General features: G+C 65.6%; 43 protein-coding genes and 1 riboswitch. Of the genes, 22 read left to right on the forward strand and 21 right to left on the reverse strand.

Annotated features, from left to right (window positions below):
- Window positions 1–208 precede the first annotated feature (208 nt).
- Entirely contained in the window at window positions 209–520 is a 312-nt protein-coding gene (locus J2X62_RS18380; protein WP_310182399.1) for a DUF222 domain-containing protein, read from the reverse strand.
- A gap of 126 nt (window positions 521–646) precedes the next feature.
- On the opposite strand from J2X62_RS18380, the gene J2X62_RS18385 reads away from it, so the two are divergent.
- The 3 genes from J2X62_RS18385 (at window position 647) to fgd (ending at window position 2,391) form a co-directional block, all read left to right on the forward strand.
- A complete protein-coding gene (locus J2X62_RS18385) occupies window positions 647–985 on the forward strand; it encodes a hypothetical protein (protein WP_032365117.1) in 339 nt (112 codons plus the stop codon).
- Complete coding sequence (locus J2X62_RS18390) at window positions 982–1,314, forward strand: YidH family protein (protein WP_027498497.1); 333 nt, start codon at window positions 982–984, stop codon at window positions 1,312–1,314. Before J2X62_RS18385 ends, J2X62_RS18390 begins: the two co-directional genes overlap by 4 nt.
- 63 nt (window positions 1,315–1,377) lie before the next feature.
- A complete protein-coding gene (gene fgd, locus J2X62_RS18395) occupies window positions 1,378–2,391 on the forward strand; it encodes a glucose-6-phosphate dehydrogenase (coenzyme-F420) (protein WP_310182403.1) in 1,014 nt (337 codons plus the stop codon).
- On the opposite strand, the gene J2X62_RS18400 is transcribed toward fgd, so the two are convergent.
- Window positions 2,392–2,916, reverse strand: a complete 525-nt coding sequence (locus J2X62_RS18400) for a nitroreductase/quinone reductase family protein (RefSeq protein ID WP_310182405.1) — start codon at window positions 2,914–2,916, stop codon at window positions 2,392–2,394. It lies immediately after the preceding gene.
- 60 nt (window positions 2,917–2,976) lie between these two features.
- Between J2X62_RS18400 and pta the strand changes: the two genes are divergently transcribed.
- Both pta and J2X62_RS18410 read left to right on the forward strand, forming a co-directional pair.
- The gene (pta, locus tag J2X62_RS18405; protein WP_310182406.1) at window positions 2,977–5,094 is read left to right on the forward strand and encodes a phosphate acetyltransferase; all 2,118 of its coding nucleotides are present in this window, start codon (window positions 2,977–2,979) and stop codon (window positions 5,092–5,094) included.
- On the forward strand, window positions 5,091–6,275 hold the full coding sequence (locus J2X62_RS18410) for an acetate kinase (protein ID WP_310182408.1): 1,185 nt from the start codon (window positions 5,091–5,093) through the stop codon (window positions 6,273–6,275). Before pta ends, J2X62_RS18410 begins: the two co-directional genes overlap by 4 nt.
- A 7-nt stretch (window positions 6,276–6,282) precedes the next feature.
- Here J2X62_RS18410 and J2X62_RS18415 read toward each other — a convergent pair whose 3' ends face one another.
- From J2X62_RS18415 to J2X62_RS18425, 3 genes are read right to left on the reverse strand one after another with little or no spacing between them, the layout of a single operon-like run.
- Window positions 6,283–8,766, reverse strand: a complete 2,484-nt coding sequence (locus J2X62_RS18415) for a tetratricopeptide repeat protein (RefSeq protein ID WP_310182410.1) — start codon at window positions 8,764–8,766, stop codon at window positions 6,283–6,285.
- Between the two features lie 11 nt (window positions 8,767–8,777).
- Window positions 8,778–9,749: a glutamate ABC transporter substrate-binding protein gene (locus J2X62_RS18420; protein WP_032365120.1), complete on the reverse strand. Its 972-nt coding sequence runs from the start codon at window positions 9,747–9,749 to the stop codon at window positions 8,778–8,780.
- Entirely contained in the window at window positions 9,746–11,050 is a 1,305-nt protein-coding gene (locus J2X62_RS18425; RefSeq protein WP_032365121.1) for a hypothetical protein, read from the reverse strand. Before J2X62_RS18425 ends, J2X62_RS18420 begins: the two co-directional genes overlap by 4 nt.
- 85 nt (window positions 11,051–11,135) lie before the next feature.
- On the opposite strand from J2X62_RS18425, the gene J2X62_RS18430 reads away from it, so the two are divergent.
- On the forward strand, window positions 11,136–11,972 hold the full coding sequence (locus tag J2X62_RS18430) for an NUDIX hydrolase (protein WP_222090658.1): 837 nt from the start codon (window positions 11,136–11,138) through the stop codon (window positions 11,970–11,972).
- 30 nt (window positions 11,973–12,002) lie between these two features.
- Here the strand turns inward: J2X62_RS18430 and thiE are convergent, their stop codons facing one another.
- Window positions 12,003–12,695 (reverse strand): thiamine phosphate synthase, encoded by a 693-nt coding sequence (thiE, locus tag J2X62_RS18435; RefSeq protein WP_027498488.1) that lies wholly within the window; start codon window positions 12,693–12,695, stop codon window positions 12,003–12,005.
- 46 nt (window positions 12,696–12,741) lie between these two features.
- A riboswitch (TPP riboswitch) is annotated at window positions 12,742–12,853 on the forward strand.
- Between thiE and thiO the strand changes: the two genes are divergently transcribed.
- The 7 genes from thiO to J2X62_RS18470 all read left to right on the forward strand — a co-directional run bounded on the left by thiO (window position 12,854) and on the right by J2X62_RS18470 (window position 19,230).
- On the forward strand, window positions 12,854–13,906 hold the full coding sequence (gene thiO, locus J2X62_RS18440) for a glycine oxidase ThiO (protein WP_310182484.1): 1,053 nt from the start codon (window positions 12,854–12,856) through the stop codon (window positions 13,904–13,906).
- Window positions 13,903–14,118: a sulfur carrier protein ThiS gene (gene thiS / locus J2X62_RS18445; RefSeq protein WP_027498486.1), complete on the forward strand. Its 216-nt coding sequence runs from the start codon at window positions 13,903–13,905 to the stop codon at window positions 14,116–14,118. Before thiO ends, thiS begins: the two co-directional genes overlap by 4 nt.
- Window positions 14,111–14,863: a thiazole synthase gene (locus J2X62_RS18450; protein WP_032374723.1), complete on the forward strand. Its 753-nt coding sequence runs from the start codon at window positions 14,111–14,113 to the stop codon at window positions 14,861–14,863. The genes thiS and J2X62_RS18450 overlap by 8 nt, the downstream gene beginning before the upstream one ends.
- A gap of 284 nt (window positions 14,864–15,147) precedes the next feature.
- A complete protein-coding gene (locus J2X62_RS18455; protein ID WP_027498484.1) occupies window positions 15,148–16,110 on the forward strand; it encodes an ABC transporter ATP-binding protein in 963 nt (320 codons plus the stop codon).
- A complete protein-coding gene (locus J2X62_RS18460; RefSeq protein WP_027498483.1) occupies window positions 16,110–16,880 on the forward strand; it encodes an ABC transporter permease in 771 nt (256 codons plus the stop codon). Before J2X62_RS18455 ends, J2X62_RS18460 begins: the two co-directional genes overlap by 1 nt.
- A 25-nt stretch (window positions 16,881–16,905) precedes the next feature.
- Window positions 16,906–18,372 (forward strand): M28 family peptidase, encoded by a 1,467-nt coding sequence (locus J2X62_RS18465; RefSeq protein ID WP_310182417.1) that lies wholly within the window; start codon window positions 16,906–16,908, stop codon window positions 18,370–18,372.
- A gap of 36 nt (window positions 18,373–18,408) precedes the next feature.
- The gene (locus J2X62_RS18470) at window positions 18,409–19,230 is read left to right on the forward strand and encodes an adenylate/guanylate cyclase domain-containing protein (RefSeq protein ID WP_027498481.1); all 822 of its coding nucleotides are present in this window, start codon (window positions 18,409–18,411) and stop codon (window positions 19,228–19,230) included.
- On the opposite strand, the gene thiD is transcribed toward J2X62_RS18470, so the two are convergent.
- A complete protein-coding gene (thiD, locus tag J2X62_RS18475) occupies window positions 19,192–20,046 on the reverse strand; it encodes a bifunctional hydroxymethylpyrimidine kinase/phosphomethylpyrimidine kinase (protein ID WP_310182419.1) in 855 nt (284 codons plus the stop codon). The genes J2X62_RS18470 and thiD overlap by 39 nt on opposite strands.
- 301 nt (window positions 20,047–20,347) lie before the next feature.
- Here thiD and J2X62_RS18480 point away from each other — a divergent pair, with 301 nt between their 5' ends.
- Both J2X62_RS18480 and J2X62_RS18485 read left to right on the forward strand, forming a co-directional pair.
- Window positions 20,348–20,674: a GNAT family N-acetyltransferase gene (locus tag J2X62_RS18480; RefSeq protein ID WP_027498479.1), complete on the forward strand. Its 327-nt coding sequence runs from the start codon at window positions 20,348–20,350 to the stop codon at window positions 20,672–20,674.
- A 114-nt stretch (window positions 20,675–20,788) separates the two neighbouring features.
- The gene (locus J2X62_RS18485; protein WP_048316391.1) at window positions 20,789–21,145 is read left to right on the forward strand and encodes a GNAT family N-acetyltransferase; all 357 of its coding nucleotides are present in this window, start codon (window positions 20,789–20,791) and stop codon (window positions 21,143–21,145) included.
- 16 nt (window positions 21,146–21,161) lie between these two features.
- Here the strand turns inward: J2X62_RS18485 and J2X62_RS18490 are convergent, their stop codons facing one another.
- The 3 genes from J2X62_RS18490 to J2X62_RS18500 are packed head-to-tail and all read right to left on the reverse strand — an operon-like array spanning window position 21,162 to window position 23,556.
- Window positions 21,162–21,962, reverse strand: coding sequence for an exodeoxyribonuclease III (locus tag J2X62_RS18490; RefSeq protein WP_048316388.1), 801 nt, complete (start codon window positions 21,960–21,962; stop codon window positions 21,162–21,164).
- 11 nt (window positions 21,963–21,973) lie between these two features.
- Window positions 21,974–22,918 (reverse strand): GNAT family N-acetyltransferase, encoded by a 945-nt coding sequence (locus J2X62_RS18495; protein WP_310182486.1) that lies wholly within the window; start codon window positions 22,916–22,918, stop codon window positions 21,974–21,976.
- Window positions 22,919–22,953: 35 nt separating this feature from the next.
- Window positions 22,954–23,556, reverse strand: a complete 603-nt coding sequence (locus tag J2X62_RS18500; protein ID WP_048316385.1) for a peptide deformylase — start codon at window positions 23,554–23,556, stop codon at window positions 22,954–22,956.
- Between the two features lie 295 nt (window positions 23,557–23,851).
- On the opposite strand from J2X62_RS18500, the gene J2X62_RS18505 reads away from it, so the two are divergent.
- The 5 genes from J2X62_RS18505 to J2X62_RS18525 all read left to right on the forward strand — a co-directional run bounded on the left by J2X62_RS18505 (window position 23,852) and on the right by J2X62_RS18525 (window position 28,106).
- Window positions 23,852–24,187 carry a DUF3263 domain-containing protein gene (locus J2X62_RS18505; RefSeq protein ID WP_032365130.1) on the forward strand — a complete coding sequence of 112 codons (336 nt, stop codon included), beginning with the start codon at window positions 23,852–23,854 and terminating at the stop codon, window positions 24,185–24,187.
- Window positions 24,188–24,290: 103 nt separating this feature from the next.
- Window positions 24,291–24,827, forward strand: a complete 537-nt coding sequence (locus J2X62_RS18510; RefSeq protein ID WP_310182425.1) for a LytR C-terminal domain-containing protein — start codon at window positions 24,291–24,293, stop codon at window positions 24,825–24,827.
- A 96-nt stretch (window positions 24,828–24,923) separates the two neighbouring features.
- A complete protein-coding gene (gene sodC / locus J2X62_RS18515) occupies window positions 24,924–25,646 on the forward strand; it encodes a superoxide dismutase[Cu-Zn] (RefSeq protein WP_032365131.1) in 723 nt (240 codons plus the stop codon).
- Between the two features lies 1 nt (window position 25,647).
- Window positions 25,648–26,778 (forward strand): glutamate--cysteine ligase, encoded by a 1,131-nt coding sequence (locus J2X62_RS18520; RefSeq protein ID WP_027498472.1) that lies wholly within the window; start codon window positions 25,648–25,650, stop codon window positions 26,776–26,778.
- Window positions 26,779–26,816: 38 nt separating this feature from the next.
- Window positions 26,817–28,106, forward strand: a complete 1,290-nt coding sequence (locus tag J2X62_RS18525) for a phosphatase PAP2 family protein (protein WP_032365133.1) — start codon at window positions 26,817–26,819, stop codon at window positions 28,104–28,106.
- On the opposite strand, the gene mnhG is transcribed toward J2X62_RS18525, so the two are convergent.
- From mnhG to J2X62_RS18555, 6 genes are read right to left on the reverse strand one after another with little or no spacing between them, the layout of a single operon-like run.
- On the reverse strand, window positions 28,072–28,410 hold the full coding sequence (gene mnhG / locus J2X62_RS18530; protein WP_027498469.1) for a monovalent cation/H(+) antiporter subunit G: 339 nt from the start codon (window positions 28,408–28,410) through the stop codon (window positions 28,072–28,074). The two genes, J2X62_RS18525 and mnhG, sit on opposite strands and share 35 nt — an antisense overlap.
- A 22-nt stretch (window positions 28,411–28,432) precedes the next feature.
- Window positions 28,433–28,690 carry a monovalent cation/H+ antiporter complex subunit F gene (locus J2X62_RS18535; RefSeq protein ID WP_310182430.1) on the reverse strand — a complete coding sequence of 86 codons (258 nt, stop codon included), beginning with the start codon at window positions 28,688–28,690 and terminating at the stop codon, window positions 28,433–28,435.
- Window positions 28,687–29,328, reverse strand: a complete 642-nt coding sequence (locus J2X62_RS18540; RefSeq protein ID WP_228139369.1) for a Na+/H+ antiporter subunit E — start codon at window positions 29,326–29,328, stop codon at window positions 28,687–28,689. The genes J2X62_RS18535 and J2X62_RS18540 overlap by 4 nt, the downstream gene beginning before the upstream one ends.
- A 2-nt stretch (window positions 29,329–29,330) precedes the next feature.
- Entirely contained in the window at window positions 29,331–30,974 is a 1,644-nt protein-coding gene (locus J2X62_RS18545) for a Na+/H+ antiporter subunit D (protein WP_027498466.1), read from the reverse strand.
- Complete coding sequence (locus J2X62_RS18550) at window positions 30,971–31,657, reverse strand: Na(+)/H(+) antiporter subunit C (RefSeq protein WP_080729161.1); 687 nt, start codon at window positions 31,655–31,657, stop codon at window positions 30,971–30,973. The genes J2X62_RS18545 and J2X62_RS18550 overlap by 4 nt, the downstream gene beginning before the upstream one ends.
- Window positions 31,654–34,503, reverse strand: coding sequence for a Na+/H+ antiporter subunit A (locus J2X62_RS18555; RefSeq protein WP_310182433.1), 2,850 nt, complete (start codon window positions 34,501–34,503; stop codon window positions 31,654–31,656). The genes J2X62_RS18550 and J2X62_RS18555 overlap by 4 nt, the downstream gene beginning before the upstream one ends.
- Window positions 34,504–34,751: 248 nt before the next feature.
- Between J2X62_RS18555 and J2X62_RS18560 the strand changes: the two genes are divergently transcribed.
- Together J2X62_RS18560 and J2X62_RS18565 are read left to right on the forward strand one after the other, a co-directional pair.
- Entirely contained in the window at window positions 34,752–35,162 is a 411-nt protein-coding gene (locus tag J2X62_RS18560; protein WP_027498464.1) for an NUDIX domain-containing protein, read from the forward strand.
- Between the two features lie 60 nt (window positions 35,163–35,222).
- Window positions 35,223–35,975 carry an isocitrate lyase/phosphoenolpyruvate mutase family protein gene (locus J2X62_RS18565; protein ID WP_032365137.1) on the forward strand — a complete coding sequence of 251 codons (753 nt, stop codon included), beginning with the start codon at window positions 35,223–35,225 and terminating at the stop codon, window positions 35,973–35,975.
- 53 nt (window positions 35,976–36,028) lie between these two features.
- On the opposite strand, the gene J2X62_RS18570 is transcribed toward J2X62_RS18565, so the two are convergent.
- The 5 genes from J2X62_RS18570 to J2X62_RS18590 form a co-directional block, all read right to left on the reverse strand.
- Window positions 36,029–38,212 (reverse strand): AAA family ATPase, encoded by a 2,184-nt coding sequence (locus J2X62_RS18570; protein WP_032390654.1) that lies wholly within the window; start codon window positions 38,210–38,212, stop codon window positions 36,029–36,031.
- Window positions 38,213–38,233: 21 nt separating this feature from the next.
- Window positions 38,234–39,088 (reverse strand): phosphatidylcholine/phosphatidylserine synthase, encoded by an 855-nt coding sequence (locus J2X62_RS18575; RefSeq protein WP_027498461.1) that lies wholly within the window; start codon window positions 39,086–39,088, stop codon window positions 38,234–38,236.
- A gap of 7 nt (window positions 39,089–39,095) precedes the next feature.
- Complete coding sequence (locus J2X62_RS18580) at window positions 39,096–39,812, reverse strand: phosphatidylserine decarboxylase (protein WP_032365139.1); 717 nt, start codon at window positions 39,810–39,812, stop codon at window positions 39,096–39,098.
- Between the two features lie 139 nt (window positions 39,813–39,951).
- Window positions 39,952–40,221, reverse strand: coding sequence for a GlsB/YeaQ/YmgE family stress response membrane protein (locus J2X62_RS18585; protein ID WP_027498459.1), 270 nt, complete (start codon window positions 40,219–40,221; stop codon window positions 39,952–39,954).
- 88 nt (window positions 40,222–40,309) lie between these two features.
- On the reverse strand, window positions 40,310–40,774 hold the full coding sequence (locus J2X62_RS18590) for an SRPBCC family protein (RefSeq protein WP_027498458.1): 465 nt from the start codon (window positions 40,772–40,774) through the stop codon (window positions 40,310–40,312).
- Between the last annotated feature and the right edge of the window lie 213 nt (window positions 40,775–40,987).

Below are 40,987 nucleotides of genomic sequence, written 5' to 3' on the forward strand. Positions count from 1 at the left end.
GTGTGTGGCCGGAGGTCGTTGCCGATGATGGGTACTGTGGTTCCGTTGGCGGGCAGGGTGATTCGGGTGGTTTTCGAGGTGGAGGTCCATAGAACCGCGCCACCGGGGAGCATGACGGCTTTCCAGTAGCCGGCGGTTTTGACGCTGTGGTGGTATTCGCAGAGGCATTGGAGGTTGTTGACGGTGGTGAGGGCTTCGGGCCGGTAGATCAGGGCTCGGTCGGTGAGTGGGTTACGCGGGGGAGGTCGATGTCGCCGGCCTCGAATGCGGTTTTCAGCAAAGGAAGCCGGGTGTGCAGTGCCACGCCGACGGACACGTACGCCTCCGCGACGGTGGCGGAGCAGCTCAACGCGACTGCCATCTCGGTGCGTCCGTACCGGCTGTACTGCCGATGATTCGCATCCTGCGCGATGCAGGTGAGGTGGAAGTCGGAGCAGGCAGCGATCTTTCGGGCCGCATGCCGATTCTCTTCCCGCGCGGCAGCGATCAACGCATCCAACGACACCACTGGTGCAGCCATTTTTTTCACCCCCCGGTGACCCCCAGTTCAGAACATGCGTTCGAACTGAAGAAAGAGTATCTCGACCCACCGACAGGTTTCGAGATCACGGTTGCGAGAGCGTGCAGAGCAGGCCTACCGTTAACTATGCGAACAACATCCACGGTCCACTACGACGACGGTCTCGTGCGCGTGGACGACAGCGGGGTCACGTTGCGGCACTACTACTTTCCGTTCGCGATCGAGAAGTTCGTCCCCTACTGCGACATTCGCGCCGTCGACACCGCCGTTCTCGGTAACTGGAACGGTCGGTGGCGATTGTGGGGAGCGCCGTGGATCGACCAGTGGCTTCCGCTGGACGTCATGCGTCCGAAGAAGGACACTGCAGTGGTGCTCACCATCCGCCGCATCTCGCCGGTCTTCACCCCCGACGATCCTGAACTCGTTGCCCGACTCATCCGCGAACGCATCACCGCTCCAGCGTGACGCGCCCCGACGAACGGTTCACCCTCGCCAGTGAACGCACCTTTCTTGCCTGGCTGAGAACCTCGCTCGGGTTGCTCGCCGGCGGGATCGCAATCGTCCACCTGGTTCCAGGATTCAGCACCGGCTGGGTTCGCACTGCACTGGGTCTGATTCTCATCGGCCTCGCGGCCGCCGCACCCGTCATCGGACTGCGGCGATGGATGCGAGTGCGCGCCGCCCTCGAGAGCGGAGCGCCCATGCCCGAGTCCCGGGACCTGTGGATCTTCGCGGTCGGCATTGGCGCAGTAGCAGTATTGGCTGCGGTGGTCACTGTTCTGGGGATCCAGTAGCACACCGCCAATCGCCACAGGTGCACAATCGGAGTACTAGACGACCAACGACAGGAGTTCGGCGTGGCGCAGGGTCTCAAGCTCGGGTACAAGGCATCGGCGGAGCAGTTCGGGCCGCGGGAGCTCGTCGAACTCGGTGTTCTCGCCGAGCAACACGGTATGGACTCCGCGACTGTCAGTGACCACTTTCAACCGTGGCGTCACGAGGGCGGTCACGCCCCGTTCTCGCTGGCCTGGATGACGGCCGTCGGCGAGCGCACGAAGACGATCCAGCTCGGTACCTCGGTGCTCACGCCGACGTTCCGTTACAACCCGTCGGTCATCGCGCAGGCGTTCGCCACGATGGGCTGCCTCTACCCCGGACGCATCATGCTCGGAGTGGGAACCGGTGAGGCGCTCAACGAGATCGCCACCGGGTTCACCGGCGAATGGCCGGAGTTCAAGGAGCGTTTCGCACGACTGCGGGAGTCGGTTCGCTTGATGCGCGAGCTGTGGCTGGGAGATCGCGTCGACTTCGAGGGTGAGTACTACACGACCAAGGGCGCGTCGATCTACGACGTCCCCGAGGGCGGCATCCCCGTCTACATCGCGGCCGGCGGACCCGTCGTCGCGCGGTATGCGGGACGCGCGGGTGACGGCTTCATCTGCACGTCGGGCAAGGGCATGGAGCTCTACACCGACAAGCTCCTCCCGGCTGTCGAAGAGGGTGCAGGCAAGGCAGAGCGTGACGGCGGCGAGATCGACAAGATGATCGAGATCAAGATCAGCTACGACACCGATCCCGAACTGGCACTGGAGAATTGCCGTTTCTGGGCTCCGCTGTCGCTGACGCCGGAGCAGAAGCACTCCATCGACGACCCGATGGAGATGGAGAAAGCCGCCGACGAGCTGCCGATCGAGCAGGTCGCCAAGCGTTGGATCGTGGCTTCGGACCCGGACGAGGCCGTCGAGAAGGTCAAGCAGTACACCGACGCCGGCCTGAACCACCTGGTGTTCCACGCGCCCGGACACGACCAGAAGCGTTTCCTCGAGCTGTTCGAGAAGGATCTGGCACCGCGCCTGCGCAAGTTCGGCTAGTTACGTCGAAGTGCGGGGATCGGCCGAGAGTGCGAACAATCGCATGTCTCGGTCGGTCCTTGTTTCGTACTCGCCGTAGACCTCGACCATCGCGTCGAACTGTCGGTAGATACGCGCCTTCTCGTCGCCGGTGATTCGGGTGGCGGTGACCGGTATCTTCCTGCCGCCGATAGTGACGACGGCCTTCGGATCGGCCAGAAGATTCGACGTCCATGCCGGATGGTGTTGTTGGCCGAAATTGGATCCCACGACGAAGATCCGATCACCCTCCCGGTAGTACAACAGCGGACTCGTCCTCGGCTTACCGGATTTGCGTCCGGTGGTGGTCAACAACACCACCGGAGCGGCGATCGGTCCGAGGACGGTGAATCGGCCGTTCGACTTGGTCAACAACCAGCGGTCGACGCCTGCGAGGTTCCTGATCACCCACGAACCGGGCTTGGTCGACGCGAACTTGACGGCGGGCTTGCGGATGAACAATGTCTCGCTGCCCCAGCGAACATCCGGAAACGGTGATTCGGCCATGGCTCATGGGACAACCCGACTGTGCTCGGTGTCAACACCCCAACCATTAAGCTGGCGGGCATGGCTGAGTCCACCGGTGCCGAGACGGCTGACATGTATCCCTCGAGTATTTATGTCGCGTCACCGGAAGGCGACTCCGGCAAGTCCACGATTGCATTGGGTGTGCTGCAGATGCTCGCCGCGACGACGGCCCGGGTCGGTGTGTTTCGGCCTATCGCTCGCTCGACGGAGGAGCCGGATTACATTCTCGAATTGCTCGTCGAGCACACGACCGCCGATCTGAGTTACGAGCAGTCTCTCGGGGTCACTTACGAGCAGGTGCATTCCGATCAGGATGCGGCGCTGAGCGAGATCGTCAGTCGGTATCACGAGGTAGCTGCGCAGTGCGACGCCGTGGTGATCGTGGGTAGCGATTACACCGACGTCGGCAGCCCGAGTGAACTCGGCTTCAATGCGCGCATCGCGGTCAATCTCGGTGCCCCCGTGCTCCTCGCGCTGCGTGGCTCCGACCGAACCCCCGACGAGATCGCTCAGTTGGCGGCGCTGTGCCAGGCCGAACTGCGGCAGCATCACGCCCATCTCGCCGCGATCGTGGCCAACCGGTGCGATCCAAATCAGTTGGACGCCGTCACCGACGCATTGGCGTCGGTCGACGTTCCGGCGTGGAGCCTTCCCGAGATCCCGTTGCTCGTCGCGCCGACCATGGCGGAGTTGCTCGACGCGGTGGACGGCACGCTCTACAGCGGCGACTCGTCGTTGCTGCAGCGAGAAGCGATGCGGGTGATGGTCGGCGGTATGACGGCCGAGCACATTCTGGAGCGGCTCACCGAAGGTGTCGTCGTCATCGCGCCGGCAGACCGGTCCGACGTACTGCTCGCACTCGTCAATGCCCATGAGGCGGACGGTTTTCCGTCTCTCGCCGGCATCATCATGAACGGCGGAATCGAGCCGCACCCGGCGATCGCACGTCTTGTCGCAGGTCTCGGACCGAGACTGCCGATTCTGACGACCGAGCTCGGAACCTTCGACACCGCATCGGCTGCGGCGCAGACGCGCGGCCGCGTTGCCGTCGGTTCTCAGCGCAAGGTCGACACCGCGCTGGGCCTGATGGAGCAGCGGGTGGACGCCAAAACCCTTCTGGGGCGGCTCGATATCGCCATCCCGACCATCACGACGCCGCAGATGTTCGAATACCAGCTCATTCATCGAGCGCGTGCCGATCGCAAGCACATCGTGCTCCCCGAGGGCGGCGACGACCGGATTCTGCGGGCCGCAGGGAGGCTGCTGCAACGTCAGGTCGCGGACCTGACGATCCTCGGCGAAGAAGGCCCCATTCGACGTCGTGCATCGGAACTGGGAGTGGATCTGGACTCGGCGACCATCCTCGACCCCAAGAACTGCGACTACACCGAGGAGTTCGCGCAGGAGTACACCGAACTGCGCAAGCACAAGGGGATGACGATAGAGCGTGCCCGCGAGACCATGGCCGACATCTCTTACTTCGGAACCATGATGGTGCACAAGGGCATTGCCGACGGCATGGTGTCGGGCGCAGCGCACACGACCGCGCACACCATCAAGCCGTCGTTCGAGATCATCAAGACCACCGAGGGCGTGTCGACGGTATCGTCGATCTTCCTGATGTGTCTGTCCGATCGCGTACTGGCCTACGGCGACTGCGCCGTCGTGCCGGACCCGACGGCCGAGCAATTGGCCGACATCGCCATCTCCTCGGCGCAGACCTCGGCCCAGTTCGGTATCGAACCGCGAGTGGCGATGCTGTCGTACTCCACCGGCGAATCCGGCTCGGGAGCCGACGTCGACAAGGTGCGGCAAGCGACGGCCATCGTGCGCGAACGCAACCCGGAACTGTTGGTGGAGGGCCCCATTCAATACGACGCGGCCATCGAGCCGTCGGTCGCGAAATCGAAGCTGCCGGATTCCGACGTGGCAGGCCGCGCAACGGTGTTCATCTTCCCCGACCTCAACACCGGCAACAACACCTACAAGGCCGTTCAGCGCAGCGCCGGTGCCGTCGCTGTCGGGCCGGTACTGCAGGGCCTGCGCAAGCCCGTCAACGACCTCTCGCGCGGGGCACTGGTCGAGGACATCGTCAACACCGTCGCCATCACCGCCATTCAGGCGCAGGGTATCTCCCAGCAGGAGGCACAGGCGTGAGCATCCTCGTCGTCAACTCGGGTTCGTCCTCGATCAAATTCCAACTGGTCGATCCCGATTCGGGCGAATCGCTCGCCAGTGGTCTCGTCGAGCGCATCGGTGAATCCGACGGGCGCGTCGAACTGGACTACCGCGGCGAGAGCACCGAGCGAATCCAGCACATCGAGGACCACGGGGACGGGTTGGCTCTCGCGTTCGAGATGCTTGCCGACGCCGGCATCGAACTGGGGTCCGACGTCACCGCCGTCGGGCATCGCGTCGTGCACGGCGGCACGGTGTTCTATCGCCCCACGATCATCGACGACGCTGTCGTTCAGCAGATCTCGGATCTGAGCAGTCTTGCGCCGCTGCACAATCCGCCCAACGTCCTCGGTATCGAGGTGGCGCGGAAGCAACTGCCGAACGTGCCGCACGTTGCCGTGTTCGATACGGCGTTCTTCCATTCTCTGCCCGACGCTGCTGCAACGTACGCGATCGACGCCGCCGTCGCAGCCGAACACGACATCAGGCGCTACGGCTTTCACGGCACCTCGCACCGCTACGTGTCCGAGCAGGTTGCGCAGTTCCTGGAACGCGATCTCGGGGATCTCAAGCAGATCGTGCTGCATCTGGGCAACGGTGCGTCGGCATCGGCGGTCGACGGGGGCCGGGCGGTCGATACGTCGATGGGTCTGACCCCACTCGAAGGACTGGTGATGGGCACCCGCAGTGGGGATATCGACCCCGGCGTGATCATGCATCTGCGTCGTAGCGCTGGGATGAGTGTCGACGACATCGACACTCTCCTCAACCGCCGGTCGGGTCTGATCGGACTGTCCGGGGTCAACGACTTCCGGGAACTGCAGCAACGCATCGACGACGGCGACGCGTCGGCCCGGTTGGCCTACGACGTGTACATCCACCGGCTGCGTAAGTACATCGGCGCGTACATGATCGGGCTCGGGCGGCTCGACGTCATCACGTTCACCGCGGGAGTCGGCGAGAACGCTGCTGCCGTGCGCGCCGACGCGCTGGCGAACCTGGAACACTTCGGAATTCGGATCGACTCCGAACGTAATGCCGTGCGCAGCAAGTCGGCTCGCGTGATCTCCGCCGAATCCTCGGCCGTCACGGTGCTGGTGGTGCCGACGAACGAGGAGCTGGCGATCGCCCGAGCGACGGACGATCTGGTTAGCTCCTGACGTATCGCTAGAACAGCGAACGCGGACGGATCGCATTCGCCAGGTCCACCAACGAGAACCGGTGCGCGCGATCGGTTGCGCTGCGGGCCAGGGCCCGCAGACCCTTCTCGGTGCCGCGCCGCAAACCGTCCTCGGTGAACGGCACGCTGAGTATCGGTTCGCGTTCTGCGGTGGACGCGTGACCGGAGACGATCCAGTCCAGGGCCATCGCCAGGACCAACGTGCGCATCTGCAGTGCTCGGCTCTCCGCCTTGGGGAGCAGCGCCACTCGCCGTGCGGCAGAGCGGAAATCGGCCTCGGACAGCTCGGCGCGCGAGCGATCCATCAGCAAGGTCAGCACACTGGTCATCCGTGCCATCGAGTAGTGCCGCGAGCTGATCGGAACCTGGTCCAGTGCCGCGATGGCACCGGTCTGATCACCGCGGCGCTGCAGCTGCCGGGCCAGGCCGAACGCCGAACTGACGATGCCCCTGTTGGTGCGCCACACAGCGCGGTACAGTCCCTCGGCTCTGGCTCGCCACTTCTCGGCGTCCTCGTCGTTGCCGAGCGCGACATGCCCCAACAATTCCGACGTGGCACCGAGCGCCAGTTTGGGCGCGAGCTCGCCGGGCATCGCTCCGAGCACGTTGTCGAAACTCGTGAACGCAGAATCGTATTCGTGGTGCAGCAACGCGATCAATCCGGCGTACCACTGCACCCGCCACGGGTCGGCCGCGTGATCCTCGGATTGCACCTTCGACAGGATGTCGGTGGCCTCCACGACGTGGCCCAGATCGAGGTGCGCCTTGACCTCGGCGAGGGTGATCTCCAGGCTCGCTCCCGCGGGCGCGGAACCGGTGGCACCTGACGTACCGGCCGACACCCGCTCGATGCCGTTCCGCTTGGCATGCTGGAGCGAGTCCAGAGTCTGCTGAGCTTCGACGTGCACGGCGGCAGCCAGCAGGGGAGCGCTCGGATCGTTGGGATCTACCAGGGGAACCGGCAGTGCGGCAACCACTTCGGCTGCCGTCATGCGCTCGTGGCGTACTTTGCCGTCGACGTAGGTATCGGTACGACCCACCGACTGCTCCGTACCGAACGTCGTACGCGGCGGGCTGAACACCGCGGACAGGCCGGGCCGCTCGACGCCCGTCCGGATCGCCAGGATCTCGCGCAGTACGCCGGTCGCCTGCCCCGCGAACTCGTCCGCGGACCGGAACCGCCGCGTCGGGTCTGCGTTGGTGGCTCGAAGCAGCAGGCGATGCAGCGACGGGAACTGCTGCAGCACTTCCGATTCTGCGACGGAGGGCAGGCCGTCGAGGTACTTGCCGTTCTTCGACGGCATGTCCAGCGTCAGCACCGCGAGGGTGCGGCCGACGGTGTAGATGTCCGACGCCACCGTCGGCCCGGTCTTCACGATCTCCGGTGCCTGGTACCCCACCGTGCCGTACAGGTAGCCGTAATCCTCGATGCCCGCGACCGCGCCGAGGTCGATCAGCTTGATCTGGTCCTCGGAGACCATGATGTTCTCGGGCTTGAGATCGTTGTAGACCAGCCCGATCGAATGCAGATAACCCAGTGCCGGAAGCACTTCGAGAACGTAGGCGAGCGCCTGCTCGACCGGCATGCGAGCGTCGTCGCCGCACGCGGTCAGGATGTCGCGCAGCGAACGACCACCCACGTACTCCATGACGATGAAGCCGACGGAAGTGCCGTCGCCGCGGGGTTGTTCGACGAAGTTGTAGATCTTGACGACGCCGGGATGCGCTACCTCGGCGAGGAATTGACGCTCCGCGACCGCGACCGCATGGGCTTCCTCGTCGCCGAAATGCAGTAGGCCTTTGAGCACCACCCAGCGGTCGCTGACGTTACGGTCGATGGCCAGGTAGATCCACCCCAGACCGCCGTGCGCGATGCAGCCCTGAACGTCGTACTGGCCCACCACCCGATCACCCGGCTCGAGCAGCGGCGTGAAATCGAAGGTGGTGCCGCAGTGCGGGCACACGCCCACCGAGATGTCGGGCTCGCCCGGTTCGCTGCGCCCGACCTTGGCGTTGCACTTCCAGCAGAACCGTTTGTGCTGCGGCACCGTAGGGTCCGACATCACCGCGGTCGCCGGATCGATCGGCTCCACCCGCGGAACCTCCACCAGGCCGCCGCCCAGACGACGCCGAATACCGGTGCTGCGGGAACGACCGGACCGAGATCGACCGGTTCTGGCCCGAGTGGACGCGCTCTGCGACATGCCGGATTTGGCGGCTGTGAATTTGGCGGCTGCCGATTTCGAGTTGTCCTCACCTACCGGCGAATTCGGCCCCGGAGTCGGTGCGGTCCGGTCGTCGATCGGCGACCGGGACACCGCCTGCGTGCGTTCGACGCCGTCCGTCGGCGTGGCTTCCGGCCGCGAGACCGCCTGCGTGCGTTCGACGCCGTCCGTCGATGTGAGCTGATCCCGTGACACCGCCTGCGTGCGTTGCGCGGGAGCGGTGGGTTGCTGTTCGTCCTCGTCCATGACGTGCGCCTCTAATCGCTGTACGACGCGGTGGGTGGACCGGGGGAGGGACCGAGCACCGTCAGCCACTTGTTGTAGATGCGGTTCCAGGTGCCGTCGGACCTGATGCGTGCCAACGTTCCGTTGACGAAGCGCACGAGATCCTCGTTCTTCTTGTTGATGCCCACGCCGTACGGTTCCGGGCTCAGACTGTCGCCGACGATCTCGAGGTACGGGTCCTGTGCGGCAAGTCCGGCCAGGATGGCGTCGTCGGTGCTGATGGCGTCGACCTGTCGTTGTTGCAGTACCACCAGGCAATCCGACCACATCGGCACCGTCACCACGGTCGCGGCCGGCTGCACCCGCTGCAGGCGACGCAACGACGTGGTGCCCTCCACCGCGCACACCCGCTTGCCCGCCAGATCCCCGACCCCACGGATACCCGAGCCCTGCACCACCAGAACTCGGTGCTGCGCTTGGAAGTACACGGTGGAGAACTGGACGTCCTTACGCCGGGCGCACGTGATCGTCATGGTTTTCACCACGATGTCCACCGTCGAGTCCTGCAGAGCTTCGAGGCGCTGTGCGGACGTCAGAATTCGGAAGTCCAACCGGTTCGGGTCTCCGAACAGGTCGCGTGAGATCTCCCGAGCGATGTCGACGTCGAACCCGACCAGCTGCCCGGTCATGGGGTCGCGAAAGCTGAAAAGGTTACTGCCCGTGTCGAGGCCGACGACGAGGCGACCCTTGGCTCGGAGTGCATCGATGGTCGGCTGCGGAGGCAGTGGCGCGTCGGTGCCGGTCGGTAGCGGCCGCAGACTGGCCGTGGGGCGGGCGCACTCGTCGTCCGCCGGTGTTTCGGTGGGCCGAGCCGCGACGGTTGCTCCGTCGGGCAGAGGCGGTTCGGTGAACATCGTATCGCTCTGTGCCGCAATTCTTTCCGGCGGCGAGCATCCGACGAGCAGGGCGGTCGCGACGAGGCCGGCGGCGAGTAGGCGTCTCACAGGTATTCACGCAGCCTCGGGAACAGGCCGACTCCGAACGCCACCGAGGCCACCACCGTGAGCACGTACGCGCCGTTGGACAAGCCCGACAGGACCCAGACCGATCGATCGATATTGGAGCGTAGTTCGCTTCGGGCACTGTCGATCCCGTCGACCAGCACACTGTCGAGAGCGTTGAACGCAGCCGCCGAATCCGAATCACCCGATCCGGTCGCTATCGACACCGCACCGTTGAAGTCGCCCACCTCGAGCGCCGAATCGATGCGCGCATGCGAGGCCGACCAGTTGTTCAGGGCCTCGGTCACCTCGGGGTCGCCCTCGAACATGTCCGCGAGCCGAGAGACGTTGCCGGCGAACGACTGTCCGTAATCCTGACTGCCACCGCGGCGGGCCAGGTCGAGTGTCTCGTCCGCCCTGGCCTGCTGGGCCAGAATGAACCCCGTCGTGTAGGACTTCAGCGGCGCCACCCCGCGGTCGATCGCGCGGTCGGTGGCGATCGACGAGATCAACCCCACCACCAACATCCACCCGAGCAAGCCCGCCAGCGCGGCCGTGGCACCGAGAAAACCGACATTCAGTGTGCGACGCGTCGTCCGGGACAGGTACCACTGGGCGAGACCGGTCATCAGCAACAGGAACACCACCGACCCGATCGCGAAGTACGGGGGACTGGTGAACCTCTCCTGATCGGCCGAGACGCGGGAGGCCTGCTCGGTGTACAACTTCTCGGCCAGCGGCAACAGACTGGACTGCATCATTGTCGACGCCTCGCCGAGATATGCCGCACCCACCGGGTTCCCGCTGCGATTGTTCGCTCGCGCCGTCTCGACCAGCCCGCTGTACACCGGCAACCCGGTAGCGATCTGCGTCAGCACCGCGCTGGTGGCCTCGTCCTTGTCGGTGACCCCGGCGGACGCGGCGATCAATTCCGACGACGCCTCACCCAACGCCTGCGAGTACCGGTCACGTACTTCGGGTTGCTCGAGCCCACCGGCGATGAAGGCCGACGCGGCCGCCGCGTCGGCCACCGACAGGGCACCGTAGAGATTCTGAGCCGAGTTGGCGAACGGCTCGGTGCGCACCAGCAGTGTCCCGAGAGTGTCGACTCGATCGGTCACCGCCGTGGACGCGAGATTTCCGACCGTCAGCGCCAAGACGACCAGCGCGGTACCCATCGCGACCAACCGCGCAGGCGTCGAGCGCATCGTGTATCGAACCGGTGGCTTGCCTGCAGCGGCACCGACGTGGGGTGCCGTTGTCGGGGGGACGGCAGCAGAGGGAGTAATGCCGGCCGCGATCACGCATCGAGCATATAAGCAGGCGGACCGCACTGCAGCCACTACAGCACAGTCACTACGGCGAGGCGGTTCACCTAGGGTGGGGAGCATGCGCGGTGACGGGGACGGTTGGGTGATCGGTGAGAACGGTTCTCGGCACTGGGGCAAGCACGGTGCCGCCGGTCTGCTGCTCCGTGCGCCCTCCGATGCGGGCGAACCGATGGTGTTGCTGCAGCACCGCGCGTTGTGGAGTCATCAGGGCGGAACGTGGGCCCTGCCGGGCGGGGCTCGCGACTCGCACGAGAGCACCGAGCATGCGGCGGTCCGCGAGGCGCACGAGGAAGCCGGTATTTCGGCCGAACAGTTGAGCGTGCGCAGCGAGCGTGTCACCGCCGCAGTCCCGAGCGGTTGGTCGTACACCACGGTCATCGCCGACACCGATCACCCGCTGGCCACCGTCCCGAACGGCGAGAGCACGGAACTGCGGTGGGTGCCGGAGTCCATCGTCGGCGAGCTGCCACTGCATCCGGGTTTCGCGTCGAGTTGGCCGTCGTTGCGTACCGAGCCGCTGCGCGTGCTGCTCGACACCGCCAACGTCCTCGGCTCCCGGCCCGACGGCTGGTGGAAGGACCGCGCCGGCTCGACCGGCGCACTGTTGACGTCGCTGGCCGCGACACTGCCGCGCACGGTGGAACTACCCAGCGGCCAGTACGGCTGGCTCACCCGCATCGAGGCCGTGCTCGAAGGGCAAGCGCGCGACGCCGTTGTCGACGATCCGCGCATTCCGGTGATCCTCGCTGACGGCACCGGCGACGACACCCTCACCGATCAGGCCCACCGATCGACAGACCTGACCGCGCTGGTCACCGCCGACCGCGGACTGCAGAATCGACTGCCCGGCGCGGTGCAGGTGCTCTCGCCGTCCGCCGTGCTCGCCTGGCTGTGACGTCAGTTCTGTGACATCAGCCCGGTGACATCAGTTCTGTAGCGCCTGTACCAGCGCGCGTGCAGCAGCCTGCGGATCGCGTGCTTCGGTGATCGCCCGAACGACCACGATGCGCTCGGCTCCCGCCGCTCGAACCTGATCCACATTGGTCGCGTCGACGCCGCCGATGGCGAACCACGGCCGCTCCGGCAACGCATCCGCGGTAGCCCGCAGAGTTTCCAGGCCGGCGGCCGAGCGGTTGGGCTTGGTGGGCGTCGGCCACACCGGCCCGACGGCGAAGTAGTCGACGCCGTCCTCGATCGCGGCGAGCGAGGACTGCGCGCGGTTCTGCGTCGAGCGTCCGATCACCACATCCGGGCCGAGGATCTGGCGCGCGTAGTGCACGGGCAGGTCGCCCTGGCCCAGATGCAGGACATCGGCACCGGACGCCAGCGCCAGATCCGCGCGGTCGTTGACGGCCAGCAAGGCGCCGTGGCGCTTGGTGGCCGCGAGCAGAATCGCCAGCGCAGCGAGCTCGTCCTTGGCCTCGAGCGGCCCGAACTGGCGCTCACCGGCGGAGTTCTTGTCGCGCAGCTGGATGATGTCGACGCCACCGGACAACGCGGCCTCGGCGAACTGCGCGAGATCGCCCTTGTCGCGTCTGGCATCGGTACACAGGTAGAGGCGAGCGGACGCAAGACGCTCGCGAGGAGTCTGGTTGCGGACGGTCTGAGTTGGGTGCACGAAACGAACTGTATTCTCATGGCAGCCGCGACCGACGACGGAGTGGCCGACATATCGCGGGAGTCCCGAGGATCGTGGGGCTGAGAGTGGGTTCGCCGCCCTTACCGTCAATACCTGAACCCGATCATGCGGGCGCAGGGAGTGAGGACGTGAATCGCGTGCATATCGTCGTTATCGGCGGAGGCGTCATCGGGCTGTCGACGGCACTACGACTGGCGGAGGACGGCCACCGGGTAGTGGTGCACGATCCTGCGCTGGGTCGAGGCGCGTCGTGGGTCGCGGGCGGCATGCTGGCCCCACTGTCCGAGGGGTGGCCCGGTGAACACGAACTTCTACGGCTCGGTGCCGCGTCGCTGGCGCGGTGGCCGGACTTCGCCGGACGCCTCCCCGGCCCGTCGGTGTTCTCGGCCACCGGATCCATGACCGTCGCCCTCGACTCCGCCGACGCCACCGACCTGCGCACGATCGCCGAATGGGTGGGCGAGCAGGGACACGAGCTCGAGATTCTCGGCCGCGCGCAGGTGCGTGAACTCGAACCTGCATTGGCGCAGAACATTCGGCTCGGGTTGTTGGCACCGACCGAGCTGTCCGTCGACAATCGGGCCCTGGTTACCGCGCTCGAGCAGGGATGTCTCGACGCCGGAGTGGAGTTCGTGGCAACCTCGGTCGACGCAATTCCCGACGCCGATCAGGTGGTCCTGGCCGCCGGTTCACGCTGCGCCGCACTGTGGCCGACACTGCCGGTCAGGCCGGTGAAAGGCGAAATCCTGCGGCTGCGTCGCCGGCCCAGCGCCGCACCGCCACCGCACCGCACGATCCGCGGAACCGTACACGGCCGACCCGTGTACCTGGTGCCACGCGGCGACGGATTGGTCGTCGGCGCAACACAATACGAATCCGGTGAGGACACCCAGGTCACCGTGGCGGGGGTGCGAGACCTGATCGCCGACGCCGAACGGCTCATGCCGAGCATCGGCGAGTACGAACTGTACGAAACCGCTGCAGGATTACGACCGATGAGCCCCGACGGACTGCCGTTGATCGGCAGACTCGCCGACGACGTGATCGTCGCTACCGGCCACGGCCGCAACGGCATTCTGCTCGCGCCGATCACCGCCGACGCCGTCGCCGCGCTGATATCGGGCGAGACGCTGCCCGAGGCGAAAGCCGCCACACCCGAACGCTTCTCACAGATCGAAAGGACACCATGACCCAGGTTGCCATCGGGATCACCGTCAACGGCGAGGATCACCTGCTCACCGAGGACATGACCATGCGTCGGCTGCTCGAATTCCTCGGCCTGCCCGAAAAAGGGATTGCCGTCGCCGTCGACGGTGCCGTGCTGCCCAAGAGTCGATGGGACACCACCGACGTCCAAAAGGGTTGGACCATCGACGTTCTCACGGCGGTGCAGGGTGGCTAGCGCACTCACCATCGCCGATCGCACCTTCACGTCCCGGCTCATCACCGGCACCGGGGGAGCGGCCAACCTCGCCGTCCTCGAGGAAGCCCTCGTCGCATCGGGAACCGAACTGACCACCGTCGCGATGCGCCGCGTCGACGCCGCGGGTGGAACGGGAGTGCTCGATCTGCTGCGGCGGTTGAACATCGCTCCGCTGCCGAACACCGCGGGGTGTCGAGGATCGGCCGAGGCCGTGCTCACCGCGCAGCTGGGCCGCGAGGCGCTCGAGACCGACTGGGTGAAACTCGAAGTGATCGCCGACGAGCGAACCCTGCTGCCCGACGCCATCGAATTGGTCAAGGCCGCAGAGCAACTCGTCGACGACGGTTTCCAGGTGCTGCCGTACACCACCGACGACCCGGTACTGGCCAAGCGTCTCGAAGACATCGGCTGCGTTGCCGTCATGCCGCTCGGCTCACCCATCGGCACCGGCCTCGGCATCGCCAACCCGCACAACATCGAGATGATCGTCGAGGCCGCAGGGGTGCCGGTGATCCTCGACGCGGGCATCGGCACCGCCAGTGACGCCACCCTCGCGATGGAACTCGGCTGCGACGCAGTGCTGCTCGCCACCGCGGTGACCCGCGCGAAGGACCCGGCGCTGATGGCGTCGGCGATGCGTCATGCGGTGGCCGCGGGTTACCAGGCCCGACATGCAGGCCGCATCCCGAAACGATTCTGGGCGCAGGCAAGCTCACCGATGTAGCGGCTGCATTCACATGAGCGGCTGCGTCGGCGGCGCAGCCCTTTGTGTGGTGCTGCGTATTTCGCAAACGCGAGCGCGTTTGCGAAACGCGCGCAGAATAGTGGCGAAAATGAGGGCGAATCCCCGCGCATCTGGCAGACGCGCGCGCATTTGCGGCCGCGCTCAGGCGACCGCGTGCCCCAGCCAGGCCTCAGCTGTCTCAGGGTCTGTGTCATCCAAAAGGATGATGCAAGTCGCGACTGTGGGGCGATGTGGAGATGCCGTCGATCGGGGACAGTTGTCCCATGATCGAAGTGACAGGACTGACCAAGCAGTACGGAGCGGTGACGGCGGTCGACAACCTCACCTTCACCATCAAACCCGGCATCGTGACCGGCTTTCTCGGACCGAACGGTGCGGGCAAGTCCACCACGATGCGGATGATTCTCGGGCTCGACCGCCCCACCTCGGGCACGGCGACCATCGAGGGCAAGAGCTACAGCCACCTGAAGCAGCCACTGCGTACCGTCGGCGCTCTGCTCGACGCCAAGTGGGTGCACCCCAACCGGTCTGCGCGTGCGCACCTGGAATGGATGGCCGCCTCCAACGGCATCCCCAAGTCCCGCGTCGACGAGGTGCTGCGGCTGGTGGGCCTGTCCGAGGTAGCGAAGAAGAATGCGGGCGGATTCTCGCTCGGCATGTCGCAGCGGCTCGGTCTCGCCGGCGCTCTTCTCGGTGACCCCAAGGTGTTGCTGTTCGACGAGCCGGTCAACGGACTCGATCCCGAGGGCATCGTCTGGATCCGAAAGTTCATGCAGCGCTTGGCAGCCGAGGGCCGCACGGTCCTGGTGTCGAGCCACCTGCTCTCGGAGATGGCGCAGACGGCCGAACACCTCATCGTCATCGGACGCGGCAAGCTGATCTCGGATTCCTCGGTGCAGGAATTCATCGACCATGCCTCCGAGGCCTCGGTACGCGTGCGCAGCCCACAGCTCGACGGCCTGCGCCAGGTGCTGACCACCGCCGGCCTCACGGTGCGTGAGCCGGACAAGTCCGACGAACTGCAGCCCTCGCTCGTGGTGCTGAACTCCACCACCGACGCGATCGGCGACCTCGCCGGCCGGGCTGGAATCACATTGCACGAGTTGGCCTCTCAGCGTGGCTCGCTCGAGGAAGCATTCATGAAACTCACCGGAGACACAGTGCAATATCACGGCTCGGGAGCCGAAGACCAGAACACTCAGCAAGCAATGGGCGGTGCACTCTGATGGGCGTCTTGGCAGCAGAAAGAATCAAGTTCACCTCGACCAAGTCGCCGTGGTGGTGCAGCGCGATCGTGGTGGTCTTCGGCCTCGGGTTCGGAGCCATCCTGGGTTGGGCCGCAAAGACCGCCGTCGGCCCGGATGCGCCGGAAGGTCTGCCACCGACCACCGCATACGACGTCGTCGGCAGCGGCGTCGGCGGACTCGGCATCATGGTGCTGATGATCCTCGGTGCACTCACCGTCACCAGCGAATACCGCTTCGGCCTGATCCGAACCACGTTCCAGGCGATCACCAACCGGGCCTCGGTGCTCGGTGCGAAGGCACTGATCGTCGGCGTGTACGGGGCAGTGCTGTCGTTGGTTCTCGCCTTCGGCGCGTTGTTCCTGGCCAAATCCATCGCCGGTGAGGAAGCCGGCGCATTGCTGAGCTTCGACGTCGACGGCACCTGGCGCGTCGTCTACGGCACCGCAATTCTGGCGTTCGTGCAGATCGTTCTGGCCGTTGCCGTGGGTGCGCTGATTCGCCAGTCCGCCGGTGCCATCGCCGTGTTGTTGTTGTGGCCGTTGCTCATCGAGAACCTCGTCGGGATCATCCCGAAGGTCGGCGAGAAGATTCAGCCGTTCCTGCCGTTCAAGAACGCCGACCATTTCCTCGGCGGATCCGCGGGAACGGACTTCCACTGGGGACCCGTCGGCAGCCTGATCTACTTCGTCGTCTTCACCGCGGTGATCTTCGGAGTGGCAGTGTTCGTCGTCAATCGCCGGGACGCCTGACACCTGCCTGGGTAGGGTGTCCGCTATGCGGATTTCCTTGCTTGCAGGTAGCGCCGTCACTGTCCTGATTCTGGCCGGTTGCTCGTCCTCCTCCGGTACGGGGGACGAGGAGCCGGCCAGAATTTTCGCGACACCCGACGGGGCCGGACTGTCGGAAGCGGTCACCGAGGATGCCCTCGTCGGGCACCTGCAGGAATTAGAGGACATCGCCGCCGCGCACGACGGTAACCGCGCGGCCGGGACTGCCGGATACGACGCGAGTGTCGATTACGTTGTCTCCCAACTGGAATCGGCCGGATTCGACGTCACCACTCCCAAATTCGATTTCGACACCTTCGAGGCGCAGACGCAAACCCTGTCGCTCGCGGGCACCGAGATTCCGGTGTTCGCGCTCAGCTACTCGCCCACCACGTCCGCCGAGGGGATCACCGCACGCGTCGTCGGCGCTCCCGCCGGGGCAGACGGGTGCGAGGCAACCGATTACGCCGGTCTCGACCTGACGGGAGCGGTGGCAGTCGTGCCGCGAGGGGTGTGCCCGTTCGGTGCGAAGCAGACCGTCGCCGCCGAATTGGGTGCGGCAGCAGCGATCATCGTCAACAACGAACCCGGACCACTGGATTCGGGAACGCTCGGTGATTCCGAGACCGCGAAGATTCCGACCGGCGGTGTCAGCCAGGAGGACGGGGGAGCGGTCCTCGCGGCCCCCGAGGTCACGTTGACTCTCGTCACGACGACCGAGTCGACCACGAGCCGCAACATCATCGCGCAGACCACCACTGGCTCGACCGAGAACGTGGTGGTCGCGGGCGCCCACCTCGACAGCGTCCCCGAGGGTCCGGGCATCAACGACAACGGCACCGGCACCTCCGCCGTGCTCGAGACTGCTCTGCAGATGGGTAGTGCGCCCGAGGTGACCAACGCGGTCCGGTTCGCATTCTGGGGTGCCGAGGAGAACGGGCTCGTCGGTTCGACCAAGTACGTCGAGGGTCTGTCCGACGAGGACAGGCGAAACATCGCGCTGTACTTGAACTTCGACATGATCGGCTCGCACAACCCCGGCTACCTCGCCTACGACGGCGACGACTCCGACCAGGTCGGTGAGCCCGCGGGACCGGCCGGATCCGACGCCATCGAGCGCACGTTCGTCGAGCATTTGGCGGCCGACGGTATCGCCGTCGACGGTACGGATTTCGACGGTCGATCCGACTACGGGCCGTTCATCGAGGTCGGCATCCCCGCAGGCGGCGTCTTCAGCGGCGCGGACGAGAACAAGACCGCCGAGCAGGCCGCGAAGTGGGGTGGCACGGCCGATCAGACATTCGACGAGAATTACCACACCGATCAGGACACCCTGGCGAACGTCGACCGCGCGGCGCTGGCGAAGAACGGTGCCGCCGTGGCGTACGGCATCGGTGTCTACGCGCAGTCGGTGGAAGGCCCCAACGGAGTACCGGTCGGGGCTGCGCGCGAGGCCGCACGCGCCGAAGGGTAAGGGAAGTATGTGTAACCGTGAGTTACGCTCGATGCTGTGAACGCAGTCGTCTCCTCGGTGGTGGAGTGGGTCCGCACCACCAACCGAGCGCCCACCGTCGTCGGGGCGGTTCGGCGTGTGCGTCGCGCATTACCCGGTGACCCCACGTTCGGTGATCCGCTGTCGATCGACGGCCCGGGACGCGCACTGGCCGTCGCGCGGGTGGCGGATCGGTTCCTGGCAGCGAACGGACTCGACGACGAACCGGGTGCCTCCCGCGAACTCGGCCTCGGTGCCCTCCAGGTGTGGCAGGCCATCCTCGAGCGAGCCGGTCGGGGCCGCGGCGACGAGGACGTCACGATCGTCTTCACCGATCTCGTCGGATTCTCGTCGTGGTCACTGCGCGCCGGCGATACCGCCACATTGACGTTGCTCCGTAAAGTCTCCAAAGCCGTCGAACCCGAGGTCGTGTTCCGCGGCGGGCACGTCGTGAAACGGCTGGGCGACGGCATCATGGCCGTGTTCGCCGATGCGGGCAAAGCCGTGGACGCCGTGTTCGCGGCGCGCGAGGCCCTCACCAGCGTGAACGTCGACGGCTACACCCCGACGATGCGCGTCGGAATCCACACCGGAAGCCCGCGTCAGGTCGGTTCCGACTGGCTCGGTGTCGACGTCACCGTCGCAGCGCGGGTCATGCAGACCGGCGGAAACGGCAACATCATGATCTCGGCCGCCGCACTCGACGCCGTGTCACCGGAGGTGCTCGACGCGTTGCACGTAGTCGCCAAGCCCTATCGGCGCAGTTTCTTCGCGCCGAAGATCAAGGGCGCACCCGACGACCTACGCATTCTCCGACTCGTGCAGTCGCCACAGCGGTGACACCGGGCCGTGGCCCGCACCGAGGTCATAGGACGCGGCCAGGCAACGGGTGACCCATTCCTTACCGAACGCCACCGCGTCGGGCATCGAGTATCCGTGTGCGAGCGCCGACGCGATCGATGCCGCGAGGGTGTCGCCGCCGCCGTGATCGTTGCCGGTGTCGATGCGTTCGCTGGTGAATTCGAGGAAGGTGTCGCCGTCGAACAGTAGGTCGGTGCTGTGGGTCGAGGTGCGGAGGTGACCGCCCTTGACCAGCGCCCATTGCGCGCCCAATCCGTGCAGCGCCTCGGCAGCGCGGTGCGCGCTGGCGTCGTCGACGACATCGATGCCGGTGATCAACCGAACCTCGTCGAGGTTGGGAGTCACCAGTGAGGCGATGGGAAAGAGGGTGTGCCGGATGGCGTCGAGCGCCTCGGCGTGCAGTAGCGGGTCGCCGTGCATGGACGCGCACACCGGGTCGACGACGAGCGGAACCGGTTGGTCGCGGCCGATCCCCACCTCGGTGCACACTGCCGTGACCGCCTCGATGATCGCGGTGGACGCCAGCATCCCGGTCTTCGCTGCGCCGACGCCGATGTCCGATACCACCGAGCGAACCTGGGCGGCGACGATCTCCGGCGGGATCTCGTGGAAGCCCGTCACGCCGACGGTGTTCTGGACCGTCACCGCTGCGACGGCAACGCACGCGTGCACGCCCAACAGGGCCATCGTGCGACTGTCCGCCTGGATTCCGGCACCGCCGCCGGAGTCGGTTCCGGCGATCGTCAGCGCGCGGACGGGAGTCTCGCCGTTGGGCGTGAGCGGTAGGAACTTCACGAGAGACGACAGTACCGGCGGGCCGTGATCGGCAGGGTCTCGGCAGGCGAGACGCCGAAGGTGAATGTTGGTGAAAACATGGTGACACTTTGAATGTTGTTGTATCACAACGCCGCACGGGGACACTCATGAGCTGTACCAGCATCCGGTTCGGGATCGATGGACAAACCTACGCATCCGAAGGTTTGTTGGTAGAAAAGGTGACAGACCCACCTCGCGCATGTTTAATAGTGGTGCACGTCACATACCATCTCGGTTCCGAAGTTCCTCCACCACTCCACACCCAGCAAAGGAGGCGTCCATGCTTGCGAGTTCTCCCAGTGCTGATGTCTCGATCAACAAAGACCAGAATCGCTTCGAGCTTCGACTGAACGGCGACCTCGTCGGCATCGTCGGATTCTTCGAAGTCGAAGGAAACGGAGCCCGTGCGACACGCACGCATGTCGTCTCCTTCATGCACACCGTCGTCACCGAGGACTTCGGTCATCAAGGCTTGGCCGGCATTCTGGTTCGCCGCGCCCTCGACAGCGCGCGGTCCTACGGCTGGAAGGTCAAGCCGGTCTGCACCTACGTCCAGCGCTTCGCGGCAGCCAACCCCGAGTACAACGACATGCTCGTCGCTCTCTGAGTACTCGCACTGCCCGGCCGGTCACACCAGGGCTGGTTACGTAGAGGACTCGACTCGGCGTCGATCGGTGCACTTTCCCCGCGACACTCGAGCAACTCTGGTCTCATAAGTGACATGAGTCACATCATTCACCGCCGCTCCGACGCGGCGATTCCGGTCGAGCGCCCCTCGGTCCGCATCGAAGACAACGCCGATCACAACAGATTCGATCTGTTCGTCGACGACGATCTCGTCGGCATCCTCGGCTATCGGTTCGGCGATGGCGACGATGCAGCCGGCGACGAATCGGTCGTCGCGCTGATGCACACGGTCGTCAAAGAGGAATACGGCGACCGCGGCTGGGCAGGAGTGCTCGTTCGCGCATCGCTGAACACCGTGCGCGACCGTGACTGGCGCATCGTGCCGATCTGCACCTACGTCCGTCGCTACCTGGCGCAGCACCCGGAGTTCTTGGACCTGGTCGTCGAATAGCAGAGACGACCGCGGCTCAGTCGATCTCCACGATCACCGGAGCATGATCGCTGGCACCCTTGCCCTTGCGCTCCTCGCGATCGATCGATGCGCCGGTCACGCGAGCCGTCAGAGCAGGTGAGGTCAACGCCATGTCGATACGCAGACCTTGTTTCTTCGGAAATCTGAGCTGGGTGTAGTCCCAGTACGTGAACGTCCTGGGCTCGGGAGTGAACTGCCGCGTCACTTCGGTGAAACCGGCCTCGGAGAATGCCGCGAAGGCATCACGCTCCGGCTGCGAGGTGTGAGTCTTGCCCTCGAACAGGGCGGGATCCCACACGTCGTCGTCGGTGGGCGCGATGTTCCAATCGCCGACGAGCGCGATCTGCGCCTGTGGGTCCGCCGCCACCCACGCCTGCGCGTCGGCCTTCAGTGCCGCGAGCCACTCGAGCTTGTAGGTGTAGTGCGGATCGGCGAGCTCGCGGCCGTTCGGCACGTACAGGCTCCAGATGCGCACCCCGTCGCAGGTCGCTCCGATGGCGCGAGCCTCGTCTGCGGCCTCGACCTCGGGATCCTTGCTGAACCCGGGCTGATCCTCGAAGCCGACCTGCACGTCGTCCAAGCCGACGCGCGACGCGATCGCCACGCCGTTCCACTGACTGAGCCCGACGTGGGCAACCTCGTAGCCGATCTCGGTGAATCGCTCGTACGGAAACTGTGCGTCCTTGCACTTGGTTTCCTGCATCGCCAGCACGTCGACGTCGGATCGCTGCAACCAATCGACGATTCGATCCTGCCGAGAGCGGACGGAGTTCACATTCCAGGTAGCAAAGCGCACGGGAAGGAACCCTATAGAACGCGTCCGACAGGCTCGCGGCCGATCGCGTCGTCCTGCCGCGCGTAGCGATAGCGGTGATGCTCGCCGAATCCCAGATCGCGGTAGAGCGACTGGGCATCGGTGTTGTCGACGGCCATCTGAAGGTATGCGTGCGTGGCACCGTTCTCGCGTCCCCACCGCACCAGCTCGCCGCACATCAGCGTGCCGAGACCGTTGCGGCGATGCTCGGTGGACACCCAGAGCGAGGTCAAGCCCACCCACGACCGACCGTCCGGGGCCGCGGTGACGGCCGCTCGGCCCACTGCGATCGATCCGACTCCTGCGTTCCCGATCGCGCCGAAACCGAGAGTTCCGTTGCGCACCGCCGAGACCACCTCGGCAGCACCCGTCGTCGCCTCTCGGCCTTGGTAGCGCAGAGAACTCAACCAGTCGGCGGTCGGTTCGGGAGTGACTGTGACAGGCGAGTCGCCCTCGCGCAGAACGAGATTCGAGATATCCGCCGCCATGACGACGGTCTCGTTGAACGTCGACCAACCGGCCGGTGCGGTCGCGAGACGGTCGGGGAGGGCGAGGATCGGCGTCAGTCTTCGTGCGTCGTATCGGGCGGCGATCGCGGCCACCGTCTCGGAATCTGCTGCTGCGCCGGGCTCGAGAGGCACCGCCGAATTGGCGCGTCCGGTGAAGCCGTGCCCGAAGCGCAACTGCCAGCCGGTGATCCACTCCTGTTCGACACCCGGCCACCCGTCGGCCGCAGCCGCCTCGAGAGCCCGAATCTCCGAGGTGCGAACAGGTTTGGGGCCCAACGGCTTCAGGGCCACTATGCGATCGGCGGCCACCTGGACCAGAGCGCCGTCCTTGGCGCGGACCGACACCACGACCGCGTCGGCCGACACCAATTCCCCGATGACGTCCGTCATCGGGTGGGTGTGGCCGGGTGGCAGTCGGTACCGCAGCATCACCCGCGTCCCCGGCGGAACGGTCACGGCAGCGATCAGTCCTCGTCCTCGTCGTCGTGGCCGAAGGGGTCGTCGACGGTGCCCGGCACCCAGCTGAGGCCGGGGACGCCCCACCCGGAGCGCTTGATCGCCTTCTTCGCCGCTCGCGCGTGGCGACCGATGAGCACATCGGTGTAAAGGAAGCCGTCGAGGTGACCCACCTCGTGCTGCAACATCCGGGCGAAGAACCCGCGGCCCTCGATGTCCACCGCATCGCCGTTGGCGTCGGTACCGGTCACTCGCGCCCAGTCGGCCCGACCGGTGGGGTATTGCTCACCGGGGACCGAGAGGCACCCCTCGTCGTCATCGTCGGGGTCGGGCATCGTCTCGGGAATCTCGGACGTCTCGAGCACCGGGTTGACGACCTCTCCGCGGCGGCGGAACACCTTGCCGTCCGCGCCCTGGTCGGGGCAGTCGTAGATGAACAGACGCTTACCGACGCCCACCTGGTTCGCCGCCAGTCCGACGCCGTTGGCAGCCGCCAACGTCTCGTACATGTCGGCGATCAGCTCGGCGAGCTCGGCCGGCGACTCGGTGACGGGATCGGTCGCAGTGTGGAGCACCGGATCGCCGACGATCCGGATGGGAAGAATTGCCATGGTCGACAAGGATAGTGGGTGACGCCCGGCCCACCCACCGGCCCGTCGGGAGCGGAGCCGGTGGACGAGTGTCGCACCGACGGTTCGGTCGTCGACGAACACGCCACGCGCGAGTACCTCGCGGGAGCCGGGTCCGGGCGGTCGAACGTGGTTGAATGATCCCCGAAGTACAACTGTGTAATTCGCTCGAAGTTCGGTCGGTACTCGTACGGGTGCCGGCAGCACTGGGGGAAGCAGATTTCCTCGGGGTCGGTTGTCGCACGGGCCCAGGGGAGTCGAGAAGTCGAGGAGTGGGATGGACGGCGCAGCAGCGCGTGACTCGAACCAGTCTCAGCAACCGGGATCGGACGGCTCTCACGATCCGAACGAAGTCGGTGCGGACGGCTTGAGCCGACGAGAGCACGACATCCTGTCCTTCGAGCGCCAGTGGTGGAAGTACGCCGGGGCCAAGGAAGAGGCGATCAAGGAACTCTTCTCCATGTCGGCAACCCGCTACTACCAGATCCTCAACGCGTTGGTGGATCGTCCCGAAGCCCTTGCCGCAGACCCGATGCTGGTCAAGCGACTGCGCCGTTTGCGTGCGAGCAGGCAGAAGGCCCGCGCCGCACGTCGGCTCGGTTTCGACGTCTGATCCCCCGCGCCGGGTTTCGACTCTGCCGAGAGATGTTGCTCCGTGGGGAAGGTGCAAGCTCCGTTGAAAAGGTCTCGATCGACGGTCGGCTAGGGTCGAGTACGTGAGCAGCCCCAACCCGGAACAGACCGGGCCACCCCTCCGTGCCCTGGCCATGGTGCTGATCTCGCTCGCGATCCTGTTCGCAGCGATCGGTGCCCTGTCTCTGACCGGCTCCGATTCCGAGGATGCCGCCGCAGAGGCGCCCGCTGCCGCGACGACGACGGCTGCCGCTCCGGTGGCGCAAGCTCCCGGTACCCAAGCTCCCGCCGCGCAGGCTCCAGCCGCGTCGTCGACCACGTCCTCCGCAGCAGCCACCTCCCGCGCCGCCGCCGATGTCGAGGTGCGCGTGCTCAACAACTCCAACGTCTCCGGGCTCGCCGCCGGCACTGCGAGCACACTCACCGCCGAGGGTTGGACGGTCGCCGAGACCGGCAACTTCAGCGAAGCCCAGTTCGCCCAGACCGCGGTGTACTACGGCACCGACACCGGTGAGCAGCAGGCAGCGCAGACGATCGCCACCCAACTCGGCATTCCGGCCGAGCCCAAACCCAGTTCACTCGAATCCACCGCGGGTGTCGTCGTCATCGTGACGCAGTAACTCGCCGGCATGACAACCTGTCCGGTTCGGCCGAATCGGTCGGCACGTTATGATTTTGCAAGCCCTTCACCCTGCCCGAAAGAGGAGCACTCTTCGATGGACCTGTTCAAGCGACGCACTGCTGCGACCCGCTCTTTGCGTTACGTGGCCCCGGTCCTCGCGATCGCCGCTCTCGGGCTCTCTGCCTGCAGCAACGGCGAGGTCGCGTCCGACACACCCGGCACGGTGCCGCCGGTGTGGACCGGTGAAGCAGACCCGTCCGCGGCCGCAGTCGCCGGTGACGGTCGGGCAGAGAGTGGCTCGGAAGGCAGCTCCGAGAACATGATCGAGGGCGTGCTCCGCAACGCGTCCGGTGCCGAGGTGGGCACCGTGTCGTTCGCATCGGAGGGCGAGAAGCTCACCGTCACGGCCGAGGTCGAGAACATGACGCCGGGCTTCCACGGCTTCCACGTCCACACCGTCGGAGCCTGCGAGCCCAACTCGGTGGCACCTACCGGCGGTGAGCCGGGCAACTTCCTCTCTGCGGGTGGTCACCTGCAGGTCGACGGACGCACCGAACACCCCTCCAGCGGCGACCTGTCGTCGATCCAGGTGGGCGAGGACGGCACGGGCCGCCTGGTCACCACCACCGATGCGATCACGCTGGACGACCTGCGCGCCGGTGGTGCCGGAACGTCGGTCATCGTGCACGAGGGCGCCGACAACTTCGCCAACATTCCGCCGCGGTACACGTTGCCCGACGGTGCTGCGGTACCCGACATGGCGACCCTGATGACCGGTGATGCCGGTGCTCGGGCGGCGTGCGCGGTACTGAAGTAGTTTGAACGCTCCCCGGATCGACTTCGCGAGTTCTCCGCGACCCACGCTCGGCGTGGAGTGGGAAATCGCGCTGGTCGACAAGAGCACGCGGGATCTGGTCAACTCCGCCGAGGCAGTCATGGACGGCGTTCGTGACCTCGCCGGAGACACGCCTCGGGTGACGAAGGAACTGCTGCGCAACACCGTCGAACTCGTCACCGGAGTGTGCGAGAACGTCGGGGAGGCCATGGAGGACCTCGGCGGCTCGTTGGACCTGGTGCGCCGAGCCGCGGATCCTCTGGGGATCGATCTGTTCTCGGCCGGGACGCACCCGTTCGCGGAATGGTCGACGCAGCAGCTGACCAGCTCCCCGAGCTACGACGAGCTCATCGCGCGTACCCAGTGGTGGGGTCGACAGATGCTCATCTGGGGCGTGCACGTCCACGTCGGGGTGTCCTCTCCCGACAAGGTCTTTCCCATCCTCAACTCGTTGCTGCTGCAATACCCGCATCTGTTGGCACTGTCGGCGTCGTCGCCGATCTGGGCGGGCAACGACACCGGATACGCCAGCAACCGAGCACTGATGTTTCAACAGTTGCCGACGGCCGGTCTGCCGTTTCAGTTCGACGACTGGTCGCAGTTCGAGGGATTCGTTCGTGATCAGCTCAAGACCGGCGTCATCGAGCAGCTCGGGGGCATGCACTGGGACATCCGCCCGGCTCCGAAGTGGGGAACCATCGAGGTTCGGGTGTGCGACGGCGCATCGACCAAGCGTGAACTCGCGGCCCTCGTCGCGTTGACGCACTGCCTGATCGTGCATCTCGACGAACGACTCGAGGCGGGCGAGACCCTGCCGACGATCCCGCCGTGGCACGTCCAGGAGAACAAGTGGCGAGCTGCCCGGTACGGCCTCGACGCCGAGATCATTCTCGACGCCGACAGCAACGAGCGGCTGGTCACCGATGATCTGCACGACTTACTGGAGAAGTTGACTCCGACGGCGGTCCGGTTGAATTGCGTCGACGAGCTTGCCGCGGTGGCCGACATTCCCCGCCTCGGTGCCTCGTATCAACGCCAGCGTGCAGTGGCCGCGAAATCCGGCGGCGATCTACGTGCCGTCGTGGAGTCGTTGGTCACCGATCTCCAATCGTGACCCTCTGTATTTAATTTTGTGTTCACTCAGCGTTTACGATCAACGGCGTGCTGCAGGGGGACGTCGAGAGCGTCGAGGTCGATGCGACACGTGAGGACTCTGTTCGTCCTCTGATCGTCGGTGCGGTCCTTGTCGCAGCGTTTCTGCTGACGCTGCAGGTCGTCGCGTGGAAATGGAACTTCCCCGGCCCGTTGCCGAGCATGTGGAACGACATGTTCGGAACACCGAAGTCGATGTCGCTGCCGTGGGCGGCGCTCGTCCTGGCCACGGTAGGTCTGAACAGCTCGTCCCGCCTGCGCGTACTGGCCGTCGCTGCCGCGCTCGATGCCGTCGTACTGGGCGGCCGGTATCTGTTCGATGTGCCACCGACCGTCGGGAACGGGCCGTCGCTGGTGCTGGTCGCGCTCGCGTTCCATGTCGTCCGGCGCCATGACGCTCGGGCGATGCGCGGCGTCGCCCTCGGCGCACTGTTGCTGCTCGCGACCAAGGCCGGCGATGCCTGGTTGCACATCACGACCTTGGTCCGGCCCTACGTTCTCGACGAATACGCATACGCCGCCGATCATGCGCTGGGAAATCCGTCCTGGGTGCTCGGCAGCATTCTGGACCGACTCGGCCCGGTCGCCGAGGGAACGCTGCACTGGATCTACATTCAGCTCCCCGTCGCGGCGATCATTGTTGCGCTGTACCAACTGCGTGGGGTCGCCGCGGGCTCAGCGTGGCCGAGACACTTCCTGTTCCGCACGTTCCTGCTCATCGGACTCGTCGGACCGGTGTTCTACCTGCTGTTCCCGGTGGTGGGCCCGATGTTCGCGTTCGAGTCGTGGCCGACGCAGTCGGTTTCGCTCTCGGGCAGCCTCGGCGAGATCCCGTTCGACTCGCAGACGCCGCGCAACTGCATGCCGAGCCTGCACACCGCGTGGGCTCTGAGCATCTTCATCCATTCCCGACGCGGCCCCTGGTGGCTGCGCACCGGCGGCACACTGTGGCTGTTGGGAACACTGGCTGCGACGCTCGGATTCGGTTACCACTACGGCGTCGACCTGGTGGCGGGCGCGGTCCTGTGCCTCACCATCGAATCGTTGCTGCGCGACCCGGAACGGGGATGGGACCGCGACCGGATCACGCTGGTGACCTACGGTTGCGTCGCGATGGCCGCCCTACTGCTGAGCTACCGCTACCTCGCCGAGGAATTCGCCGCGAACCCACTGGTGTTCGGTCCGCTCGTGCTCGGAATTCTGATCGGCATGGCGTTCGGATTCCATACCGCGTTCTTCGCCGATCGCTCGCGCTTCACTGATCGGGTTCGTTCGGTTCCATCTCGTTGACGATGAGCAGGCCGTCGCGCCCGCGCTGTTCCCGGTAGGCGACGCGTCCCACGGTGTGCGCAATCACCGGAGCAGTGACGAGAGTGAAGATGCCGACCAGCACCAGCATCCAGATGTCGACATTGCCGCGCAGGCTGATGATCGCGCCGACCAACACCATGATCAACCCGACCACCTGCGGCTTGGTGGCCGCGTGCATGCGCGAGAGCGTGTCGGGGAAACGCACGATGCCCACGGCGGCCGTGAAGGCGAACAGCGCTCCCAACAGGATGAAGACAGAAGCTATCCACTGGGCTGCGGTCATCGTTCGCCCCTCACTGTGTCGTTCATTCGTCCCTCACTCTGAACCGTGCGATGCTGACCGACCCGACGAAGCTGACCAGGGACAGCGCAACGATGGCAGGCACCAGCGTGGTGTCGCGGCTGTAGACCGCCCACACGCCGAGCCCACACATCGACACGGCAAGGATGGTGTCCATCGCGACCAAGCGGTCCAACGTGCTCGGGCCGTCGAGCAACCGGAATGCGGTGAGGATCGCGGCGGCGATCAGTAGCGCGCCCGCGATCGTCAGTACGACGGTCACGACCAGTCCCCCTTCCTCTTGTCGTCGGTCATCTTGTCGTCGCGCGGGGTATCGAGATCGCCCGATTCGGGATCGTCGCCGAGAACCCCGTGGTACTGCTCGTACTCCTGGTAGTGCAGGGGGCTCGGCTTCCAGTCGGAGTCGCGCTCGAATCCCGCGATGAACAGTTTCTCGAGGTTCCGAACGTACGTGTAGAACCCGTCGACTGCCTTCTGCGTGCCCATGTCCAGCACATGCACGTACAGCAGGCGTCGGGTGCGATCGATCTCGAGGACCATCGTGCCCGGGACGAGATTCATCGCGTCGACGAAGAGGGTGAGCACCAGATCGGACTTGATGGCGATGCGGCAGCGCAGCACACCGGTGACCGGCGGTGCCTTCGGGCGGATCGCCAACCACGCCACACTGACACTGGATTCGGCTGCGTAATAGAGGAATACGACTGCGAGCTTGACGAGCGAGAACACGTGGATGCGTCCCTCGACCGGCACCCGCGGCAACGGCAACAGCACCATGATGAGCAGGCCGACCGCGAGTCCGCCGAGGATGTTGGCCGCAGAGACGTTGCCCCACAACAGAACCCAGATGGCCGTCAACCATCCCAGTGTCCAGATCCGCAGCAGGAAGGAACGGTTCATCTTCATCGGGTGCCCTCCTCGTCTGCGCGTGCCTGTTCGTAGGCCTGATCGCCGACGAACTCGGCTCCCCGCACGGCGTCGATGTACACCGAGCGATCCCGCAGATCCGCCGCCGCCCGATCGCTGATGTCGATGATGCGCCCGGCGAACACCGTCATCGCCAAACCGACGACGACGAGGCCGATCGTCGGGATCAACATGAAGGCGGGCATCCGGCCCACATCCTCGCGGTCACCGAACTGGATGTCCGAGGAATCGTCGAGCAGAGCAGAGGGGCTGTTGTCCGCGAGGTCACCTTCCGGTGCGTCGGCGCGGGCTCGCCAGAACGCCTTGGTCCAGACACGAGCAACCACGTAGAGGGTCAGCAGGCTGGTGACGGTGCCGCCGGCCACGAGCAACCAGGCCAGTACGCTGCCCTGATCGCTGCCGGCCTGCAGCAGGGCGACCTTGCCGATGAACCCCGAGAACGGCGGAATACCACCGAGATTGAGGGCCGGCACCAGGAAGACGATGGCCAGCACCGGGCTGGCCGCGGCCAATCCTCCGAGCCGTCGCAGTGACGACGAACCGGCCTGACGTTCGATCAGGCCGACGACGAGGAACAGGGTCGTCTGCACCAGAATGTGGTGGGCCACATAGTAGATCGAGCCGGACAGTCCCGATTGAGTCGACAGCGCGACGCCGAAGATCATGTAACCGATGTGGCTCACCAGAGTGAACGAGAGCAGTCGTTTGATGTCGCTCTGTGCGATGGAGCCGAGGATGCCGACGAGCATCGTCAGCAGGCCACAGACCATCAGCACGTTGTCGAGCGAGCCGTCCGGGAACAGCAGCGTGTGCGCGCGAATGATCGCGTAGACACCGACTTTCGTCAGCAAGCCGGCGAACACCGCGGTGACCGGAGCCGGGGCCGTGGGGTACGAGTCGGGCAGCCACGTGGACAGTGGGAACACCGCGGCCTTGATGCCGAACGCAACGAGCAGCACCGCGAAGATGGCCGTACGAGTGCCGGACGGGATGTCGTCCATCCGCACGGCGATGTGGGCCAAGTTCAGTGTTCCGGTGGCGCCGTAGACCAGTGCGATGCCGATCAGGAAGATCAGCGAGGAGACCATCGAGACCATCACGTAGGACACGCCGGCGCGGACCCGGTCGGCACTCGCACCGAGCGTCAGCAACACGAACGAGGCGGCGAGCAGTACCTCGAAGCCGACGAACAGATTGAACAGGTCGCCGGCGAGAAACGCGTTGCAGACGCCTGCGGTCAAGGCCAGATAGGTGGGTAGGAAGATCGAGACCGGCTGATTCTCGCTGCCGTCGCGAATACCCTGGCCGATCGAGTACACCATGACGGCCAGCAACACGATCGACGAGACGACGAGCATCATCGCCGACAGCCGGTCCACCACCAGCGAAATGCCCAGTGGTGAATCCCAGCCGCCGACCTGCAGTGCGCTGGTCCCATCGCGATCGGCGAGGTAGAGCATCATCGACGAAATCGCGACCACCGCGGTCAGTGCGGCGAGAGTGATGAAACGCTGCGCGCGGGGCCGACGTCCCAGCACCAGCGTCAAGGCCGCGGCGAGCATCGGGATGAGCACGGGCAGCGGGGTCAGGGCATCGATCACGCCCGGGGAGATCGTCACTTGTCGTCTCCCTTCGTGTCGTCGGAGCTGGTGTCGTCGGCGCTGGAGTCGTCGGTGCTGGTGTCGTCAGCGCTGGGGTGCTCCGGTCGGCTGTCGTCTTTCTCGGCCGTGTCGAGTCCGTCGAGACCGCGGAGCTGGGGGTTGTCGTCGTCGTTGTCGAAGTCGCCGTCGTGCAGATCCTCGTAGCACTCCAGGTCTTCGAGGTTCCTGATCTGCTCGAGCGGAATCGGATTGCCCTTCGAGTCGAAAGCGTCGCCGCCGAAGCTCGGCTCACCGGTGACCGGGTCGTCGGAACGGTCGCGGTCCGGTGCTTCGGCCATCGAACGGCGCTGGGAGACCTTGGTGTCCTCGGGGTCGTTCTCGAGGTCGTCCTTGGTGTTGAGCGTGAACGATCGATACGCCAGCGCGAGCACGAAGGCGGCGATACCCATGGTGATGACGATCGCCGTCAGGATCATGGCCTGAGCCAGCGGATCGGCCATGTTCTGGTGCAGCGAGTTGTCTCGACCGACGATAGGCGGGGTACCTGCCGGGCCACCGACGGTGAGCAGCAACAGATTGACTCCGTTGCCGAACAGCAGCAGACCGAGCAGCATCTTGGTGATGCTGCGTTCGAGCAGCAGGTACACACCCGATGCGACGAGAACGCCGACGATGACGAGCATTCCGACATCTGCGGTCATCGGGCACTCACTCGGCCTTGGCTCTGCATTTCCACCTGTGCGTCGAGACGCGCGCCGAGACTGCGGAGCACGTCGAGTACCAACCCGACCACGATGAGATAGACACCGAGGTCGAAGAACAATGCGGTGACCAGCTTGATGTCACCGAGAATCGGCAGTGTCACTTCCAACGTCGCCGACGACAGTGCCGGAGCGCCGAGGAACATCGACGCCACCGCCGTGCCGGCCGCGAAGATCAACCCGAGACCCAGGATCTTGCCTGCGTCGATCGGGACCGCTTCGCCGAGCTCGTACCGGCCACCGGCGAGATACCGCAGCACCAGCGCGAGGCCCGCCGTCAGACCACCGGCGAAACCGCCGCCGGGGGCATTGTGTCCGGAGAAGAAGAAGTAGATCGACAGCACCATGATCGTCGGGAAGATCAACCGCGTCGTGACTTCGAGAATCAACGAACGATGCCGCGGATCGATCAGATCACCGCCGAGCAGCCACGTCGTCTCCGCCGCGTCGTTCGTGTCCGACGACGATGCGGGGGCGTCGGACACCCGCGGAGCGCTGCCGAACCGCCGGTTGCGGAACACCAGGCTGGCCACGCCCGTCGCGGCGACGAGGAGTACGCAGATTTCGCCGAGTGTGTCCCAGGCGCGGATGTCGACGAGGATCACGTTGACGATGTTCTTGCCGTCGCCGAGCTCGTACGCGGCCTCGGGGAACTGCAGTGAGACCGGCGCGGCACTGCGGGCGTTCATCGCGAACGCGCCGAGCACGCTGACGGTCGCTCCGACGGCAACGGCGAGTGCGGCGCGGGGGCCACGCGAACCCGCCGAGCCCCGGTCGTCGACCTCGGCGGGCAGTTTGCGCAGTACCAGGACGAACACCACGAGAGTCAGCGTCTCGACGAGGAACTGAGTCAGGGCGAGGTCGGGAGCGCCATGGATGGCGAAGATGACGCCGCAGCCGTAGCCGGTGAGTCCCACCAGAATGACGCTGGCCAGACGGTTGCGCATGACTGTCGCGCCGAGGCCGCCCGCGATCATGATCACTCCGATGACCAGCTGCAGCGGGGTGTTCCACAGGGTGTAATCCAGGCCGGGTTCTTGGCCGAGGATCAGTACGACGATCGGCAGCAGCACCAGCGTCAGCAGGATCGTGCCCTGAGTGAGGGGGAGCGAACCGCGCTGGGTGGTGCCCGTGAGTCGGATGGACAGGGTGTCCATGAACTTGAGCACGTTGTCGTAGATGCGGTCTGCGTTACCGAGTGGCGGATGCTCGAACTTGAGCCGGTTGACCACGCGGTGAGCGATGAACAGCCCCACACCGCCGGTGACGACGACGACCGTCAGCGCCAACGGCAGGTTGAATCCGTGCCACAACGCCAGGTGGTAGGGCTCCTGCCCGTACGACGGCAGGGTTCGGGCGTAGGGACTGACGATGTGGTCGACGACCGAGGACGTGAATCCGGCGATCAGACCCAGAACGGCGAGAAACGCGGGCGCGGCGAGGAACAAAGCGGAGGGTGCATGCATTGCTCTGACGGACGGGCTCGGACGCTTGAGCTGTTTGCGGGCGAACGCGCCCCAGACGAACCGAATGCTGTAGGTGACCGTCAGAATCGAGCCGATCACCAGGCCTGCGACGACGATCGCCGCGACCGTGGGGTCGAGCGTCGGAGTGCTGATCACGGCCGACAGGGCGGTTTCCTTGCCGACGAAGCCGATCATCGGTGGTAGTCCGGCCATGCTGGCCGCGGCCAGCGCGGCTATCGCGGCGAGCCACGGGGCCTTCTTGCCCAGGTGGGCGAGCTTACGAATGTCTCGGGTGCCGGTGGTGTGGTCGATGATGCCGACCACCATGAACAGGGTGGCTTTGAACATCGCGTGCGCGATCACCATCGTCAGGCCGGCCAGCATGGCCTTCTCGGATCCGATGCCGACCAGGACCATCAGGAAGCCCAGCTGGCTGACCGTGCCGAACGCCAGAATGAGCTTGAGGTCGAAGGCACGGAGTGCTCTCCAGCCGGCCAGAATCATCGACAGCAATCCGAGGCTGATGACCGTGGCGCGCCACGGACCGGAGTCCGCGAAACCCGGAGCGAGGCGCGCGACCAGGTAGATACCGGCCTTGACCATCGCGGCGGCGTGCAGGTACCCACTGACCGGTGTCGGCGCGGCCATGGCACCGGGCAGCCAGAAGTGCATCGGCACGATGGCCGATTTACTCAGTGCGCCGATGAGGATCAACACGATCGCCACTCCGGGCAGCCAGCCGCCCGGGGCGTTCGCGACGACGTCGGACAGGTTGTACGACCCAGCGGCCTGGCCGAGGACGATGATGCCCACCAGCATCGCCAGACCACCTGCGGTGGTGACGAGCAGAGCCTGCGTCGCGGCGCGCCGACTCGACGCGCGTTCTGCATAGTGGCCGACCAGCAGGAACGACAACACCGTCGTGATTTCCCAGAAGATGTAGAGCACGAGCATGTTGTCGCTGGTGATCAGACCGAACATGGCTCCGGAGAACGCGACCATCTCGGCGGCGAACAGGCCCAGCCTGGGCTCGTCGTCCTCGAAGTAGCGGGCGCAGTACAGCAGGATCAGCGAACCGATGCCCAGAACGAGCAACGACATGATGGCGGCGAGCGAATCGAAGCGCATGTCGATGTCCATCGACAGGCCGGGAACCCATTCGATGTGCAGCTTCTGGTCGGTGTTCCAGTTGCCGAACACCCAGATCAGGCTGAGCAGTGGCACCAGGGCCAAAGGGAAGAATGCAGTACGTCCCCACCACCGGACGAGAAGCGGCGCGAGCAGCGCGGCGGCGGCGTGCGCAAGAAGAATAGCGAGCAAAAATCACTCCGTCGTCTCGGTCGCCTCGGCTTTCGGGCCGGGGCGGTGGTCGTAGGGCGGCGATGAGTAGGGTCGTGAAATTGTGTGTGAAATCGACCTGGGTCTCCGAAGACTCGGTCTTTGAGAAATAACGAACCGACCACCGAACGGTGGCGGGCACGTTTGTCGGTTTCCATCCTACTTTGCGTGGTCGACGGCGTGCCATGCGGTACAAACCGGACGTTTCCGATAGAGAGAGTCGATCGTCGATGAGTGAACCGAGACCCATTCGCACCGCCGGTCTTGCCTACGTTCGCCACCGCCGCATGCTTCAGACGCGGTCGACGGGCAAATCTGCCTTCTACATGGCCGGCGGCAAGATCGATCCCGGCGAGTCGCCCGAGCAGGCGCTGCACCGCGAGATCAGGGAAGAACTCGACGCCGCGGTCATCGACGTTCGGCTGCTCGGAGTGTTCGAGTGCCAGGCCTGGGGCCATCCGATGGGCACCCCGCTCGAGATCACGTGTTTTCTCGCCGATCTTGCCGACGAGCCGACGCCGACCAGCGAGATCGCCGAGATTCGGTACTTCACTCGCGACGAGTACGCCGCCATGCCCGATGTCGCCCCGGGGTCGTTGATGGTGTTCGACCGAATGAAGGCCCTCGATTTGATCGACTGAATCGCGTATGTTGGATGTGGGAGAACGTACGTTCTCCACAACCGCCGCGAAGGAGTCTCCATGACCGACCTGTCCCAGAAGGCCACCACCCTGCTCGAGCTGCACCAGCCGGGCAACCCGGTCGTCCTGCCGACCGTATGGGACGCCTGGTCCGCCAACCTCGCCGTGTCCGCCGGCTTCACTGCACTGACCGTCGGCAGCCACCCCGTCTCCGACTCCATCGGCAAGCCCGACAACGAGGGCATCACCTTCGACGAACTGCTCACCCGCATCTCCCAGATCTCCGCCGCCGTGGACGCACCGCTCTCGGTCGACATCGAATCCGGCTACGGAGAAGACCCCAAGCGCCTGATCGACGGACTGATCTCCGCCGGAGCCGTCGGCCTCAACATCGAGGACACCGTCCACAGCGAGGGCGGCCGACTCCGCGAAGCACAGGAACACGCCGACTTCGTCGGAGCCCTCCGCGCGGCATCAGACGCCACCGACGTCCACGTCGTCATCAACGCCCGCACCGACCTGTTCGTCAAGCAGATCGGTGACGAGAACGATCGCGTCGACCGCGCCATCGCACGCCTGAAACTGGCCGCCGCTGCCGGTGCCGACTCGCTCTACCCCGTCGGCTTCCACAACGACGACGACTACAAGCGTCTCGCCGAAGAACTCCCGCTGCCCATCAACGCCATCGCCAACCCCGCCGAGGGCGACCTCTCGCACTTCGCTTCCCTCGGCGTCGGTCGCATCAGCTTCGGCCCGATCTTCCAGATGGTGCTCGCCAAGCGCGCCGAAGAAGTTCTGGCCCGCTGGAAGTGAGAGCGGCTGCGCCGCATGTGAGTGAAACTTCGTAGCCTGCTACGAGTTTCCGCTCACGACCCGTAAGCCCGCAGATGCGCCACCTGCTCGGGATCGAGTGACGGCTTGACCGTCGCCCGAGCGGTGGCGACATCCTCGGCGGTGACGTCCGCTGCGTCCATCGACCGACGCATCGCCGTCAGTGCGGCCTCGCGCAGCAGGGCCGCGCAGTCCGCGGCGGAGTAGCCGTCGAGATCGCGTGCGAGGGCTTCGAGATCGACATCCTCGGCGAGCGGGATCGACTTGCCCGACGCCTTCAGGATGTCCACTCGCGCATCGGCATCCGGCGGCGGGACGAAGACCAGGCGCTCGAGCCTGCCGGGCCGCAGTAGAGCCGGGTCGATCAGATCGGGCCGGTTCGTTGCGCCGAGAACGACGACGTCGCGCAGTGGTTCGACGCCGTCGAGCTCGGTCAGCAGTGCCGCGACCACTCGGTCGCCGACACCGGAATCCGAACTCTGCCCGCGACGCGGTACGAGGGCGTCGACTTCGTCGAGAAAGATGAGCGAGGGGGCGGAGTCGCGGGCGCGCTGAAACAGTTCGCGCACAGCCTTTTCCGAGGACCCGACCCATTTGTCCATCAGCTCCGCGCCCTTGACCGAGTGCACGCTGAGCTGGCCCGAACTGGCCAGGGCGCGCACCAGAAACGTCTTGCCGCATCCGGGTGGGCCGTACAGCAGAACTCCGCGCGGTGGCTCGATGCCCAAGCGCGCGAACGAATCCGGATGACGCAGCGGCCACAGGACCGCCTCGGTCAGGGCCTGCTTGGTCTCGACCATGTCTCCCACGTCCTCGAGGGAGAGGCTGCCGATCGCCAATTCCTCGGCGCCCGATCGTGACAACGGTCGAATCACCTGCAACGCGCCGATCAGGTCGTCGTGCATCAGTGAGGCGGCCGTGGCATCGTTCGATGCCCGCGCGGCCGCTCGCAGCGCCGCTTCGCGCACCAGTGCAGCGAGATCGGCGACAACGAAACCCGGTGTCCGTGAAGCTATTTCGACGAGGTCGACATCACCCTGAGGAACCTTCTTCAGTAGATGCTCCAGTAACGCTCTGCGACCGGCGGCATCGGGGAGAGTGAGGGTCAGTTCGCGATCGCACAGATCCTGCCCACGCACTCTGGCGTCGGTGGCCTCGGGATGTGCAGTCGTGACGATCAGAGCGAAGCCCGGAGTGTCCACGGCACGGCGCAGCACATCGAGGACGAACGTCGACGCAGGCTCCGGATCGGACGGCAGCAACGCGTCGACATCGGTGATCAGCAGCACCCCCGCGCCGGTCAGTTCGTCCACCGCAGCAGTGACGCGTTCGACGCGAGCCGATGCCTCCAATGCGCCGATCGACGGCCCGTCCAGCACGACGCATCGCCGTTCGCCGATGACGGCGCGTGCCAACGTCGTCTTGCCCACTCCGCCGGGGCCGGTGATCAGCACACCCAGATGCGGAGATGCGCCGAGGGTGGCGAGCAGTTCCGACTCGTCGAGCGCCAGTCGTAGCCACTCGGTGAGTTTGGCCTGTGCAGTGCTCACACCCACCAGGTCGGCCGCGCTGACGCGTGGCGGGGCCGCAGCTCCGGGCGTCGGAATCGATGTGGCCGAGGCCGATTCGGGTGATCCCGAGGCGACCGTGCCGCGTCCCCAGCTCACCGCAGAATTGGGTTGCACGCTCACGGGACTGCCGGAGGGTTCGACGGCCGAGACCGTCAACAGTTCGGTCGTCCACGCCACCCCGAACGTTCGCGACAGTGCCTGCGTGGCCGTCGACGTCGATGTGCCGGGCCCCAGATCGCGGGGGAGGAGCGACACGGTGTCGCCCACGGTGAGGACCTTGCCGAGTAGCGCTTGGCGCAGGGTGGCGTCGGAGATGGAACCGGCGGCCAGGGCCGACCCGGTGACCGTGACGGTTCTCGCCCCGTAGACCGTCACGGGAGCGACTGCCACAGAGGCATTTTCGCGTAGTCCGGCGTTGGAGAGCGTGACGTCGTCGAGCAGCGCGGTACCCTGTGGGATTCCGTTGGGAGCCTCGGCAACCACGGCAGCCGTACGCCGAGAACCGATGAGCGAGACGGCATCCCATTCCCGCAGACCGAGCGCCGCCAAGACCTCGGGATGGAGCCGGACGACGCCTCGCCTGGCGTCGGCGGCCGAGGTGTTCAATCGGGTGGTGAGAACGAGCTCGGGGGTTCGGGATTCGGTCACACGTCCAACCTAATGGGGTCGTCAGCTGCGCGGTCGGCGAAGTCCCAGACGAGCCTGCGACCGGCGCGCGTTGCCGGGCGACCGTCGAATGGCGCGGCGTTCCGCGCGACGCTCGGCCGGCTTCGCATCCCACGTGTACGGGCGTGCAGCCGTCCAGCGCTGCGAGCGCACCGCGAACGGAATGTGTACGAGGTAGGCGAACACCAATCCCATCAGCAGGACCAGCGGGAAGGTGATGAGCGCGGCAGCGAGCAGCGCGACCAACACCAGCAAACCGGCGGCCAGGCGCGGTGGCACCGAGACCGTCTTGAGCGCGAGAGTGGGGATGGTGCTGACGATCAGACCTGCGGTGAGGATCGACCAGCCGGCGACGACGTAGAACGAGGCCCACCAGCCGTCGCCGAACTCCTCGAATGCAGCGATCGGGGCGAGCGCGATGAGTGCACCTGCGGGTGCGGGGACCCCGGTGAAGAACTCGCGGGCGTACGCCGGGGTGTCGTCCTCGTCGAGCAGGGTGTTGAACCGGGCGAGGCGGAGCACGATGCTCACGGCGTACACCAGTGCGACGATCCAACCGCCACTACTGCCCTCGAGCAGAGTCACGTAGAGCACCAGGGCGGGCGCGACGCCGAACGAGATTGCATCGGACAGGGAATCCAGCTCGGCACCGATCTTGCTGGTGGCGTCGAGCAGTCGGGCGATGCGGCCGTCCAGTGCGTCGAGGATCGCAGCGGCACCGATCATCGCGAGCGCGGTTCCGAGTTGACCGTCGAGAGCGAACTTGACTGCCGACAAACCGGAGCACAACGCGAGAATGGTGACGACCGACGGAAGCAGACGGATAGCAGCAGGCGGCTTGGCGCGTCTGGTGATCATGTCGTTTCTACTGGGGGAGCTCGGCGAGTACCGTCTCGGCACCGACCGCTCGTTGGCCGCGTTCGACGAGGAGCGTCGTCCCGGCCGGGAAGTAGGTGTCGACGCGGGAGCCGAATCGGATCAGGCCGTACGTGTCGCCGATGGAGAGCACGTCTCCGACCTTCGCGTTGTTGACGATGCGTCGAGCGATGAGACCGGCGATCTGCACCACGCCGACGTGGTGACCGGATTCGGTCTCGATGTGCATGCTGTTGCGCTCGTTGACCTCACTGGCTTCGGCCAGGTCTGCGGACTTGAACTGGCCGCGGCGATGCACGACCTCGACCACGCGTCCGCCGACGGGAACACGCTGCACGTGCACGTCCAGAACGGACAGGAAGATGCTCACTCGCGGCACGGGCTGTGCACCGAGATCGAGCTCGGCGGGCGGGATCGCGGTGTCGACGAGGGTGACCAAACCGTCGGCGGGAGCGACGACGACGCCGGGGCGGTTCGGCGGCACGCGCGACGGGTGGCGGAAGAAGGTGGCGCAGGCTCCGGCGGCGACGAGCCCGGCATTGCGGACCCACTTCGACCGACGGCCGAGCACTGCGACGGCCAGGGGACCACCGACGAAGGGCAGTCCGGCGGGGTGCAGCGGTGGAACCGTTTCGCGAACCAGGTCGACGATGTGAGCCACTCCCGTGCGGGGTGGTTGATCAATCGGGGCGGGACGGCGTGCCACGGTCTCCTCTTACTGTCGGGCGAGCTCGGATGCGGGCAGGGATTGGACGCCGGGAGCTGATCGGACGGCGAACAAAACGACTGCCGGGGCCCTCACAGAGTACGTGAGCGGCCCCGGCAGTCGGGAAGTGCGAGTGAAATCAGACGCGGCTGCGACCGGTCACGAGCTTGACCAGGAACAGCAGGATGCATGCACCGAGGATGCAGGTGATGAAGCTGAAGATCAGGCCTCCACCTTCGACGTCGACGCCGAAGACCTTGAGCAGGTATCCACCGATGAGGCCGCCGATGATGCCGACGACGATGTTCAGGATGATGCCCATCTGAGCATCGGTCTTCATGATCTTGCTGCCGATCCAGCCGGCGAGACCGCCGATGATGATCCAGCCGATGATTCCGAGACCCAACATGTGTTGCCCCCACTTTCCGTGTGTATCGATTGCTTGTCGAAACCATGGATGCCCAGGGGTAACAAACCTGAAACCTTCCTGAGAAAAGTTATTTTCGGCTCGACTTTTCGCTTTCGGTCTTAATGCGTCGGAGCGTGCTGTTCATGCCTTCGACCAGCTCGACATCGAACTCGTCGATCCCGCCGAGGATCCGCTTGACCAGCAACGACGACACGGCCGAGGTGCCGCTGGGGGCTTCCCGCTTCTCGACGACGGTGGTTCCGGTTGCCGTCGGAGTGAGCGTGTACGACCAGATCGTCTTGTTCTCGACGATGCGGAACGCCAGTGCCTTGTTCGGCTCGAAGGTGACGACCTTGGCGCTGGTCGGCCACACGAGCAGGCCCTTGCGGTTGATGTTGAGCGTCCGGGTGCCCTTGCCGACGGGGCCGCCGAAGACCTTCATCTTCTTGCACTGCGGACTCCACTCGCCCATGCGCTGTAGGTCCGAGACGACCGACCACACGGCCTGCGGACTGGCATCGATGTCGATCGTGGCTTCGAGGGTCTTGCTCAACGTGGGCCTCCGGGTTGTAGGAATAGCTGCAACTGATCGTCACACCAATCGTGTGCATCCTATGTGGCCGTGACTACACTCGGCCACCATGTGAGTGAAACCTCGTAGCCCACTACGAATTTCCACTCAGTGATACTGGAGTTGTTCGTCGAGGTGGAAGGTATGACTCGTTTCCGCTCTGACGCCGATGGCTGTCTTTCATGTGATGTGTCG

It is taken from the genome of Rhodococcus sp. 3258, assembly GCF_031456475.1.
GTDB lineage: Bacteria > Actinomycetota > Actinomycetes > Mycobacteriales > Mycobacteriaceae > Rhodococcoides > Rhodococcoides fascians.

Coding starts and splice junctions, on each gene's coding strand:
- J2X62_RS18505 (WP_032365130.1), top strand. CDS start 23,852: ATGGACGGCGCAGCAGCGCGTGACTCGAACCAGTCTCAGCAACCGGGA.
- J2X62_RS18460 (WP_027498483.1), top strand. CDS start 16,110: ATGGGCGTCTTGGCAGCAGAAAGAATCAAGTTCACCTCGACCAAGTCG.
- J2X62_RS18540 (WP_228139369.1), bottom strand. CDS start 29,328: ATGAACCGTTCCTTCCTGCTGCGGATCTGGACACTGGGATGGTTGACG.
- J2X62_RS18385 (WP_032365117.1), top strand. CDS start 647: ATGCGAACAACATCCACGGTCCACTACGACGACGGTCTCGTGCGCGTG.
- J2X62_RS18550 (WP_080729161.1), bottom strand. CDS start 31,657: ATGACCGCAGATGTCGGAATGCTCGTCATCGTCGGCGTTCTCGTCGCA.
- J2X62_RS18455 (WP_027498484.1), top strand. CDS start 15,148: ATGATCGAAGTGACAGGACTGACCAAGCAGTACGGAGCGGTGACGGCG.
- J2X62_RS18575 (WP_027498461.1), bottom strand. CDS start 39,088: ATGATCACCAGACGCGCCAAGCCGCCTGCTGCTATCCGTCTGCTTCCG.
- J2X62_RS18400 (WP_310182405.1), bottom strand. CDS start 2,916: ATGGCCGAATCACCGTTTCCGGATGTTCGCTGGGGCAGCGAGACATTG.
- thiS (WP_027498486.1), top strand. CDS start 13,903: ATGACCCAGGTTGCCATCGGGATCACCGTCAACGGCGAGGATCACCTG.
- J2X62_RS18465 (WP_310182417.1), top strand. CDS start 16,906: ATGCGGATTTCCTTGCTTGCAGGTAGCGCCGTCACTGTCCTGATTCTG.
- pta (WP_310182406.1), top strand. CDS start 2,977: ATGGCTGAGTCCACCGGTGCCGAGACGGCTGACATGTATCCCTCGAGT.
- J2X62_RS18500 (WP_048316385.1), bottom strand. CDS start 23,556: ATGGCAATTCTTCCCATCCGGATCGTCGGCGATCCGGTGCTCCACACT.
- J2X62_RS18565 (WP_032365137.1), top strand. CDS start 35,223: ATGACCGACCTGTCCCAGAAGGCCACCACCCTGCTCGAGCTGCACCAG.
- sodC (WP_032365131.1), top strand. CDS start 24,924: ATGGACCTGTTCAAGCGACGCACTGCTGCGACCCGCTCTTTGCGTTAC.
- J2X62_RS18495 (WP_310182486.1), bottom strand. CDS start 22,918: ATGCTGCGGTACCGACTGCCACCCGGCCACACCCACCCGATGACGGAC.
- J2X62_RS18480 (WP_027498479.1), top strand. CDS start 20,348: ATGCTTGCGAGTTCTCCCAGTGCTGATGTCTCGATCAACAAAGACCAG.
- J2X62_RS18560 (WP_027498464.1), top strand. CDS start 34,752: ATGAGTGAACCGAGACCCATTCGCACCGCCGGTCTTGCCTACGTTCGC.
- J2X62_RS18430 (WP_222090658.1), top strand. CDS start 11,136: ATGCGCGGTGACGGGGACGGTTGGGTGATCGGTGAGAACGGTTCTCGG.
- J2X62_RS18585 (WP_027498459.1), bottom strand. CDS start 40,221: ATGTTGGGTCTCGGAATCATCGGCTGGATCATCATCGGCGGTCTCGCC.
- mnhG (WP_027498469.1), bottom strand. CDS start 28,410: ATGACCGCAGCCCAGTGGATAGCTTCTGTCTTCATCCTGTTGGGAGCG.
- J2X62_RS18380 (WP_310182399.1), bottom strand. CDS start 520: ATGGCTGCACCAGTGGTGTCGTTGGATGCGTTGATCGCTGCCGCGCGG.
- J2X62_RS18485 (WP_048316391.1), top strand. CDS start 20,789: ATGAGTCACATCATTCACCGCCGCTCCGACGCGGCGATTCCGGTCGAG.
- J2X62_RS18415 (WP_310182410.1), bottom strand. CDS start 8,766: ATGGACGAGGACGAACAGCAACCCACCGCTCCCGCGCAACGCACGCAG.